This window comes from Pantoea agglomerans NBRC 102470 (assembly GCF_001598475.1).
GTDB classification, from domain to species: Bacteria; Pseudomonadota; Gammaproteobacteria; order Enterobacterales; family Enterobacteriaceae; genus Pantoea; species Pantoea agglomerans.
In genome coordinates this window covers 1-56806 of record NZ_BCZA01000011.1, presented here as the reverse complement: position 1 = coordinate 56806, position 56806 = coordinate 1, and the positions used below count along the sequence as shown (strand labels likewise).

General features: G+C 56.1%; 51 protein-coding genes (1 of these 51 cut by a window edge). 29 read left to right on the top strand and 22 right to left on the bottom strand.

The features are described from left to right. On the bottom strand, positions 1-932 hold the 5' portion of the coding sequence (locus PAG01S_RS18815) for an aldo/keto reductase (RefSeq protein WP_010253389.1). The gene continues 55 nt to the left of window position 1, outside the view; 932 of the gene's 987 nt are visible here — the first part of the coding sequence; the start codon lies at positions 930-932; its stop codon lies beyond the left edge, outside the window. Between the two features lie 292 nt (positions 933-1224). Here PAG01S_RS18815 and PAG01S_RS18810 point away from each other — a divergent pair, with 292 nt between their 5' ends. Both PAG01S_RS18810 and PAG01S_RS18805 read left to right on the top strand, forming a co-directional pair. After that, positions 1225-1422 (top strand): hypothetical protein, encoded by a 198-nt coding sequence (locus PAG01S_RS18810; RefSeq protein WP_013359382.1) that lies wholly within the window; start codon positions 1225-1227, stop codon positions 1420-1422. A 1-nt stretch (position 1423) separates the two neighbouring features. After that, positions 1424-2251: a hypothetical protein gene (locus tag PAG01S_RS18805; protein WP_062759561.1), complete on the top strand. Its 828-nt coding sequence runs from the start codon at positions 1424-1426 to the stop codon at positions 2249-2251. Between the two features lie 25 nt (positions 2252-2276). Here the strand turns inward: PAG01S_RS18805 and PAG01S_RS18800 are convergent, their stop codons facing one another. Beyond that, complete coding sequence (locus tag PAG01S_RS18800) at positions 2277-3359, bottom strand: type I restriction endonuclease (protein WP_010671510.1); 1083 nt, start codon at positions 3357-3359, stop codon at positions 2277-2279. 344 nt (positions 3360-3703) lie between these two features. Then, positions 3704-4723: a LacI family DNA-binding transcriptional regulator gene (locus tag PAG01S_RS18795; RefSeq protein ID WP_010253385.1), complete on the bottom strand. Its 1020-nt coding sequence runs from the start codon at positions 4721-4723 to the stop codon at positions 3704-3706. Positions 4724-4951: 228 nt separating this feature from the next. Here PAG01S_RS18795 and PAG01S_RS18790 point away from each other — a divergent pair, with 228 nt between their 5' ends. Further along, positions 4952-5629, top strand: a complete 678-nt coding sequence (locus PAG01S_RS18790) for an SDR family oxidoreductase (protein WP_033780951.1) — start codon at positions 4952-4954, stop codon at positions 5627-5629. A gap of 15 nt (positions 5630-5644) precedes the next feature. On the opposite strand, the gene PAG01S_RS18785 is transcribed toward PAG01S_RS18790, so the two are convergent. Further along, on the bottom strand, positions 5645-7033 hold the full coding sequence (locus PAG01S_RS18785) for a sugar porter family MFS transporter (protein WP_010253379.1): 1389 nt from the start codon (positions 7031-7033) through the stop codon (positions 5645-5647). 271 nt (positions 7034-7304) lie between these two features. Here PAG01S_RS18785 and PAG01S_RS18780 point away from each other — a divergent pair, with 271 nt between their 5' ends. Continuing rightward, the gene (locus PAG01S_RS18780; protein ID WP_010253376.1) at positions 7305-7964 is read left to right on the top strand and encodes an epoxyqueuosine reductase QueH; all 660 of its coding nucleotides are present in this window, start codon (positions 7305-7307) and stop codon (positions 7962-7964) included. Here the strand turns inward: PAG01S_RS18780 and PAG01S_RS18775 are convergent, their stop codons facing one another. Next, positions 7965-8465 (bottom strand): helix-turn-helix domain-containing protein, encoded by a 501-nt coding sequence (locus PAG01S_RS18775; RefSeq protein WP_010253373.1) that lies wholly within the window; start codon positions 8463-8465, stop codon positions 7965-7967. It lies immediately after the preceding gene. Between the two features lie 344 nt (positions 8466-8809). Between PAG01S_RS18775 and PAG01S_RS18770 the strand changes: the two genes are divergently transcribed. Beyond that, entirely contained in the window at positions 8810-9832 is a 1023-nt protein-coding gene (locus PAG01S_RS18770; protein ID WP_010671513.1) for an alpha/beta fold hydrolase, read from the top strand. A gap of 26 nt (positions 9833-9858) precedes the next feature. Here the strand turns inward: PAG01S_RS18770 and PAG01S_RS18765 are convergent, their stop codons facing one another. From PAG01S_RS18765 to uxuA, 5 genes are all read right to left on the bottom strand, one after another. Continuing rightward, a complete protein-coding gene (locus PAG01S_RS18765; RefSeq protein WP_010671514.1) occupies positions 9859-10827 on the bottom strand; it encodes a GGDEF domain-containing protein in 969 nt (322 codons plus the stop codon). 103 nt (positions 10828-10930) lie between these two features. Next, on the bottom strand, positions 10931-11908 hold the full coding sequence (gene hemB / locus PAG01S_RS18760) for a porphobilinogen synthase (RefSeq protein ID WP_010671515.1): 978 nt from the start codon (positions 11906-11908) through the stop codon (positions 10931-10933). 127 nt (positions 11909-12035) lie between these two features. Further along, positions 12036-13541 carry a glycine betaine/L-proline transporter ProP gene (gene proP / locus PAG01S_RS18755; protein WP_010253365.1) on the bottom strand — a complete coding sequence of 502 codons (1506 nt, stop codon included), beginning with the start codon at positions 13539-13541 and terminating at the stop codon, positions 12036-12038. A gap of 424 nt (positions 13542-13965) precedes the next feature. Next, positions 13966-15573 carry an EAL domain-containing protein gene (locus PAG01S_RS18750; protein WP_010253363.1) on the bottom strand — a complete coding sequence of 536 codons (1608 nt, stop codon included), beginning with the start codon at positions 15571-15573 and terminating at the stop codon, positions 13966-13968. Between the two features lie 287 nt (positions 15574-15860). Further along, positions 15861-17045, bottom strand: a complete 1185-nt coding sequence (gene uxuA, locus PAG01S_RS18745; protein WP_022624002.1) for a mannonate dehydratase — start codon at positions 17043-17045, stop codon at positions 15861-15863. A gap of 149 nt (positions 17046-17194) precedes the next feature. Between uxuA and PAG01S_RS18740 the strand changes: the two genes are divergently transcribed. Further along, positions 17195-17878, top strand: a complete 684-nt coding sequence (locus tag PAG01S_RS18740; protein ID WP_010253357.1) for a FadR/GntR family transcriptional regulator — start codon at positions 17195-17197, stop codon at positions 17876-17878. Here the strand turns inward: PAG01S_RS18740 and PAG01S_RS18735 are convergent. Continuing rightward, positions 17867-18922, bottom strand: a complete 1056-nt coding sequence (locus PAG01S_RS18735) for an AI-2E family transporter (protein ID WP_010253354.1) — start codon at positions 18920-18922, stop codon at positions 17867-17869. The genes PAG01S_RS18740 and PAG01S_RS18735 overlap by 12 nt on opposite strands. Before the next feature lie 300 nt (positions 18923-19222). On the opposite strand from PAG01S_RS18735, the gene PAG01S_RS18730 reads away from it, so the two are divergent. Further along, entirely contained in the window at positions 19223-20446 is a 1224-nt protein-coding gene (locus PAG01S_RS18730; protein ID WP_033773075.1) for an MFS transporter, read from the top strand. An 84-nt stretch (positions 20447-20530) separates the two neighbouring features. On the opposite strand, the gene PAG01S_RS18725 is transcribed toward PAG01S_RS18730, so the two are convergent. Further along, a complete protein-coding gene (locus tag PAG01S_RS18725; protein WP_062759560.1) occupies positions 20531-21346 on the bottom strand; it encodes a TIM barrel protein in 816 nt (271 codons plus the stop codon). Between the two features lie 421 nt (positions 21347-21767). Here PAG01S_RS18725 and PAG01S_RS18720 point away from each other — a divergent pair, with 421 nt between their 5' ends. Together PAG01S_RS18720 and iolB are read left to right on the top strand one after the other, a co-directional pair. Continuing rightward, positions 21768-23273, top strand: a complete 1506-nt coding sequence (locus PAG01S_RS18720) for a CoA-acylating methylmalonate-semialdehyde dehydrogenase (protein WP_010253344.1) — start codon at positions 21768-21770, stop codon at positions 23271-23273. A gap of 119 nt (positions 23274-23392) precedes the next feature. Further along, a complete protein-coding gene (iolB, locus tag PAG01S_RS18715) occupies positions 23393-24211 on the top strand; it encodes a 5-deoxy-glucuronate isomerase (RefSeq protein ID WP_010671521.1) in 819 nt (272 codons plus the stop codon). Between the two features lie 99 nt (positions 24212-24310). Here the strand turns inward: iolB and PAG01S_RS18710 are convergent, their stop codons facing one another. Together PAG01S_RS18710 and PAG01S_RS18705 are read right to left on the bottom strand one after the other, a co-directional pair. Next, positions 24311-25153, bottom strand: coding sequence for a MurR/RpiR family transcriptional regulator (locus tag PAG01S_RS18710; RefSeq protein WP_010253340.1), 843 nt, complete (start codon positions 25151-25153; stop codon positions 24311-24313). Positions 25154-25649: 496 nt separating this feature from the next. Then, on the bottom strand, positions 25650-27563 hold the full coding sequence (locus PAG01S_RS18705) for a bifunctional 5-dehydro-2-deoxygluconokinase/5-dehydro-2-deoxyphosphogluconate aldolase (RefSeq protein WP_062759559.1): 1914 nt from the start codon (positions 27561-27563) through the stop codon (positions 25650-25652). 545 nt (positions 27564-28108) lie between these two features. Between PAG01S_RS18705 and iolD the strand changes: the two genes are divergently transcribed. From iolD to iolE, 3 genes are all read left to right on the top strand, one after another. Further along, entirely contained in the window at positions 28109-30049 is a 1941-nt protein-coding gene (iolD, locus tag PAG01S_RS18700) for a 3D-(3,5/4)-trihydroxycyclohexane-1,2-dione acylhydrolase (decyclizing) (protein WP_010253337.1), read from the top strand. Between the two features lie 62 nt (positions 30050-30111). Then, complete coding sequence (gene iolG, locus PAG01S_RS18695) at positions 30112-31122, top strand: bifunctional inositol 2-dehydrogenase/D-chiro-inositol 1-dehydrogenase (protein WP_062759558.1); 1011 nt, start codon at positions 30112-30114, stop codon at positions 31120-31122. A gap of 47 nt (positions 31123-31169) precedes the next feature. Then, a complete protein-coding gene (gene iolE, locus PAG01S_RS18690) occupies positions 31170-32066 on the top strand; it encodes a myo-inosose-2 dehydratase (protein ID WP_062759557.1) in 897 nt (298 codons plus the stop codon). A gap of 55 nt (positions 32067-32121) precedes the next feature. On the opposite strand, the gene PAG01S_RS18685 is transcribed toward iolE, so the two are convergent. Together PAG01S_RS18685 and PAG01S_RS18680 are read right to left on the bottom strand one after the other, a co-directional pair. Then, positions 32122-32676: a DcrB family lipoprotein gene (locus PAG01S_RS18685; RefSeq protein ID WP_010253333.1), complete on the bottom strand. Its 555-nt coding sequence runs from the start codon at positions 32674-32676 to the stop codon at positions 32122-32124. Positions 32677-32792: 116 nt separating this feature from the next. Then, the gene (locus PAG01S_RS18680) at positions 32793-33458 is read right to left on the bottom strand and encodes a 7-cyano-7-deazaguanine/7-aminomethyl-7-deazaguanine transporter (protein WP_010253331.1); all 666 of its coding nucleotides are present in this window, start codon (positions 33456-33458) and stop codon (positions 32793-32795) included. A 204-nt stretch (positions 33459-33662) separates the two neighbouring features. Here PAG01S_RS18680 and tusA point away from each other — a divergent pair, with 204 nt between their 5' ends. Further along, positions 33663-33914: a sulfurtransferase TusA gene (gene tusA / locus PAG01S_RS18675; protein WP_010253330.1), complete on the top strand. Its 252-nt coding sequence runs from the start codon at positions 33663-33665 to the stop codon at positions 33912-33914. Between the two features lie 54 nt (positions 33915-33968). On the opposite strand, the gene PAG01S_RS18670 is transcribed toward tusA, so the two are convergent. Both PAG01S_RS18670 and PAG01S_RS18665 read right to left on the bottom strand, forming a co-directional pair. Further along, complete coding sequence (locus PAG01S_RS18670; protein ID WP_062759556.1) at positions 33969-36260, bottom strand: zinc/cadmium/mercury/lead-transporting ATPase; 2292 nt, start codon at positions 36258-36260, stop codon at positions 33969-33971. 93 nt (positions 36261-36353) lie between these two features. Next, entirely contained in the window at positions 36354-36983 is a 630-nt protein-coding gene (locus tag PAG01S_RS18665; RefSeq protein WP_010253326.1) for a lysoplasmalogenase, read from the bottom strand. A 144-nt stretch (positions 36984-37127) separates the two neighbouring features. Here PAG01S_RS18665 and PAG01S_RS18660 point away from each other — a divergent pair, with 144 nt between their 5' ends. Continuing rightward, a complete protein-coding gene (locus tag PAG01S_RS18660; protein ID WP_022624010.1) occupies positions 37128-37484 on the top strand; it encodes a DUF2500 domain-containing protein in 357 nt (118 codons plus the stop codon). A 26-nt stretch (positions 37485-37510) separates the two neighbouring features. Here the strand turns inward: PAG01S_RS18660 and PAG01S_RS18655 are convergent, their stop codons facing one another. Both PAG01S_RS18655 and rsmD read right to left on the bottom strand, forming a co-directional pair. Next, on the bottom strand, positions 37511-37783 hold the full coding sequence (locus tag PAG01S_RS18655) for a DUF1145 family protein (RefSeq protein WP_003852192.1): 273 nt from the start codon (positions 37781-37783) through the stop codon (positions 37511-37513). Beyond that, the gene (rsmD, locus tag PAG01S_RS18650; protein ID WP_010671526.1) at positions 37773-38372 is read right to left on the bottom strand and encodes a 16S rRNA (guanine(966)-N(2))-methyltransferase; all 600 of its coding nucleotides are present in this window, start codon (positions 38370-38372) and stop codon (positions 37773-37775) included. Before rsmD ends, PAG01S_RS18655 begins: the two co-directional genes overlap by 11 nt. A 232-nt stretch (positions 38373-38604) precedes the next feature. Between rsmD and ftsY the strand changes: the two genes are divergently transcribed. The 4 genes from ftsY to rpoH all read left to right on the top strand — a co-directional run bounded on the left by ftsY (position 38605) and on the right by rpoH (position 43041). Next, complete coding sequence (ftsY, locus tag PAG01S_RS18645; protein WP_062759555.1) at positions 38605-40296, top strand: signal recognition particle-docking protein FtsY; 1692 nt, start codon at positions 38605-38607, stop codon at positions 40294-40296. Between the two features lie 5 nt (positions 40297-40301). Then, positions 40302-40970 carry a cell division ATP-binding protein FtsE gene (gene ftsE, locus PAG01S_RS18640; RefSeq protein WP_010253318.1) on the top strand — a complete coding sequence of 223 codons (669 nt, stop codon included), beginning with the start codon at positions 40302-40304 and terminating at the stop codon, positions 40968-40970. After that, positions 40960-41943, top strand: coding sequence for a permease-like cell division protein FtsX (ftsX, locus tag PAG01S_RS18635; protein ID WP_010253316.1), 984 nt, complete (start codon positions 40960-40962; stop codon positions 41941-41943). The genes ftsE and ftsX overlap by 11 nt, the downstream gene beginning before the upstream one ends. Positions 41944-42183: 240 nt before the next feature. Further along, positions 42184-43041: an RNA polymerase sigma factor RpoH gene (gene rpoH / locus PAG01S_RS18630; protein ID WP_010253314.1), complete on the top strand. Its 858-nt coding sequence runs from the start codon at positions 42184-42186 to the stop codon at positions 43039-43041. Between the two features lie 59 nt (positions 43042-43100). Here rpoH and panM read toward each other — a convergent pair whose 3' ends face one another. Further along, positions 43101-43496, bottom strand: a complete 396-nt coding sequence (gene panM, locus PAG01S_RS18625) for an aspartate 1-decarboxylase autocleavage activator PanM (protein ID WP_033759053.1) — start codon at positions 43494-43496, stop codon at positions 43101-43103. Positions 43497-43891: 395 nt separating this feature from the next. On the opposite strand from panM, the gene PAG01S_RS18620 reads away from it, so the two are divergent. The 10 genes from PAG01S_RS18620 (at position 43892) to ugpQ (ending at position 54253) form a co-directional block, all read left to right on the top strand. Then, a complete protein-coding gene (locus PAG01S_RS18620) occupies positions 43892-45004 on the top strand; it encodes a branched-chain amino acid ABC transporter substrate-binding protein (RefSeq protein WP_010253311.1) in 1113 nt (370 codons plus the stop codon). Between the two features lie 134 nt (positions 45005-45138). Then, the gene (gene livH, locus PAG01S_RS18615) at positions 45139-46065 is read left to right on the top strand and encodes a high-affinity branched-chain amino acid ABC transporter permease LivH (RefSeq protein WP_009087789.1); all 927 of its coding nucleotides are present in this window, start codon (positions 45139-45141) and stop codon (positions 46063-46065) included. Next, complete coding sequence (locus PAG01S_RS18610) at positions 46062-47333, top strand: high-affinity branched-chain amino acid ABC transporter permease LivM (protein ID WP_010253305.1); 1272 nt, start codon at positions 46062-46064, stop codon at positions 47331-47333. Before livH ends, PAG01S_RS18610 begins: the two co-directional genes overlap by 4 nt. Next, entirely contained in the window at positions 47330-48097 is a 768-nt protein-coding gene (gene livG, locus PAG01S_RS18605; protein ID WP_022624012.1) for a high-affinity branched-chain amino acid ABC transporter ATP-binding protein LivG, read from the top strand. The genes PAG01S_RS18610 and livG overlap by 4 nt, the downstream gene beginning before the upstream one ends. A gap of 1 nt (position 48098) precedes the next feature. Continuing rightward, positions 48099-48812: a high-affinity branched-chain amino acid ABC transporter ATP-binding protein LivF gene (livF, locus tag PAG01S_RS18600; protein ID WP_062759554.1), complete on the top strand. Its 714-nt coding sequence runs from the start codon at positions 48099-48101 to the stop codon at positions 48810-48812. Positions 48813-49337: 525 nt separating this feature from the next. Further along, positions 49338-50654, top strand: a complete 1317-nt coding sequence (ugpB, locus tag PAG01S_RS18595; RefSeq protein WP_062759553.1) for a sn-glycerol-3-phosphate ABC transporter substrate-binding protein UgpB — start codon at positions 49338-49340, stop codon at positions 50652-50654. A 54-nt stretch (positions 50655-50708) separates the two neighbouring features. Next, entirely contained in the window at positions 50709-51596 is an 888-nt protein-coding gene (ugpA, locus tag PAG01S_RS18590) for a sn-glycerol-3-phosphate ABC transporter permease UgpA (protein WP_010253295.1), read from the top strand. After that, a complete protein-coding gene (gene ugpE, locus PAG01S_RS18585) occupies positions 51593-52438 on the top strand; it encodes a sn-glycerol-3-phosphate ABC transporter permease UgpE (protein WP_010671530.1) in 846 nt (281 codons plus the stop codon). The genes ugpA and ugpE overlap by 4 nt, the downstream gene beginning before the upstream one ends. Position 52439: 1 nt before the next feature. Beyond that, positions 52440-53513: a sn-glycerol-3-phosphate import ATP-binding protein UgpC gene (locus tag PAG01S_RS18580; protein WP_010253289.1), complete on the top strand. Its 1074-nt coding sequence runs from the start codon at positions 52440-52442 to the stop codon at positions 53511-53513. Then, complete coding sequence (gene ugpQ / locus PAG01S_RS18575; RefSeq protein WP_010671531.1) at positions 53510-54253, top strand: glycerophosphodiester phosphodiesterase; 744 nt, start codon at positions 53510-53512, stop codon at positions 54251-54253. Before PAG01S_RS18580 ends, ugpQ begins: the two co-directional genes overlap by 4 nt. Here ugpQ and PAG01S_RS18570 read toward each other — a convergent pair. Then, complete coding sequence (locus PAG01S_RS18570) at positions 54250-54543, bottom strand: DUF2756 domain-containing protein (RefSeq protein WP_010253283.1); 294 nt, start codon at positions 54541-54543, stop codon at positions 54250-54252. The genes ugpQ and PAG01S_RS18570 overlap by 4 nt on opposite strands. A 206-nt stretch (positions 54544-54749) precedes the next feature. Here PAG01S_RS18570 and ggt point away from each other — a divergent pair, with 206 nt between their 5' ends. Continuing rightward, complete coding sequence (ggt, locus tag PAG01S_RS18565; RefSeq protein WP_062759552.1) at positions 54750-56501, top strand: gamma-glutamyltransferase; 1752 nt, start codon at positions 54750-54752, stop codon at positions 56499-56501. Positions 56502-56806 lie beyond the last annotated feature (305 nt).

Below are 56806 nucleotides of genomic sequence, written 5' to 3'. Positions count from 1 at the left end.
GCCGCCATGGTATCTGCAGAGAGCGCATCGACATCGCTGGCGCGGGCATTGGCTTCAGCCTGTTCGCGGTTTTTCGCGCCAGGGATCACCACGCTGACATCTTCGTTCATCAGGATCCAGCGCAGGGCAAACATCGCCATGGTGGTGTCGCCAGTGACAAAGCGGCGAATCTCTTCAACCGCCTCCAGCGCCACCTCATAAGGCACGCCGGAAAAGGTCTCGCCTTTATCGAACGCTTCGCCATTACGATTAAAGGTGCGGTGGTCGTCAGCGGCAAACACGCTGTCGGCACGCATTTTGCCGGTCAGCAGGCCCGACGCCAGCGGCACACGGGCGATGATCGCCACATCACGGCGTTTCGCTTCACGCAGCAGCAGTTCAGCCGGACGCTGGCGGAAAATGTTATAGATCAGCTGAATTGACGAGACGTTTGGAAACTCCAGCGCCTTCAGACCTTCTTCAACTTTCTCAACGGAGACACCGTAGTGACGGATTTTTCCGGCAGCGACCATCTCATCCATCACCGCAAAGACGTCCGGGTTGTAGTAGACCTCGGTCGGCGGGCAATGCAGCTGCACTAAATCCAGCGTGTCGGTTTGCAGGTTCTCGCGTGAACGGTCAATAAAGGCGTTGAGGTTTTCAGCATTGTAACCTTCAGCCACATGTGGCGAGAGGCGACGCCCCAGCTTGGTGGCGACAAACGGACGTTCACCGCCGCGCTGATTCAGCACCTCTGCGATGATTTTTTCGGAACGGCCATCGCCATAGACATCGGCGGTATCAATAAAGGTGATGCCCGCATCCAGCGCAGCATTCAGCGCGGCTTTGGCATCCTCCATGCTCACTTCCCCCCAGGTTCCGCCAATGGCCCATGCGCCAAAGCCAATTTCGGAGACGCGCTGACCGGTACGGCCCAGTGTTCGTAGTTTCATGCAAACATTCCTCGATGCGTTTCAGACAGGGTGACAGAAAGCGGCTAACCAATGAGCTTAGCGCTTCCTGGCAGAGAGGCGATGTGACGTCGTTGCAGACCTGCACGGTAAAAATACGATGCTGCTACGCCATGCTGCTGGTTACGTTGAAGATTTCAGCGGAAAACGGCATGGGCAAGGTGACTACCGCTTCGCTAATTAATTGATTTTAAGAAATTTCACCCGAAATTAAACAGGCGAGAGTGTGGATTCGGTCACATACTTCAATTTTCAGGCCAATAAGTGGATCGCCATGTTTAAATTTGTTAAGTCGGTCTTTGCCAGTCCCGAGAAGTTTTTGCAGATCATGACCCGTCAGGATATCAACGATTCTATCGCTGAAGGTGAGCGCATCATCATTGATGAAAACGGCAATATCTCGGTTAACACGCTGAGCGAGGAAGTCCATGAAGATTTTGCCCGCCACGTGAATACGTTAAAGGGAGTGTGAGGTGGGTACCGCAATATTTATGGTGTTGATGGTCAGTGGTTACTGGTACACCAGCCGTGATTTGAACAGCCGCTTTAAAATCCGTCGTTCGTCGGGCTGGGATGTCTATTTCCTGGTCGCGCTTTACGGTTGTATTTTCGTCCTGCAGGGTGTGTTCGCGACCGGCATCGTCTGGTTACTGCTGCTCTGTATCTCCGGCATCGCCAACGCCGTCCAGATGATCCCCGGCGTCCACCTGAAGTGGCAGGTGGAGTTTATGAACTGGAGTTTCCTGGGCATCCAGGCTCCCGTGGTGATCATGCTCACCTTTGCCATTCTTCTCTGCCTTTACCGCTCAAACTGGGCAGGCAGTGCACGACTGAACGTCTCCGGTCGTAAAGACCTCTATCAGCAGCTGTCACGCTCTAATGGTGTGGAGCAACTGTTATTTCAGTGCATGGAAGAGGGCGAACTGGCGTGGATTACAATGAAGTCGCGCCGCATTTACATCGGCATGATTCATGCTTCGACTTTTGAATATGAGAGCACCAAAAATATCGTGCTGATCCCGATGCTGAGCGGATATCGCGACAGCAAGACGCTGAAGCTGGCGGTGGAACATAACTACAGCAAGTGGTACGCCGAGCACGACATCACGCTCGACTCGAAACCCAAAGATGCGATGTCGTTCCGTAAAGTGATCATGGTTGACCAGATTGAGAGTCTGTCGCTGTTCGACCCGGCCAGTGCGGCTGCGCTTTCGATGGGACATCCGCAGGAAGTGGAGAAGAGCCAGGGTAATGACGATGCGGACAGCCCGGACGATAAAAGCCGGGATGCCGCGGGTTAATCGAGCCAGGACTGCATCCTGGCTATCAACAATATTGCTTCGCTGCATCCCTTAACAGATCGGTGAAGTTGTAGATATCGTTGAGTGATGTAATCGGATGGCGAGTCTCTTTTTTCTCGCCATCAAACATCCCGATATATAGCTGACTGCGATTGAAGTGAAGTCGGCAAATTGGCTTACGATTGTTGTCATCGATTAAAATACCAAGATAACTTTGAGTATCCCGGAAAGTGATACGCTGAGGTTCAATAACTTTTCGGATTATTGATTTTATGATGTGAAACCCTTCTATCTCCATTTCTGTAGTGACAATCATGCCGCTTTCAGCCTCGTTCTTGTCACTGCTGCTTTTTGCCGAATCCTCGTTATTAGGTTGTGGCGAAACCATCGCTCCACCGCTGATCGCGGATTTGAGTCTTTCATTCACCTGATCATTTAGCCACTGAGTAGCAGCTTTTTTAGTCAGTACAGAGAATTGCTCTCTGACTTTCTGCGTGAGTATGCCGTCATATACACGTGAGGCAAAAAGTTTAACGAAGTCCTCATCGGGTTCACTGAACTGACTGGAAATCATCTTCTTTATCTGGCTGATAAATTTAAGTTCACCAGCTGCACTGACAATCGAATCAACATCAAAAGCACTTTTGGTGAGCTTAACCAGCTCTGGAACCACGTGTTCATCAATATCCAGCAAATCCAGTTCTAAAAATGGCTTTTCATCCATTTTGTTCGGCGCATCCAGATCGGTAAAAAATTTATAGAGCTGGCCATTTGTTAAAATGGAAATTCGCGCGTTAGTCACATGGAAGTAACGGAAGAGTTGCGAGGCGTGTTTAACATTTAACGGTTCGCCAATCTTTTTGCATTCAATCAGGATCTGAATCTCTCCGCCTTTAGAAATGGCGTAATCAATCTTCTCACCTTTTTTGGTGCCGACATCACAAATGAATTCAGGTATGACTTCAGTCGGGTCAAATACATCATATCCCAGTATCTGACTGATGAAGGGCATAACAAACGCGCTTTTAGTGGCTTCTTCTGTCTGAATAATTGCTGCTTGCTGCTGAATCTTAGCGGAAAGACCATTGAGGTTATTGAAAATATCCATAGCTCACCCTGTTTTTAGTTCTTCTTAGCCATAGTGTTTAACTTCATTAGCTGAGGTAATGAAGCTTCCGGAATGCAAGAGGTCGTTTTTTATATTTTTACGATACCAATCAATTGGTTAATTGATTGGCACCATTTTGAATTGTTCCTTCAATTCAGGATAAAGTAAGAAAAAATTATCAGAAAAAAAGGTAATTGGCTATTTCGCGATCGTTTAGAAAGGTTTTTTTTTCAAAAAAATTCACTTTAAAAGGCTGATTTTGAATTTTAACCAGCCACATCACGTATTCGCCAGACAACGCTGACTCGGTTATCAGGCGATCACTCCCCTGAATATGGCCCACCTCACACCATATTTTCCGCCGTAAACAGCCGAAAGGCCACTTTGCCCGCCTGATAGACATCCGGCTGATAGCCGGTTTCGAGATGACTCAGCATCAGATCAATCGCTAAACGGGCATGCTGCTGAGCATGCTGATCCAGGGTAAAGGCCACTTCATCGTTCAGCAGTAGCTGGCGGGTGACATCATAAAGCTCATGGGTGATGTAGGTGCATTTACCCAGCAGCTGGTGGGCGCGCAGGGTGTCGCTGACATCACTATTCCCCATGCCGGTGTTATAGACCCCTGCAATCGCCTGCGACGGACGCAGATGGCGGGCCAGCTCACTGCGGATGGTTTCCCGCTGATCCTGACCCGACAGCACTTCACGCAGATGACGCTGCGGCGCGCGCTGCTCCATGGCCTCACGGAATCCCGCGATGCGCTGACGATGGGCGCGGTAATCAAAACGGCCACTGACCATCAGAATGTCGCCGGGCTGGTTCACTGTCTTACTCATCAGCAGTCCGGCTGTGCGTCCCGCCTGATACTGGTCGATACCAACATGACACAAGCGGTCGGCATCGGGCAGATCGGTGACGATGGTGATCACCGGCACATTGCGGCTGCGGCACAGCGCCAGTGCCCGATAGATGGGCGGCGAGTCATGCGCAAAAACAATAATGCCGTCGCGGGTGCTGCTGCGGGCGATAATGCTTTGCGCCAGCTGCTCAGGCTGCGCTTCGGCCACCAGGGTTTTGTGCAGTTTCAGGCGGCGATAGCCAAGCTGACTGGCGACCTCGCTGAAATGGGTGGTGAGCTGCTGAAAAAAGGATGAGCCGTTATTGCTGAGGAACACCTCAATCTGCCACGGATGCTGGTACTCCTCTGGCAGCAGACGCTTCAGCCCCACTTCGCGCGCGGCTTTCAGGACTTTGCGGCTGGTCTCCAGGGAGACACCGCCGCGCTCATTCAGCACCCGATCGACCGTCGCAATCCCGACGCCTGCCATTTTTGCCACCACCTCTAAGGTGAGCTTTTTCATTCAGACTCCATGCGAAAATGGCAAATTGACTGCTGCCTGCCAGACTGTTTATCTCTTCTAACCGGTTAAAAGTAAAAGATAAAGCGATTTAATGATGGAAAACCATCAACAGCGCTACGCCGTGGGGTTTTACCTGCAGTGCGGTCGTCTGGCTAAAAAGCACAACTGGCCGCTGCCTGGGCAGATTTACCGTTAAGCTTGTGACGAGACAATCAACGAGGAATGAATATGGCTCAGCAAAAAGAGGTTCTGATTATTGGTGCTTCACGCGGTATCGGTCTGGCGGTGGCGCAGGCCTTTGCCGATGAGGGCTGGCAGGTCACGGCCACGCATCGCAGTGGCATCCCGGAGCAGGGTAACCGGCCAGACATTCACTGGCATTCGCTGGATATGACCCACTCATCAGCGGTTCAACAGTTTGCCAGCCAGCTCAGTGGCAAGTCGTTCGATGCGATTCTGATTAACGCCGGGATTTCCGGGCCTGCGCACCAGAAAGTGTCGCAGAGTGACGATCAGGCGCTGGCGCAGCTGTTCCTGACCAATGCGATAGCCCCTGTTCGCAGCGCAGAGATCCTGTTGCCGCTGCTGAAACAGGAAGGCGTGCTGGCGCTGACCTCATCTCAGCTCGGCAGCCTGAATGAAAATCCGGAGGCGCAGATGCCGATTTACTCGGCCAGCAAAGCCGCACTGAATATGCTGAGCCGCACGCTGACTCCGGCAGTGGAAGCGCAGAGCGGGACGCTGCTGACGCTGCATCCCGGCTGGGTGAAAACGGATATGGGCGGCGAGAGTGCGCCCCTGACGGCAGAAGAGAGTGCCGCCGGTATCGTCCAGCAGCTGATCCAGTGGCGCGGTCGCGGTGGTCATCACTATGTCGATTACGCCGGCCAGCAACTGCAGTGGTAGGCTGAAGCGGGGCGGTTACGCCCCGATGTCACGCAGCGCTTTACCCTTCATCAGATTGCGTTCAATGTGCTCCAGCGTCACATGTTTGGTCTCCGGCACCAGCATCAGCGTCAGCACGATAAACACCAGGTTGAGTGCGCCGTAGAACCAGAAGGTGTTGGCATTACCCAGCTGATCCAGCATGGTCAGGAAGGTGGCGCCAACAATCATATTGCCGACCCAGTTAGTGGTGGTGGAGGCGGTAATGCCGAAATCACGCCCTTTCAGTGGCTGAATCTCTGAACAGAGCAGCCAGATCACCGGTCCGGCCGCCATCGCAAAGCCGACGATAAACATCAGCAGCATCGCGACAGCAAAGTATTTGCGGAAATCTGTTTCAACGCCGATGTGCAATAGCGTTCCCAGCACGCCCATGCCAACCGCCATCACCAGAAAACTGGTGGTGAGCATCGGCTTGCGACCCCAGCGATCGACAAAGAAGATCGCAATCAGCGTGGCCAGCATATTGACCAGCCCGACAATCACCGTGCCCCACATCTGCTCACTGGTGCTGGAGAAGCCGGCGATGTTGAAGATTTTAGGCGCGTAATACATCACCACATTCATGCCGGTAAACTGCTGCATAACCTGTAGCAGCATACCCAGCCACACCGCGCGGCGGAAATTGCCATTAGAACGGAACAGCGACCAGCCGCGCTGCTTCACCTGCAGGCTTTCCCGGATCTCTTCCAGCTCCTCCCGGGCCTGTTCGCTGCTGTTACGCAGCCGATCCAGCACCCGCTGCGCCTCGTTAAAGCGTCCGTGCGCCGCCAGCCAGCGCGGACTGTTGGGCAGAAACAGCACGCCGATAAACAGGATCACCGCCGGAATGGCGATCACGCCGAGCATCCCGCGCCAGTTACCGCTGTAGCTGAACGCGGTGTCTGAGAGATAGGCCACGACAATGCCGGTGGTCAGCATCAGCTGGTACATCGAAATCATTGAGCCACGAATACGTTCAGGCGCAATCTCCGCCAGATAGAGTGGCGCGGTGTAAGAGGCGATCCCAACCGCCAGACCCAGCATCACGCGGGCACAGACCAGCGACTCCACATCCGGTGAGAAGGCTGACCACAGCGAGCCAATGACAAACAGCGTCGCCCCCGCCAGCATACTTTTCTTGCGTCCCAGCTTTGATGACATCCAGCCCGCCGCCAGTGCGCCCAGCGCCGCGCCAAACATCATCGAACTCACTACCCACTCCTGCTGATGGTTAGTGATCTGCAAATCCTTCGCCAGAAACGGCAAGGCACCTGCAATGACGCCGATATCCAGACCAAACAGCAGGCCGGACAGCGCAGCCATAAAACAGACGAACCAGGTAAAGCGGTTCTGTTGATTTCCCGATTTTTTTGCCGCGACCATGCGAGTCTCCTTGCGGGGGTTCTGTGTCAATATTGTTAATGTTATGTAAACATAGTCGATGCCAGTGTGGGGGCGATCACACTTCCGGCTATCACCGGTGCCACACAGCATTGCTGCGATAAGAAAGCATCAGAGATCAGCGGGTTGGTTCAGGAGAGGGAAACTGCGGCCGGGGCACGATTACGCAAAACAGGGCGCGTCAGGTCAGGTTTTGCAACTGCCCGCCTGCGGCATTACACTGCCGCTTTACTGCTATTGATTGAAGGTGCTTATGTCTGAACCTTTCCAGCGTCAGCCGCTGCCTCTGCCGGGCGGCCATAAAAAAGTCCTGCTGCACTCCTGTTGCGCACCCTGCTCGGGTGAGGTGATGGAAGCGATGCTGGCATCCGGCATTGAATACACGATCTATTTCTACAACCCGAATATTCACCCGCTCAAAGAGTATGAGCTGCGTAAAGAGGAGAATATTCGCTTTGCTGAAAAATTTGGTGTGCCGTTTATTGATGCGGACTATGACCGGGATAACTGGTTTGAGCGGGCGCGCGGCCTGGAGTGGTCACCGGAACGGGGTGAACGCTGCACCATGTGCTTTGATATGCGCTTTGAACGTACGGCACTCTATGCCCATGAGAACGGTTTTCCGGTGATGACCAGTTGCCTGGGTATTTCGCGCTGGAAAGATATGAAGCAGATTAACAGCTGCGGAGTCCGCGCAGCGGCGGCGTATCCGGATCTGATGTACTGGGATTTTAACTGGCGTAAAGGCGGCGGGTCGTCGCGCATGATTGAAATCAGCAAGCGCGAGAGTTTCTATCAGCAGGAATATTGTGGCTGTGTCTATTCACTGCGCGACACCAATCGTCATCGCGTCACCCAGGGACGTGAGCGTATTAAGATTGGTGTGCAATATTATCAGCCGGATGAATCCTGATTAACCTGGATCGCGGAAAGCGTCTGCCGGCGCATATCCGCGCGCTGAGCGCGTAACAGGCCGGACTGTTACGCCACAGCTCTGCTTTATGCTTTCCGCCCGACCGTAACTGCACAGCGCACAGGGATCATCAACGTCGTCCAGCTGCTGCTTTGCCTCGTCCTTCATCAGACGTTTACGGCAGACGCTCGGCGTGCAACCCATAATCTGCTTAAAAGATCGGGTAAAAGATTGCTGGCTTTCAAAATGGTATTTCAGCGCCAGGCTGATGATGGGCGTGCGGCTGTTTTTTAAATCATGAACACTGGCGTTAAGCTTTTTCTTACGAATATATCGCGCCAGGGTTTCATTATGATAACGGGCAAAAAGTTTCTGTAAATACCACTTAGAGTAACCCGCCTTTTCTGCAATATCATCAACGCTTAAACGCTGATCCAGATTATTATTAATCCACTCAGTGATAGAGACGATCACGCTTTCGTTATATTTATTTTCGTTCATAGAACCCCCTGTTTGATTTAAGAAGATTCTAAAATATTTATCTTAATGTGCTTATTCTTTGCGTAAAGATTTTTCAGGATTTTAATCGTTATCTCTGAAGATATTCATTTGAGGGGGTGTTATTAATAAAAAAGATGAATTGTGATTAATCTGTTGGTAATTGTAGGTGAATGAATAAGTGGTTCCGCGGGACAATAATCAAAATGAGCCGTGAGTCCGCAGCCAGACTCACGGTTTACCTTGCCGGAATCTCTGTAATCACGGCTATAGCACGGCACATCAATAGATTTTTGGCTGCGACATGCCAGGCTTACGGCTCACCTTTAACCTGGAGAACCCCCCGGATGAGCCCGACATACGCGCTGAAAAAACCGCTTGCCGCCTTGCTCACCTCGCTGGCGTTATTTGCTCATGCGCCTGCCAGTGCCGCTGGTGTGTATGGCGAACAGCTGGAAGGATTTCAATACCCCTATCCGTTGCAGCATTTTGATTTTAAATCCCAGCAGCAGACGCTGAGTATGGGCTATATGGATGTGAAACCGGCGCAGCGGGCCAACGGCGAAACCGTGGTGCTGATGCACGGTAAAAACTTCTGTGGCGCGACCTGGGAAGAGACCATTCGCGCACTCAGTCAGCAGGGATATCGCGTTATCGCGCCCGACCAGATTGGCTTCTGCAGCTCGACCAAGCCAGCCAGTTACCAGTACAGTTTTCAGCAGCTGGCAGATAACACCCATCAGCTGCTCGCCCGGCTGGGTGTGAAGAAGGCGGTGATTATGGGTCACTCCACTGGCGGAATGCTGGCAACACGTTATGCGCTGATGTACCCGGAACAGACGCAGAAGCTGGTGCTGGTTAACCCGATCGGGCTGGAGGACTGGAAAGCCAAAGGCGCACCGTGGCGATCAGTGGATCAGTGGTATCAGCGCGAACTCAAACTCAGCGCAGAGGGCATTAAGAAGTATGAGCAGCAAACCTACTATGTCGGGCGCTGGAAACCTGAATATGACAAGTGGGTTGATATGCTGGCCGGACTCAACAGCGGGCCAGGCCACCAGAAGGTGGCATGGAACTCCGCCTTAATCTACGACATGATCTTCACTCAGCCCGTATTTTATGAATTCGGCGATCTGAAAGTGCCCACCACGCTGATGATCGGCACCTCTGACACGACTGCCATCGGCAGTGATATCGCCCCGGCAGAGGTGAAAGCCCGGCTGGGTGATTACGCGGTACTGGGGAAAGAGGTCGCAAAACGCATTCCGGGGGCGCGCTTAATCGAATTCCCCGGTATGGGACACGCGCCGCAAATGGAAGAACCGGCAAAATTTAACCAGACGCTGCTGGACGATCTGGCGCGTCCCTGAACCGTCAGGCGCTGCGGCGCCTGACCTTAGATCGCCACGCGTTTCTGCTTTTTACTGAGGTACATCTGCTCATCGCTGTCGTGCAGCAACTGCTCCAGCGATTGCGGATGCGCCGCGTCAAACTCCACGACGCCGGACGAGAATTGCAGGCGGTAACGGCGGTTCAGACTGACTGATTGCTGTTGCAGATAACGGTCAAACTGCAGCAGCAGCGCTTCGCTCTGCTGCTGCTGCAGACCATTAAACAGCACCACAAACTCATCGCCACCCAGACGGGCAAACAGATCCGAATGCTTGAACACCACTTTCATCGCATCGGCAAAGTCCATCAGCGCGCGGTCGCCTTCACGGTGGCCCAGCGAGTCATTAATCTGCTTAAATTTGTCGAGATCGAGAAAGGTCAGGCAGGCGGGCCGGTTTTTCAGCCGGCACTCGTTCAGCACCATCTGTCCCAGCGTCATAAAGCCGCGACGATTGGTGATCTGCGTCAGTTCATCACAGGTGGCAGTCTGAAAGGCGACCAGTTCCGCTTCGGCCATGGCGGCCAGGTCGCGCATCGTGGCCTGATCCTCTTCATTAAACTGACGCGGTTCACGACCAATGATACAGAGGGTACCCATTTTAGCGCCGCCCGGTGCCCGCAGCGGACAGCCGGCATAAAAGCGGATATGCGGTTCGCCGGTAACCAGCGGATTATCATAAAAACGTTCATCTTCTGCGGCATCTTCAACGATCATGATCTCATCCTGCAGGATGGCATGACCGCAAAAGGAGATGTCGCGGGGCGATCCTGCGGGTTCATAGCCCTGAGCGGATTTAAACCACTGATGGTCAGCTTCCAGCAGGCTGACTAACGCGATAGGAACGTCATACAGGCGGCGCGCCAGACGGGTTAAACGATCAAATCGTTCTTCCGCTGGGGTGTTCATTATGTTCAGCGCACGCAACTGCGATAAACGTTGTGCCTCGTCGGCAGCGATTTCAGGTGCTTTCATCACAGAGCCCTTTATTTTTTTAGCTCAAGCCAGGTTCTGGTGTTTGCCTTACGGCGAAGAAGAAGAGCGTGACATAGCCATCACGCTCTTTATAAGGAGGGGATCAGAGCACTTTTTGTTCGGCGAGATCAAGGGCGAAATAGCTGAAAATCAGGTCTGCACCGGCGCGTTTAATCGCACCCAGGCTTTCCAGCACCACATTGCGTTCATCAATGGCACCAGCCTGAGCGGCAAACTTGATCATCGCGTATTCACCACTCACCTGATAAGCCGCCAGCGGCAATTCGGTACGTTCACGGATATCGCGCAGGATATCCAGATAAGCACCTGCCGGTTTCACCATCAGTGAATCCGCGCCCTGCGCCGCGTCGAGCAGCGATTCACGGATCGCTTCACGGCGGTTCATCGGGTTCATCTGGTAGGTTTTACGGTCGCCTTTCAGCGCCGTTCCGGCCGCTTCACGGAACGGGCCGTAAAACGAGGAGGCGAATTTGGTGGAGTAGGACATGATGGCGGTCTGAGTGAAGCCCGCCGCGTCCAGTGCCCGGCGAATCGCCTCAACCTGACCATCCATCGCCGCTGACGGGGCGATGAAATCCGCACCGGCTGCGGCGGCAACGACGGCCTGCTTACCCAGGTTTTCCAGGGTTGCATCGTTATCGACGCCGTGATCACACAACACGCCACAGTGGCCGTGGCTGGTGTATTCACAGAAGCAGGTGTCAGACATCACGATCATTTCTGGCACGGTATCTTTGCAGATGCGGGACATACGTGCCACCAGACCGTTCTCGTTCCAGGCATCGCTGCCGGTGGCATCGGTGTGGTGCGAAATACCGAAGGTCATCACCGAGCGGATACCCGCTTTGGCGATGCGCTCAATTTCATAGGCGAGACGTTTTTCCGGAATACGCATCACGCCAGGCATCGCCTGAATCGCTTTGTAATCGTCGACTTCTTCTTCAACAAAGATGGGCAGAGCCAGATCGTTCAGGCTCAGTGAGGACTCCTGGAACATTTCACGCATTGAGGCGCTGGCGCGCAATCTTCTTGGGCGCTGGATAAGGGAATAATCAGACATTTTCATTCTTACGCAGGTGAAAAAAGTGACAACAGTTTACTCCCTTTGCCCGCGAGGGATGAAGGTTTGTGTGCGGTCAGGAGAGGGGAAAAGAACTCTCCCGCCGGGCGGCGGGAGAGCAGAACGATTACTCGTTGATATCCGGATGCTGTTGCACCAGGTTTTTACGTTTCGCTTCCAGACGGGAGATCTCTTCGTCGATATCTTCGATTTTGTGCTCGATGTTATCGTGATGTTCCTGCAGGATTTCGCGCGCTTCTTCCATATCAGAAGCCGCCGGTGTCGCGCCTTTCAGGGGCTTATTGGCAGTTTCTTTCATGTACAGACCGGTAATCAGACCAATCACTGCCACCACCATCAGATAGTAGGCTGGCATGTAGAGGTTATTGGTCGTTTCTACCAGCCAGGCAGCCAGCGTTGGCGTCAGACCGGCAACCAGTACCGAGATGTTAAACGCACTCGCCAGCGCACTGTAGCGGATGTGCGTCGGGAACATCGCAGGCAGTGAAGAGGCCATCACGCCAGTAAAGGCGTTGAGGATCACTGCCAGCAGCAGCAGACCACCAAAAATCAGTCCGAGTACGCCACTGTTGATCATCATAAAGGCAGGAATCGCGAAGATCATCAGGGCGATACTGCCGATGATGACAAACGGACGACGGCCGAAACGGTCACTCATCATGCCGATCATTGGCTGGACAAACAGCATACCGATCATGATGGCGATGATAATCATCACACCGTGGTCTTCGCTGTAGTGCAGGTTATGTGACAGGTAGCTCGGCATGTACGTCAGCAACATGTAGTAGGTGACGTTAGTGGCGATAACCAGACCGACACAGGAGAGCAGGCTGCGCCAGTGTTTGGTCGCAATCTCTTTAAACGATACCTGTGGACCATCCTGCAGGCCTTCGCGGTCGCCCTGTTCCAGTTTGTCCACGTGCTGCTGGAATGCCGGGGTCTCTTCCAGCGCATGACGCAGGTAAAGACCGATAATTCCCAGCGGCAGCGCGACGAAGAACGGCAGACGCCAGCCCCACTCAAGGAAACTCTCTTCTCCGATAATGGAGGAAATCAGCACCACCAAACCCGCACCGAGCACGAAGCCCGCAATCGAACCAAAGTCGAGCCAGCTTCCCATAAAGCCGCGTTTACGGTCAGGCGAATATTCGGCCACAAAGATTGAGGCACCGGTATATTCACCGCCCACCGAGAAGCCCTGAGCCATCTTCGCTAACAGCAGCAGAATAGGTGCCCAGATGCCGATGGAGGCGTAGGACGGTATCAGGCCGATACAGAAAGTACTGACCGACATGATGATGATGGTGATGGAGAGGATTTTCTGACGACCATATTTGTCGCCCAGCATACCGAAGAACAGTCCACCCAGCGGGCGAATCAGGAAAGGAACAGAGAAAGTGGCGAGCGCCGCTATCATCTGAACGCCCGGCGAAACGTCCGGGAAAAAGACCTTACCCAGCGCATAGGCCACAAAGCCATAAACACCGAAGTCGAACCACTCCATCGCGTTGCCCAGAGAGGCCGCGGTGATGGCTTTACGTAAACGGGTATCATCGATGATAGTCACATCATCGATCCCAATTGGTTTTACACGCTTCCTACGCAATTTCATAGAATTACCCTGTATTGGAACACGAAAGTCCTCAACGGCGCGAGCCGGGTGTGAGTCGTTCAGACCGCTGCGTTGAGAAATTTAAGCATAGCCGTAAATAAGCACTGTTTATGCGCCGGCAGACACAATAATTACTGTTGTGATTATTGCGAACAGCGACAGAGTATACCGTTTTTGTGTGATATCTGTCATGTTTGGGCTACATCCGGCCTGTTTTTACAACAAATAGAGCTGTTTGCAACCGCAGAAAAATTATCACTGAGCGTGACGACCGCCGTTTTTTTCAGCAAAACAGGGTCAAAGAGGGGGAAGTTACGAGGCATGCTGGCACCGGAAGCGGTTATCCGCTTTGCATCACAGGGCGGAGAGCAGAAAGATGAGTGAATGTGGCTCGACTGGCGGTTCAGCTGCCATCTGCTCTGGTTCAGACGTCGGGTTCCTGCCGGGTCTGAAGAGCCAGCTCCCGTTCAATCGGCTGTTCGCCCCGATCGGTCAGCCAGGCAACCAGCGCCGTGTTGTCCATCGGGCGGGCATAATAATAGCCCTGGATAAAGACCACGCCGCGCCGTTGCAGATAGCTGAACTGTAACGCGGTCTCAACGCCTTCTCCCAGCACCTCCAGCTCAAGCTCATGGCTGAGCTGGATAATCGCGTCCAGCACCGGCGTTCTGCCTTCCAGGGATTCAATCGCGTTGATAAAGCCGCGATCGATTTTCAGATAATCTATCGTGAAGGTCTGTAAATAGCTCAGCGAACAGTGTCCGGTCCCAAAATCATCAATCGCGACCTTCATGCCGCAACCACGTAACTGCTCCAGCTTGCGTGCCACCTCAGCGCCATCTTTGATCAGGCTGCGTTCGGTCAGCTCCAGAGTAATCAGGAACTGCTTATCTTTGATCCGTTCGGCAAACTGCAGCATATCGTCGACAAAATCAGGATGCTGCAGATGATCCGCCGCCACGTTAATGGCCAGGTGGAAATGGGGCTCAACCTGCCACGCCTGCACATCCTCTGCAATTAAATCGAGCAGATGGCGGGTCAGCGGCACAATCATGCCTTCCGCTTCTGCTGCGCCGATAAAAATATCTGGCCGCACGCCTTTACCGTCGGGCGTTGTCCAGCGCAGCAGAGCTTCAGCGCCGCTGCAGCGTTGCAGCCGGTTGTCATAGACCGGCTGATAGTGCGCCCTGAACTGGCCGCTGGTGATGGCCCGGCGAATCTCATCGCGCCATGAAATACGCCGTTTCAGCCAGTTCGCCATCAGCATCATCAGCAGAATAGAGAAGATAGCGGCCATCGGCATGATGATAAACATCACCTGACGCCAGGCCGAGATCAGTTCAGAGGGTGAGGCAATGAGGGTGACAGAGAGCGGATAGCGATGGGAGATAGCCTGATAAATCATGGGTTCAAACCAGCTGGACGCGGCGATGTGCGGATCGCCAAACGAGATCGGCGCGCCGCCGCTGAACGTCATGCTGAAATGATAGAGATGGCTGCTGCTGATCGCGCGCATAAAATCGATCAGATACTGGCCATCAATCACTGCCCAGAATCCCTCGCCATCGGGCAAATCGCGCATAAAAATCACGGCCGGACGATTCGGTACGCCCGATGTCCCGGCAATGGACAGACTCCACCAGGCTTTTCCGGTAACCGGCGCGTCACGCATGATCATCTCTTTCAGCAGGCCTGGGCGTGAACCATACACCGACGAGCAGGCGATGTGATCCTGCTCCATTTTACCGATCGCACGAAAATAGGGGTTTAGCGAGCCAATGCGCTGCAACTGGTTTTCAATCTGGCTGCAGGGCTGATGATGAAACTGGCGCAGCACGGTAATCATATCCCAGGCGCTGTCGCTCATTCTCTCAGCCTGAGATAACAGCGTATTCGCCGCGGTGACCTGCTGCTGATGCACGGTGTGGCGCGCATCCAGAGCGGTGAAAAAAATGCCAATAATCAGAGGCAGCACGCCGGAAATAATAATCACCAGCCTGGCGTAGTCGCGTTTTCGTTTCAGTAGCGGCACCGCTGAATCCTCTGAGTATTATTGGTGTTATGCGGAGGTGCTGATCAGTGGCGCAGCATAGCATCTCTCCGGGCGGTGCAGATTAGCGTTTTTGCGATCAGGAGAACTGACTAAGGTCAATTATCGACCAGACATTGCATTTTTTGACAGATTGTTTGGTTTTCGTTGCGATGCAGCAAAACAATCAGGTGAAAACGGGAGGCAGGCAGGGCAAAAGGCCGATCCGCCGCAGTGGCCAGGAGAGACCCTGGCCCGTCACAGGGCGGGCGCAGGGCAGGACGTTTTATTTAATCGGCAAAATAGATCTGTTTCAGCGCTACTTCAACGCCGCGCAGTTCGGCAAGGCCTTTCAGGCGGCCAATGGCGGAATAACCGGGATTGGTGCGCTTATGCAGGTCGTCCAGCATCTGATGGCCGTGATCGGGACGCATGGGAATCGCCCGCAGGTTGCCCGCCCGACGGCGGCGCTGCTCTTCCGCCAGAATAACCTTGATCACGCTGACCATATCGACGTCGCCCGCCAGATGCGCCGCTTCATGGAAGCTGGCCGGGTTTGCCTCGCGTTTCGTGGCGCGCAGATGGATAAAGTTAATGCGGTCGGCATAGGTTTCCGCCATCTCAACCAGCGCGTTGTCGGCACGCACGCCATAGGAGCCGGTACAGAAACAGAAACCGTTGTGCAGGCTGTCCACGGTTTCTTTCAGCCACTGCATATCTTCCTGGGTAGAAATAATGCGCGGCAGGCCCAGAATAGGACGTGGTGGGTCATCCGGATGCACCGCCAGTTTAACGCCCGTTTCCTCCGCAACCGGCACGATGGCGCGCAGGAAGGTGGCCATATGCTCGCGCAGTTTCGCTTTGTCGATGCCGTCATACTGCGTCAGCTGCGCCTGAAACTGCTCCAGGGTGTAACCCTCTTCGGCGCCTGGCAGACCGGCGATAATATTGCGCACCAGAGTGCTTTTCTCTTCTGCGCTCATGGCGGCAAAGCGCTGAGCGGCGGCCTGCTGCTCGGCAGCGCTGTAATCCTGCTCGGCCCCCGGACGCTGCAACAGATAAAGCTCGAATGCCGCAAAAGCGTCGGCGTCGAAGCGCAGCGCTTTTGCGCCATCCGGCAGCGTCCAGGCGAGGTCGGTTCGGGTCCAGTCCAGCACCGGCATGAAGTTGTAGCAGACGGTATCAATGCCGCAGGCGGCCAGATTGCGTATCGACTGCTGATAATTGGCGATATAGCGAAGGTAGTCACCACGCTGGGTTTTAATCGCCTCATGGACCGGGATGCTCTCTACCACCGACCAGACCAGACCTTTTTCCGCCAGCAGTGCCTGACGCGCTTTAATCTCCTCAACCGGCCACACCTCGCCGTTAGGGATATGGTGCAGCGCCGTGACAATGCCGGTCGCGCCCGCCTGACGCGCATCATCCAGTGAGACCGGATCGTTGGGGCCGTACCATCGCCATGTATGTTCCATTTTTACTCCTCAACTGTGATGTGGCCCAGTGGTCAGGCCGCTGGACCAAGAGTATGATAGTGGACAAAACAGGGCCGTGATCCGGATCGCAGCATGACAAACTGCATCGGTGAAGAGATCGCTTTTAAGTGCAATCAGAGGAGAGGGTGATGACGCTGCCAGTAATAAAAACCGAGCGCCTGTACCGTCAGATCGCCAACGTCATCATGGCCGGTATCACGCGCGGTGACTTTGTGGCAGGTGGTTTGCTGCCACCGGAGCGTGAGCTGGCAAAACAGCTGGGTGTCAGTCGTTCATCAGTGCGTGAAGCATTGATTGCGCTGGAGATGACCGGCTGGGTCGATATCCGCACTGGCAACGGCGTTTACGTCGCCCAGCCGTTGCCGCAGGCTGCGGTTCCGCAGGAGAGCGAAACCTGCAGTCTGCAGGATCTGTTGCAGGCGCGTGAAGCCTTTGAGGGGATGCTGGCAGGATTTGCCGCACGTAACGGCACCACCGTTCAGCGTGCAGCACTGCTGGCGCTGACCGCTGAACTGCAGCAGTACAATGAAAACGACGCGGCCTTTCTGGAGCAGGACAAGCGCTTCCATCTGCTGATCAGTGAGATGAGCGGCAATGATGTATTACGCGACCTGCTGGAGCAGTTATGGAACCGGCGCCACAGCCCGCATGTGCAGCGACTGGAGCGCCATTATGCCGATAACAGCTTCGCGCAGGAGATGAACGCTGACCATCAGCAGATCGCCAATGCGATTGTGGCGGGCGATGAAGCAGCGGCCCGTCAGGCGATGGAGAGCCATCTCCAGCACGTGCAGCAGCGGCTACTTGGTTAATGCCCGCGCCCGCTTGGGTCGTCCTGTGCCCAGCATAATCGCCAGACGGCTGCCGCCTGGCGTGGTTTCCATCAGAATTTTAGTAATGCTGGTGAGCGGCACCGAGAGCAGCATGCCGACCGGACCGAGCAGCCAGCCCCAGAACACCAGCGACAGAAACACCACCAGTGTCGATAAGCCAAGACCGCGCCCCATCAGGCGCGGTTCCAGCATATTGCCAAACACCATATGAATCGCGGTAAACAGCGCCGCCACCATCGCGGCATCAAACAGGCTGTTCAGTAACAACGCCTGCAGGAAGGGCGGGATACCGGCGATAATCGGGCCGATATTGGGAATAAAGTTGAGGATAAACGCTACGACACCCCATAACAGCGCAAACTTCACATCCAGCAGATAGAGACTCAGCCAGACTGCGATGCCGGTTATCAGACTCACCAGGGTTTTAAGCGCCAGATAGTGCGTGACGCCTTTCAGCGCTTTATGCAGTCCGGCGATGCGAATTTTCGGATTCACCAGCGCGTTGCGCATTTTATAGGGCAGGTGATGGACCTCAAACAGCATAAAGACCACGGTCAGCACCAGCAGCACGGTATTGGTCATCGCGCCGGAAAAGCCGCTAAGCGCCACGGTAGCCAGGTTCATCATGGTATTAGGATCGAAACGCTGTACCAGCGCATCGGTTGAAATATTAAGATGAAAGCCCGCCGCCAGATGTTGCAGTACCGTCATTTTCTGCTCCATGGTGGCGCGCAGTTGCGGATAGAGATCGGAAAACTCGCTCATTGAGCTGGCAATAATGGCACCCAGCAGCACGAGTGCGCAGAAGATCACCGTGATCACCAGCCCAATCGCCAGTCCACGGCGGAAGCCACGCCGCATCAGCATCGTCACCAGTGGATTCAGCACAATGGCAAAGAACGCCGCCAGCAGCAGCGGAACCAGAATATCGGACGCTGCCCGAACCCCGGCGAGGATAATGACCAGCATCGCCAGTTTTATCAGAATATTTTGTCCGATCTTTTCCCGTTGCAGCTCGCTCATTCTCTCTCTCATAACGTAATTTGGCTGTTGAAAGTGTAGCTGAAACAAAATTAACAATCTGATTTATCAGAGAAACGGTAAAGCGTGGTGGCAGGTGGATGATGTAATCAGCGCCACAGCACTCAGCTATCGCGGCAGAGCAGCAACTCCCCATTGTGCCGGTTTTTACCCGGCTTTCTGCTGCACGTGCGGGCAGGGGCAGCCGCCCGATAACCGTGTCATTAAGAGGCACCAGTGGTGAAAGCGGGTATAGTTAAAGGATAAACCTTATCATTCAGCCAAATACGAGCGCGAGGACTCATGCCTGAACAGCCTGCAGCGGAACCGAACACCCCATCCGGAAACCTGAACATCTCTCTGCTGATCCTCTCTATCGTGGCCTACAACTTTGCCAGCTATCTCACTATCGGTCTGCCGCTGGCGGTATTGCCAGGATGGGTGCATGACCAGCTGGGCTTCAGCGCATTCTGGGCGGGCCTGGTGATCAGCCTGCAATATGTGGCGACGCTGCTGAGCCGCCCACACGCCGGACGCTATGCCGATCTCTGGGGGCCAAAGAAAGTGGTGGTGACCGGCCTGGTGGGCTGTCTGATCAGCGGGTTATGTATTTTGCTGGCGGCGCTCATCGAATCACCGCTGTTAAGCCTGACGCTGCTCTGCGTGGGCCGCTTGATTCTGGGCGTGGGCCAGAGTTTTACCGGCACCGGCACCTCGTTGTGGGGTGTGGCGCGGGTGGGTTCGCTGCACATTGGCCGGGTTATCTCCTGGAACGGCATTGTCACTTATGGCGCGATGGCGATTGGTGCGCCGCTCGGCGTGGTGATATTCCGGGCGGGTGGCCTGCTGTGGCTGTCGCTGGTCATTGTTGCTATCTGCGTGGTAGGCATCGTCTGCGCGGTGCCGCGTCCGGCCGTAAAAGCCAGCCGGGCCAGACCCCTGCCGTTTCGTGCGGTGCTGGGGAAAATCGCCGGTTTTGGTGCGATTCTGGCGATGGGTTCGGCGGGTTTCGGTGTCATCGCCACCTTTATTACCCTGTTCTATCAGGATAAAGGCTGGGAAGGGGCCGCCTTTGCGCTCTCCCTGTTCAGCGGCGCTTTCGTCGGCGCGCGCCTGCTGTTCCCGAATGCGATTAACCGCCACGGCGGTCTGCGGGTCGCCAGCATCTGCCTGGCGGTTGAAGCCGCCGGGCTGTTTCTGGTGGCCGCAGCGGGTGATCCCTGGATGGCAAAAGCAGGCGCATTTCTGACCGGTGCCGGGTTCTCGCTGGTATTCCCGGCGCTGGGCGTGGTGGCGGTAAAAGTGGTGCCGCAGCAGAATCAGGGCAGCGCGCTGGCGACCTACACCGCCTTTATGGATCTGTCGCTGGGCATAACCGGGCCACTTGCCGGATTCATCATGACTTATGCGGGTGTCTCACGCGTCTACCTGCTCACTGCGCTGCTGGTCTGCGTCGCTTTTTTCTGCACGCTGCGCATGCAGCGGCGTCAGGCGGTGTTGCCGGCAGCAGACGATTCTTCAGGATAAAAAAAATGGCCCAGCAGCGGGCCAGAACGTCTTTTCAGACACAGATAAACCGATTAATAGTGCGCGCAAAGCGCAGAACAGGATTCAGGCTTGCAGCAGTTCAATACTGTTGCGGATCTGGCGTTCAACCTCCGCAGGGGTCCAGTTGCTGAGCTGACTGGAGAAAGGCTCAAAGGCATAAACGCCCTTATAGCCAAGCATCTCCAGCCGCTTCACCTGCACCACGCTCTTCAGTACATCGTTATCACTTAGCATGATGCGTTCTTCATCGGTCAGTTCGGCGGTCGGACGGCGATCTTCCACGCCCGAAAGGTGCACCAGACCAATCTGGTTAACATCAATGCCTGCTGGGAACTCCTGCTCAGCCTGCTCATAGAGATGATGGTGAAAGGTATCCAGCAATAACTTAAAGGGCACGTCCGCCGCGGCGATCAATTGCTGCGTTTGTACCGCCGAACGCAGCGAGCTGACCGGAAAACCCAGTGGCTCCACCAGACCCTGAATGCCATAGTGGGCAAAGCGCGGGGCCAGCTGCTGCATCGCCGCCTGGGTTTGCTGAGGTGACACGGCAATCCCCTCATTCAGCGGACACATGACCAGCGCCTTTGCACCAATCTGTTGTGCTGTCTGTAACAGTGCTTCGGCCCGGGCCAGTAGCGCGTCATCAATGCGGTTAAACGGATAGAGCGCATTAATGGTGATGATATCAATATGATACCTGTCGGTCAGAGCGCGCAGCTGATCGGTGCTGAGATCGTCAGTGACGCTGCCGCCCGGCATGTCATTACGCAGTTCAACCTTGCTCAGCCCCAGACTCTGGACCAGCTGAAAAAATGCCTCCAGCGAGAGCCGGGGCGCAATTTTGCGGTTGATACAGAAACGGGTTGGATCGATGGCCATGCACTGACTCCGGGACAGGAGGATGATGCGACCAAAGAGAACATTTATTTCATTAATAGTGAATAATGAAACGCAAATTATTAGATCAGCCTCGCATTAATTTCATATTCCGTTTCAGCCCGATGCATAAAGGCTGGATCGACTTCGCAGTAAAACGCCCAAACCACTCCCCGGCTATTACCCTGCTACGCTAAGGCTGGCAGCTATTAGTGGCCTCCCGTCATCGTGATGCCGCGAGAGACTAAGTAGCGGGAAAAATGCGATCTGTGCCGCTAAAATCAAATTTTCCAAAAAGAACCATTTGAAAAATTTGTTCCACTGTAATAGCTTCATAGCACGCTTTCAGGTTTGCCTGGTCAGGCAGTGTGGCAGGTCGCATGGTCCGTCTGCAGGGAACTTAACCATCTAAAGAGGCAACATCATGACAATCATAGGTAACTTTATTGGCGGTAAAACCACTTTCAGCGCCAGCAACGAAACCATTCCTGTTTACGATCCGGCAACCGGCAAAGTGGTACGTGAACTGACGCAAAGTACCGCTGATGAAGTGGCCCAGGCGATTGGTGTCGCGCATGACGCTTTTGCCGCCTGGTCGAAAACCTCGCCGCTGCGTCGCGCCCGCGTTCTGTTCAACTTTAAAGCCCTGATGGAGCAGCACCGTGACGAGCTGGCGGCGCTGATTGTCTCTGAGCACGGCAAAGTCTGGTCTGATGCGCTGGGTGAACTGACGCGTGGCATCGAAGTGATTGAGTTTGCCTGCGGGATCCCCCATCTGCTCAAAGGCGAATATTCCCCGAACGTCGGCAGCGGCGTTGACAGCTACTCGCTGATGCAACCGGTCGGCGTCGTGGCGGGCATTACGCCGTTTAACTTCCCGGCGATGGTACCGCTGTGGATGTTCCCGATAGCCCTGGCCTGCGGTAACACCTTTGTGCTGAAGCCACCGGCGCTGGATCCTTCTGCTGCAGTGCGTATGGCTGAACTGCTGACCGAAGCGGGCCTGCCCGATGGCGTATTTAATGTCGTACACAGTTCCAATGAAGATGCTGAGCAGCTCTATAAAGATCCGCGTATTGCCGCGGTGAGCTTCGTCGGTTCTTCTGGCGTGGCTGAGCATATCTATAAAACCGCCAGCGCCCACGGCAAGCGGGTACAGGCGTTTGGCGCGGCGAAAAACCACGCTATCGTTATGCCGGATGCCGACCTGGATGCCACCGTCAACGCCATTATGGGTGGTGCGTTTGGCTCTGCTGGTGAACGCTGCATGGCGCTGCCGGTTGTGGTCGCCGTGGGCGATGATACCGCCGACAAGCTGATCGCCCGTCTGACTCCGCTGGTGAACGCGCTGCGTATCGGCCCTGGCATTAATCAGGGCGCTGATGAAAATGAGATGGGACCGGTCGTTTCGGCGGCGCACCAGAAGAAAGTGCTGGGCTACATCGACAAAGGCGAGCAGGAAGGCGCGAAGCTGGTGGTCGATGGCCGTAACGTGCAGGTTGCAGGTCACGCCGAAGGTTACTACGTCGGCGGCACGCTGTTTGATCATGTCACCTCTGAGATGGTGATCTGGCGTGAAGAGATTTTCGGGCCGGTGCTGAGCATCATGCGCGCGCCGGACTACGACAGTGCGCTGCAACTGGTTAACAGCCATGAATTCGGCAACGGCAGCGCGATTTTCACCAGCAACGGTCACACCGCACGTGAGTTTGTGCAGAACGTTGAAGCGGGTATGGTCGGTGTCAACGTGCCGGTTCCGGTGCCGATGGCATTCCACAGCTTCGGCGGCTGGAAGCGTTCAGTGTTTGGCGCGCTCAATGTTCATGGACCGGATGGCGTGCGTTTCTATACCCGCATGAAAACGGCCACCGTACGCTGGCCATCCGGTCAGCAGACCGTGTCTGAATTCAGTATGCCAACCTTAGGCTGATTCATTTCAACGCTGATCCCGGTGCGCGACCGGCAGGATAATCTGCCGGTCGCTTTGTTCGCTGGCACCGCGCCCGCGAGCCCACCGCAGCGTCAATCGTGACAGAGAGGAGTATCAGGATGTCTTTACTGTCGAAAGCACAAGCCCCTGACGCGCAGGGTCGTATTCAGCATGTGACGCCTGAGCGCGCCGGCTGGCGTTATGTGGGATTTGATGCCTATTTGCTGAAGAAAGGGGAAACCCTGCGTCTCAGCAGTGGTGATAAAGAGCTGTGTCTGGTGCTGGTGGCCGGGCTGGCCTCCGTAAAAACCCGCCATGCTGATTTTCCCGGTATCGGTCAGCGCATGTCGCCTTTTGAGCGCGTACCGCCTTATTCCGTTTATGTGCCGCATGATGATGAAGTAGAGGTTTACGCTGACAGCGATCTTGAGCTGGCGGTCTGTAATGCGCCCGGTCAGGGGAATCTGCCTGCGCGCCTGATTGCACCAGCCGATGTTGGTGTTGAGCATCGCGGAAAAGGGCGCAACCAGCGCCTGGTTCACAATATCCTGCCTGACAATGAACCGGCTGATAGCCTGCTGGTGGTGGAAGTCTATACCAACGAGGGCGATACCAGCTCTTATCCCAGCCACAAGCACGACCAGGAGGAGAGTGAAAACGAAACCTACCTGGAAGAGACCTACTATCACCGTTTCGATCCGGAACCTGGCTTTGCCATGCAGCGCGTCTACACCGACGACCGTTCCCTGGATGTCTGTATGGCACCCTATAATCGCGACGTGGTGATGGTACCGCGCGGCTATCATCCGGTAGCGACGCTGGCGGGATACAATAACTACTATCTGAACGTGATGGCGGGGCCGGTGCGGCTGTGGAAATTTACCTGGGAGAAAGATCACGCCTGGGTGAACAGCGACAGCTATCCGCGGAAAGCATAAGTCTTCGCTGAAAAATAAACAGCAATTACGGTTTATAACCCGCGTTCATATCAGTAAAAAAGGGCAGCCTGTCGCGCTGCCCTTTTTTGTGTGTGGAACTCAGCTGGTTTTTGCGTTGTTCAGTGCCAGCGAAACCGCCAGCGTCTGTGCCAGGCAGAGTGAAGCGACCTGCGAACGGAAGCCATCGACCTGCGCTTCACGTACCACAAAGCAGACATCGCTGAAGGCGGCCAACGGACTGACCTGACTGTCGGTAATGGCAATCTGATGCGCACCGCGTTTGGCACCCATTTCAACCACCTCGACCGCTTCACGTGCATAAGGCGAGTAGCTGATCGCAATCACTACATCTTTCGGGTTTACCAGGCTGAGCTGCTCGGTAAACATCCCGCCCAGGCCATCAATCAGGAAAGCGCGGCGCTCCAGATGACGCAGCGCGTAGACCAGGTAGGAGGCGACGCTGAAAGAGCGGCGCAGGCCGATAACATAGATATTCTCAGCCTCATTCAGCAGTTTCACCGCTTTGTTCAGCTGCTCAGGATTAACCTGCATCGCCAGCTGCTGCAGCGCCTGGCTGTTAACCATGGTAAAGACGTTGAGGATTTCCGCCGGACTTTCAGGCGCACTGGCGCTGTCGTCCGTGGAGGTCTGGCGAAACAGGCGAGCGCGCTCGGTATAGTTGACCGTCTCCTCCATCAGATGCTGACGAAAAACCTGTTTCATTTCGTTGAAGCCGCTGAAGCCAAAAGCATTCGCAAAGCGGATCAGCGTCGACGGTGGCACATCGGCCTGTTGAGCAATCGAGGCGACGGTATCGAAAGCAATACTGTTACTGTTATCAAGGATGTAGCGCGCAACCTGTTTAAGACGCTTGCTCAGCGTTTCGTAGCGGCGACGAATATCGTCCTGCAAGAGAGAAAGTTGGGTGGGATTATTGTTCATCACTTCTGCCCGTATAATTAGAATAATGGCTGCATAATGAGCGCTATAGTATCAGATGGATGGAAAATTTCATTTCTTTGCGTCAACGACGCGGTTTATTTCATGGCTTTATGAAATGGTTCACAGATTAGCCTCAGCGCCCGAGGCGCGCCTCTGCACAGGTTATAACAGGATGAAAACCGGCGTGGAAAGTCAGTGAGGAGAAGAGGGATGCGAGTAAAAACGCCATCCCGGGTGTGATGGCGTGAGATTGTTGAAAAGTGTGCCCCTTCCAGCTGTAAGACTGTGCAGGCTCAGGTAACACGGTCAGATCGGAAAGTCGCTAAAGCCATCCCTGGCCGCTCGGCCCGCGCCGTCCCTGGCGCGGGACGCTTTCCTCCTCTGACCGTGTTACCTGCGCATTGAGCTTATTCGTTGCGGCAACATTCACCCTGCTTTGAATGAGTCAGCAGTCTGAGGCTATCCTGGTTGAGACAGCCTCTGGCAGAGCAGGAAATCAGGCGCGTGCAGCGCGCCAGTACTCAATCAGTCGCAGATAGTTGCCTTTAACCGTCTCAATCAACGCCTGATCGTCCAGCTCCCCCTGTAACCACTGGCGGGAAGGCTGACCAAAGATAGTGCGGCCTACCGCAAAACCTTTCACCCAGGGCGCTTTGGCCGCCGCGGCGAAGCCCGCTTTAAGCTTCTCTTCGGGCGCATCCAGACCGAGTAACAGAATGCCGCGACAGTGGGGATCCTGCTGCTCAATCAGACCGCTGATCGCCTGCCAGCTTTCCGCCGACAGCGGTGGCAGTTTCCACCAGTCAGGCTGGATGCCCAGACTGTAGAAATGGCTCAACATATCAAAGTAATACGTTTCATTCTTATCCGGATTGTTGTCAGGCAGAATCACTTCCAGCAGCAGCTCATGACCGCTTTTGTTACAGCCGTTCCAGACGTCGAGCACCAGCTCATCCTGCTCTTTACGCAGTTCAGCACTATCATGTGGATGATAGAAGACCAGACATTTCACCACGTGTTCGGCAGGCCAGTCGATCAGCTGCGAGCCGATGTTGCCATGTTCCAGGCGCAGCGGCCGCGAGCTCGGCAGCTCAATCGGGCGGCCAATCCACCAGTTCTTACCGGTGATGGCGTTCAGCGCCTTCTGACCGTAGGTCGTATCCGCCAGAATCCCGCTTTTATTCTCTAATCCTGCCTCTCTGGCAGCCTGCTGAGCGGCTTCCAGCAGCAGCAGTTTCAGTTCCGGAATGCGGCTCTCGTCCACGCCCGCTTCCTGCGCCATATCCGCCAGCTGTTTGCGGTGGTCGAAGGCGAAGACATTCAGCTCCGGCCACTGCTGCTTGCGGGTAGTCACGCGGTGCAGATGGTTCAGACGGTTGTCGAGATCGGGACGCTTCACCTCTTTGTCGCGACTCAGGAAATCATCCAGCTCCGCTTTGGTTGGCATGGCGGGCGCACAACCGTGGCGTGATACCACCAGCGCTCCACAGGCGTTGGCGTAACGGCACGCCTGAGTCCAGCCCTCATCATTCAGCCAGCCGCGCAGCAGGCCAGACATAAAGGCATCGCCCGCGCCCAGCACGTTGAGAACCTCGACGCGAACGCCCGTGTGCAGTTCAGTCTGTTCCCAGCTATCCGGGATCTCGCCTTCAAACACCACGCAACCCAACGGACCGCGTTTGCAGACCAGCGTCGCCTGACTCGCCTGACGCACGTTTTTCAACGCGGTCAGGGTGTCGGTGCTGCCACCGGCAATATGAAACTCCTCTTCGGTGCCGACGATCAAATCGAAATAGTGCACCACTTCCTGTAACTGCTGCGTGACCTGTGACGACTCAATGAAACGTGTTTCACCGTCGCCCAGAGAGGTCAGTCCCCACAACACCGGACGGTAATCGATATCCAGCGCCGTGCGCAGGCCGTTGCGGCGGGCGATATCCAGCGCTTTCAGCACCGCTTCGCGGGTCTGAGGATGAGATAAGTGGGTGCCGGTAACCGCCACGGCGCGCGCAGAGGTAATAAAGGCTTCATCGATATCGTCCGGAACCAGGCCCATATCGGCGCAGTTATCGCGGTAGAAAATCAGCGGAAAAGTCTCTTCATCTTTGATGCCGAGGATCACCAGTCCGGTCAGACGCTGCGGATCGGTGATTAGCGCATCGGTGTTACAGCCTACGCGCTGCAACTCTTCACGCAGAAAGCGACCATTATGCTCATCTCCCACCCGCGCCAGCATCGCCGATTTCAGCCCCTGAATCGCGGTGCCATAGGCGACATTGCCTGACGAGCCGCCCAGATATTTAGCAAACGAGGTGACATCTTCCAGTCGCGCCCCGATTTGCTGGCCATAAAAATCAACGGCGATGCGCCCGATACAAATCACATCAAGCGGTTTCTGTTGTGTACTCATACCTGTGGTTTCCTTCTGTGATTAGCAGCGCTGGCGGGCGTAAAGACCGACACCAGTTACGCTCTGCTTCCGGGTCTGTAGGTGTCTGACTGGCTATGAGGGGAGTATGAGGAATAAAAATTCCATATTCAATACGAAATGAAATATCCATCGCAATTTTGTGAACCAGGTAAAACTCCTGATTGCCGCCCGCCTGCGCGAACTCTGCCAGCGTGATGTGCGGTATGTCAGGGTTGTGAAGGGGATCGCAGGAATCCGCACGCCAGTCAGGCAAGCTGCTGCATTGAAATGAATTTTTTCATCAGGCACCACTCTCTGTTAAACGTTCCAGATTTCCCCACTGCAATCGCCCGCCAGACCTGTTGCCGTCATTAAATTTGATCTCACTCGCAAAATGAAATGTTTCTTCTGTAATCGTGTTTTATGAAAAATATATTTGTTTATAATCGCCTCACGTTTCAGTTATTCAGGTCGCCTTTTCCGCCGATGACAACGCCTGGCGTGCTGTCGCGGAAGTCGGGGTCCACCAGCATGTAAGGAAGAATATGGGCACTATCAGACTGACCACGGCACAGGCGCTGGTTAAATTTCTTGATAATCAATTCATTGATGTCGATGGCGTTGAGACGAAGTTCGTAAAAGGCATCTTCGCCATTTTCGGACATGGCAACGTGCTGGGGCTGGGCCAGGCGCTGGAACAGGATAGCGGCGATCTGGTGGTCTACCAGGGCCGTAATGAGCAGGGTATGGCTCATGCTGCCACCGGCTTTGCGCGCCAGTCGCTGCGCCGCCAGATTATCGCCTGCAGTTCGTCTGTGGGGCCTGGTGCGGCCAATATGATCACCGCCGCGGCGACCGCGACCGCCAACCGCATTCCTCTGCTGCTGCTGCCAGGCGACGTCTTCGCCACCCGTCAGCCCGATCCGGTGCTGCAACAGATTGAGCAGAGCTACGATCTCAGCATCAGCACCAACGATGCCTTCCGCGCCGTCAGCAAATACTGGGATCGCGTCAGCCGCCCGGAACAGCTGATGTCCGCCTGTATCAACGCCATGCGCGTACTGACCGATCCGGCAGAAACCGGCGCGGTCACGCTGTCGCTGCCGCAGGATGTGCAGGGCGAAGCCTGGGATTACCCGGACTACTTCTTCCAGAAACGGGTGCACCGTCTGGATCGCCGCCTGCCGGTGGCGGCGCAGCTGGCAGATGCCCTGACGCTGATTAACCGTAAGCGCAAGCCGATGATTATCTGCGGCGGCGGAGTGAAATACTCCGAAGCGGGCGAGGCGCTGCGCCAGTTTGCCGAGCGCTATCAGATTCCCTTTGCGGAGACGCAGGCGGGCAAAGGCACGCTGGTCTCTGACCATCCGCTGAATGTCGGCGGCGTGGGCGAAACCGGCTGTCTGGCGGCTAACCTGCTGGCGAAAGAGGCCGATTTAGTGATCGGCATCGGCACCCGCTACACCGACTTCACCACCGCGTCGAAATGGATTTTCCAGCATCCCGATGTCAGCTTCCTGAACATCAACGTCAGTAACTTTGACAGCTACAAGCTCGATGGCGTGCAGCTGCTGGCCGATGCCCGCGAAGGGCTGACCGCGCTCACCGCCGGGCTGGCCTCGCAGCACTACAGCAACGACTGGGGCAACCAGATTGAGCAGGCGCAGAGCCAGCTGCTGAAAGAGACGCAGCGCGTCTACCAGGTGGAATATCACGATGGCGACTTTGTGCCGGAGATTGCGGATCATCTCGACCGCGAAGCGGTGTTCGCTGAGTTTAACCGCCTGACCCAGTCGCTACTGACGCAAAGCAGCGTGCTCGGCACCTTAAATGAGCAACTGCCGAAAGACGCAGTGGTAGTGGCAGCGGCGGGCAGTCTGCCGGGCGACCTGCAGCGCGTCTGGCGCACCAAAGATTACAACGCCTACCACGTTGAATATGGCTACTCCTGCATGGGTTATGAAGTGAATGCCGCGCTGGGTGTGAAGCTGGCGCAGCCGCAGCGCGAGGTCTATGCGCTGGTCGGTGATGGCTCCTTTATGATGCTGCACTCAGAGCTGGTCACCTCGATTCAGGAAGGGGCGAAGATCAACGTAGTGCTGCTGGATAACATGACCAACGGCTGCATCAATAACCTGCAGATGGAACACGGTATGGACAGCTTTACCACCGAGTTCCGGTTCCGTAATGCGGAAGGTGGCAAGCTGGACGGCGGCTTTATCCCGGTCGATTTTGCCGCTATCGCCGCCGGTTATGGCTGCAAAACCTATCGTGTGACCACGCTGGAGCAGCTCAAGGCGGCGCTGGAAGATGCCCGCACGCAGACGGTTTCCACCCTTATCGACATCAAAGTGCTGCCAAAAACCATGATCCACAAATATTTCAGCTGGTGGCACGTCGGCGTGGCGCAGGCCTCGAAGACCGAACGTTCTCAGGCGGTGGCGGACAAGCTCAACAGCCATCTGGATCAGGCGCGAAAATATTAATTTCAGGGCCGTGCCACGGCCCGTTTTGCTCTTCTCCGTACGAACCCTACACAGGTGTAATTATGACTTTGAAACTTGGCGTCATCGGTACAGGTGCAATTGGTCAGGAACATATTCGTCGCTGCAGCCATGTGTTGCAGGGTGCACAGGTGGTTGCCGTCTCTGACATTAATGTCGAAGGCGCGCGTGCCGCACTGCAACGCCTGAATATTGAGGCGAAGGTATTCGAAAATGGACACGACGTGATTCAGTCTCCGGATGTTGATGCGGTGCTGGTCACCTCATGGGATCCGACCCATGAAGAGTTCACCTTAGCGGCGATTGCCGCCGGTAAACCGGTGTTCTGTGAGAAGCCGCTGGCGATGAGCGCTGAGGGCTGCCGCCGGGTCGTGGATGCAGAGATTCAGGCGGGTAAACGCCTGGTGCAGGTCGGCTTTATGCGTCCTTACGATGCGGGCTACCGTGCACTGAAAAAAGTGATCACCGATGGCGATATCGGTGAGCCGCTGATGCTGCACTGTGCGCACCGCAACCCGACCGTGCCGGAGAACTACACCACGCCGATGGCGATCACCAACACCCTGATCCACGAGCTGGATGTGCTGCGCTGGCTGACAAACGATGACTATAAAACGGTGCAGGTAGTCTTCCCGCGCGTCACCTCGAAGTCACACAGTCAGCTGAAAGATCCGCAGATCGTGCTGTTTGAAACCCAGAAAGGGGTTCGCATTGACGTCGAGATCTTCGTTAACTGCGCTTACGGCTATGACATCCAGTGTGAAGTGGTGGGTGAAGAGGGGATTGCGCGCCTGCCAGAGCCCTCTTCGGTGCAGCTGCGCAAAGAGGCCCGCCTGTCGAACACCATTCTGGTGGACTGGAAAGATCGCTTTATCGAAGCGTATGACGTTGAGCTGCAGGCGTTTATCAACGACATCAAAGCGGGCCAGTTGACCGGTCCTTCTGCCTGGGATGGCTTTGCCGCCTCAGTCGCCGCCGATGCCTGCATTAAAGCGCAGAACAGTGGTGCGATTGAGCCGGTAGAGATGCCGCCGCGTCCTGCTTTCTATAACTGATTTAGCTGTCTATGCGGCATGGCCGCTCTCCGCCTGGGAATAAGATAATGAACAAAGAGAATGTAAAACTGGCGATCGCCCCGATCGGCTGGACCAACGATGACATGCCGGATCTCGGCAGTGAGAATACCTTCCAGCAAACCGTCAGTGAGATGGCGCTGGCTGGCTTTACCGGCAGCGAAGTAGGCAGCAAATATCCCCGCGATCCGGCGATCCTGAAACCGATGCTCGACATTCGCGGCATCGAGATCTGTAACGCCTGGTTCAGCACCTTTTTCGCCAACGGCGACAAACAGAAAACCATCGAACAGTTCATCGAGCATATGAACTTCCTGCATGCAATGGGCGCGCGGGTGATTGGCTGTTCCGAGCAGAGCAAAAGTATTCAGGGCACCGGGCTTGCGGTGTTTGAAGAGAAAGCCATTTTCAGCGATGAAGAGTGGCAGTTAACCGCGGAAGGCTACAACGAACTGGCCCGCATCGCGGCGGAGAAGGGGATGCGCGTGACGCTGCATCACCATATGGGCACCGGCATTCAGACCACTGAAGAGATTGACCGGTTTATGGAGATGACCGACGAGCAGGTCGGTTTGCTCTATGACACCGGCCACGTCTACTACTCCGAAGGCTCCCAGCAGAAGATGCTGGCGGTACTGGAGAAATATCTGCCGCGCATCTTCCACGTTCATCTTAAGGATGTGCGTGATGAGGTGGTCGCCGAGGTGCGTGAGAAACATCTCTCGTTCCTGGAAGGAGTGAAAAAGGGCACCTTTACCGTACCGGGCGATGGCGTGATCGACTTCAGACCGGTGTTCGAAATCCTGGATGATTACGGCTATAAAGGCTGGATGGTGGTTGAAGCGGAGCAGGATCCGGCACTGGCCAATCCGTTTGAATATGCGGTGAAAGCGCGGAAATATATTCGCGAGAATGCAGGTTTATAAAAAGCCCTTCTGACCGAAGGCTGGCTTCCCCGTGCAGGGAAGCCAGCCTTTTGTTTTACTTCAGCGTAATGCTTTTCACGATGTTGTCAGCATCGCTCTGCGCCTGCTGCTGATTATCACCTGGCAGTGTAATCTGCAGCGTCACCAGTTTGCCATCCACTTTCGCCAGAACCACTGAAGACCATGAGGTCTGGTTGTTGGCAGAGATCACCGTATCCAGCTGCTGTGCGGGCTGATCTTTCAGCGTCACAGATTTGTTCGACACCACCTGCAACTGCGGATCGCGGTTACGCTGCTGCTGTTCCATACGCTGCGACAGCACATCCAGACCATCATTGGTCGGGTCACCGGCAATCACAATAATGGCGCGGGCACCGGTTTCATCCGCATAAACGTGCATGTTAGTGGTCTGCGAACCCAGTTTACCGCTTTTATCGGACATGCCTGGTGGCAGCGAGAAGCTCAGTTTGCCATCCATCAGCGTGACGGTTTGCGCCGACTGACTGGCGCTGACGCCGTTGTCATTCGCCGCTTCATCTTTCTTCTGGTCACAGGCTGCTAAGCCGAGTACCAGTAAACCCATTCCTACATATTTCACCAGGTTGCGCATCAGAATCCCTTTTTAAGTTTCCAGTCAGGCATTAATACAACAGGAATCAGGTTGCAAACGCAACCTGATGATTGTCAGAAGATCTTAGCGGATAGTAGTGGAAACCGTATGGGCGCTTAGCCGAAATTGACCTGGCGGGCGGTCTGGCGTTCAGCCAGACGCTTCAGCGCCGCGTTGAGCAGCACGCCGTAGGCGGGCAGGAAGAAGACCATGCAGATCAGCACTTTGAAGCTGTAATCCACCAGGGCAATCTCAACCCAGTGCTGCGCCATAAACGCATCGGGGCTTTTATAGAAGGCGATAAAGAAGAAGGCCAGCGTATCGCTGATATTCCCCAGGAACATGGCGCAGCCCGGCGCAATCCACCACTGTGGCAGGCGACGCAGACGGTTGAACACGTGAACGTCGAGGATCTGACCCAGCGCGTAAGCCATAAAGCTGGCGCAGGCGATACGGGCAACAAACAGATTCATCACTTCCAGTGCCTGCCAGCCCTGCCATTCACCCTGATAGAACAGCGCCGAGACACTGTAAGAGATAAACAGTGCCGGGATCATCACGGCCAGAATAATGCGTCGGGCCAGTGGTGCGCCAAAAATACGCACGGTGAGATCGGTCGCCAGGAAGATAAACGGGAAGCTGAATGCACCCCAGGTGGTGTGGAAGCCAAACACTGAAATAGGCAGCTGAACCAGATAGTTACTCGAAGTGATCACCAGCAGGTGAAACAGCGATAACCAGAAAAGCGCATGCATGCGCTGACGCGAAGAAAATGCGAGCATATTCAACCTTTTTAATGTTGGGGTGAGGGAACCCATTGCGGGACGCCGTTCGGGCAGCGCCTGGCAGTTTTATGAGCAAAAAGCGGCGGCATCTTACCGCGTTGTGCTTTTTATGCAATGGTTAATTTTAGCGCAATCGTTATCGCCTTGCTTCACCGCCAGCACGCGCTAGAATGAGCGCCCTTTACCTGAACCGAGTTGATTATGAGCGATGCTTTTTCCTCTGCCGATCATCAGCTGGATGCCCGTGGCCTGCGTTGCCCGGAGCCGGTGATGATGGTGCGCAAAACCGTACGCAGCCTGCAGGATGGCGAGACGTTGCTGATCATCGCCGATGATCCGGCCACCACGCGCGATATTCCCGGCTTCTGCCGCTTTATGGAACATGGCTTGCTGGCGCAGCAAACCGACACGCTGCCCTATCAGTTTCTGATCCGCAAAGGCATGGCGGGTTAACGACAGCCGTACAGGCCGCCGTTAACCTCACTCTTCAGATCAGAAGCCGCCTGCTCAGGCGCGGCGACGCAGTAACCGCAGCGCGTTGGCGGTGACCAGCGCGGTCGCACCCGAATCCGCCAGCACCGCCAGCCAGAGTCCGGTCAGACCCAGCAGGGTTGTGACCAGGAAAATCGCCTTCAGCCCCAGCGCAATACCGATATTCTGGCGGATGATACGCCGTGTCCGGCGTGCCAGCGCAATCATCGGAGCCAGATTGCTGAGCTGATTACGCGTCAGGGCAGCATCGGCCGCTTCCAGTGCCACATCGGTGCCGCTGCCCATCGCAATGCCCAGCGTTGCCGCTTTCATTGCTGGCGCGTCGTTAATGCCATCCCCAACCATCGCCAGCGGCTGTTGCTGACTCAGTTCACGGATCGCCGCGACTTTATCGGCGGGCAGCAGACTGGCGCGATAATCAATATCGAGCTGGCGTGCAATGGTCGCCGCAGCGCGCGGATTGTCGCCGGTCAGCATCAGGCTCTCAATACCCAGCTTTTTCAGCGCCTTTAACGCCTCGACGGCGTCGTCGCGCAGCTGATCGCGCAGAGCCAGCGCACCCAGCGCTTCGCCATCGCGCATCAGCACCACCAGAGTTTCACCTTCAGCTTCCTGTTGCGCTATCTGCGCATTTTGCTGCGGCGTCAGACCGGGTGCATGGCCGGGCGTCAGCAGCTGAATCTGCTGGCCAGCGACTTTCGCGCTGATGCCGCGTCCCGCCTGCACCTGCTGATCCTGCGCGTCAGGAATCACCAGATCACGCGCCTGCGCGGCCGCCACGATAGCGCTGGCCAGCGGATGGGTGGCACCCTGTTCCGCAGCGGCGCTCAGCGCCAGCATCTCTGACTCGCTGGCCGTACCAAAGCGCAGGATCTGCGTCAGCTGTGGCTTGCCCAGCGTCAGAGTACCGGTTTTATCAAACGCCATTCTGCGCACCGAACTCAGCCGCTCCAGCGCCGCACCGCCTTTGATCAGTGCGCCCTGTCGCGCCGCCGCAGCCAGCCCGGAGGTAATGGCGGCAGGCGTGGAGATCACCAGCGCACAGGGGCAGCCAATCAACAACAGTGTCAGCCCTTTGTAGATCCAAGGCTGCCAGTCGCCTGCGCCGAGCAGGGGCGGCACCACCATCACCAGCAGCGACAGCAGCATGACCAGCGGCGTGTAAATACGGCTGAACTGGTCGATAAAGCGTTCGACCGGCGCACGATGCGTTTCCGCTTCTTCAATCAGTTGCAGGATACGGTCGATCGCGCTTTCACCCGGCTTCGACACCACTTCCAGCATCACCAGGCGATCAACGCTGGTAGCACCGGCGAGGATTTTTTCGCCGCTGGCCCGCGTTACCGGCAGTGATTCACCGGTTAGCGCGCTCTCATCGAAACTGGCAAGCGGGCTGATTAAGCTGCCATCGACCGGCAAGCGGCTGCCCGCCGCGACTTCAATCACATCGCCGGGTTGCAGCGCTGCGAGCGGTACCTCAGTACGTTTGCCCTGTTCAAGGCGGATCGCCGATTCAGGCCGCAACGCCATCAGGCTGGTAACGCCGCTGCGCGCCCTGGAAGCGGCATAGCTTTCCAGCTGTTCGCCCAGCTGAAACAGCACCAGCACCATCGCGGCTTCAGCGTGTGCGCCAATAATCAGCGCGCCAGCTGACGCCAGCGTCATTAATGTCTCAATGGTAAAAGGCGATCCGCTGCGCAGACGCTGCCAGGCGCCGCGCGCCACCGGGACCAGGCCGACCAGCGTGGTCAGCACAAACAGCCGATCGCCCCAGACGGGCGCGAACTGGCTGAGAATGCTGCTGGCAAGCACCAACAGCGCCAGCAAAATCAGCATCCGGTTATGCTGCCAGCCCGGCGTAGCGGGGGATGTGGCCGACGTGGCTGATGGGGTTGCGAGCTGGAAGCCGGCTTTTTTCACCGCCTGTTCAACGGCGTTTTGTACGTCCTGGTCAGCGTTGACCACCAGTTTCTCGCTGCTGAACAAGACACGGGCGTCGGTCACGCCACTCACCTGACGGACAGCGGTTTCAATGGTGCGGGCACACGACGGGCAATCCATCCCGCTGACCTGCCAGCTAAAGGGATAACTGTCGGCACCTCGCCGGTCGCTTTCCTCAGCGGTGTCGGCGTCGTTGCCAGGGCTGCAGTGACTGTCACAGCAACAGCCTGCCGTCTCGGCAGGTACAGGCGTCGCGGCGTGAATAGAAAGGGAGAGGGGTCGGGCCTGGCGAACCTGGCACAGCGGTTTTGCTGCGGCGTGACTGGCACGGGGTTTGCCGCAGCCACAGGCGTGATGTTGATGCATATGACCTCCAGAGTGTAAGGATAGTGGGATGAGCAACGCAGCCCATCCCCTATCCTACACTCTGGAGTGAACTCCAGAGTCAAGGCTATTTTTTCAGACGACCCACAACGAGCGCACGATCATAAAGTGACCGGCGAAGTAGCAGGCGGCGACAATCGCGCTGTCGGCGGTAAAGCGGCGGCGATAGTGTGAGATAAACCAGACGGCGTTTGCCAGCAGCAGCAGACCGGCACCCACCATGATCGAGAAGCTGTAATCGGTCGGGCGGAAGAAGTACTGCTCGGTCGCTATCCAGGTCATCACCAGCGTCATGCCGATAAAGGTGCAGACAGGCCAGCGCAGATCTTCCAGTCGGCTCCAGATGATGCCAATCAGGGCGGCACCGATGATGAGCAGCGTCAGCGGAATTGGCCAGAAGAAGGTCATGGTCATGCTGGCGGCGAAGCAGAGGGTATAAAGCAGGTGCGACAGGAAGAAAGCCCCGATGGCATAGAGCATCTGCTGACGCGGCAGCAGCGTTAACGCATCACCGACCAGCGTCGCGACCAGACCGGCCAGAATCAGGTAGTCCGTAGTCTGCAGCACCGGTGCCTGCCAGGCCAGCCCGACAAGCAGCAGCAGCGTGACCGGCTTAAATAACCAGCGTTGCCATTGCGGGCCGCGATAGGTGGCGTCGACATAGAGCCAGCCGGAGAAAAGTACAGCGAGGAAAGACCAGAGCATTGTTTCTCCCTTTTTTGTTCAAAATGGTGAAAGATCCCAAAATATCCCTTCCAGTTTAGGTTAAGCCTCTGAGATGTGACAATCAGGCAACTCTGGTTGTATGCTTTGCCGCCTGATTAATCATCCTGCAGGCACAAGAACGCTATGAGCAAACCGCCGCTAATCTTTATCATCGTTCTGGCGATTATCGCCGTGCTGGCGACCCGTCAGTTCATTAAGCAACGCCGGGAAGTGGCGGTGAATGACGCTTCACCCGAGCGTTCTCTGCAGGCTGAGGTCAAAACCAAACGTGAATTTCCTGCACCCAATCGCCGTTCACGGCAGCGGGAAGTGATCGCCGGGGAAGAGATGCGCTACGAGGTGCTGTTTCACCCGCTGAACGGTGCCAGCGACATCAAAGTGCAGCTTAAAGAGGCGGAATATCATCAGCTGGACAAGGGCGCCAGAGGCGAGCTGAAGATGCAGGGCACGCGCTTTATCAGCTTCACACCCCGGCAGTAACCGGCGGGCATCGCGCCCGCCCGGGATTATTTCTTGCGTGGGAAGTTTTTCTTCTGCCAGGCGACCAGTTCGAACACCCCGAACAGAAACACTTTGGCCTGGGTGACGCGGTCAATCGGCGGCGCATCTTTGGTCTGCGTGGTGCGCAGTAACACCAGCTGCAGGCCATGCATCAGGATCATGAAAATCAGCGCAACGTTGATAAAATAAGTCAGCGGTTTCGGGTAGGGATGAACCAGGTTAGCCAGCAGAAATCCCCACACGCATAGCATCAACAGACGCCCCAAATTAAGTAACATCCTGCGTCTCCTGTTGACGTTGATACAAACGATAAGCCACTTGTCCGGCTATTTTCTCGCGATAAAGATCCCACTCTGGCGGCACCGGCGGTGCGCCATTTTCCACTTCACTTTCGACGTAAATCAGCGCCTGATCGGCCAGCCAGTGATTCTGCTCCAGCAGCTGTAACGTCTGTTCCAGCAATCCCTGACGAAACGGCGGATCGATAAACACCACATCAAAGGGTTCACCTGGCTGTGCCAGCCAGTTTAACGCATTGGTCTGAATCACGGTGCCATTACTGGCGCGCAACGTCTGCAGATTTTTTGTCAGCTGCTGCGCCACCGGCCGTTCCAGCTCGAGCAGCGTCGCCGATCCCGCGTAACGCGACAGGGCTTCCAGTCCTAATGCGCCGCTACCGGCAAAGCAGTCGAGGCAGCGCGCCTCTGGCAGCACCGGGGCCAGCCAGTTAAACAGCGTCTCACGTACCCGATCGGTGGTCGGGCGCAGTCCGGCGCTGTCCGGCACCGGCAGTTTGCGTCCGCGCCACTGGCCGCCAATGATGCGAATCTGCCCGGCACCGCCTGTACTGCGGGGGTTTTTATTCATCTTGCTCACAACTCGTCATAATTTGTTGCGTAGTTTAACGGGCGAATCGGTGAGAAGAAACGTTAAAAAAGGGTGCTGTGGTGAGCTGGCTGGAAAGTGTTAGACTACTGAGTTGCTGAAGTCATGCATTATTCTGCGGTTTACGCCGGTCTGGCGCTGACCAACTTTCATTGATTTACCCCTGGAAACCACGCGCGACCGGGACAAAGCCATCGAGGAGTGTCGTCACACAATGGCAAAAGAGAAAAAACGTGGCTTTTTTTCCTGGCTGGGATTTGGCAAAGAGGAAGAGAAACAACCTGTAGCGGAGGAGCAGACACAAGAGGTCGCAGAACCCGCACAGCAGCAGGCAGAACAGGACGCCCCTGCATTAAGCCAGGCTGAAGCGCAAGCGGAAGAGACTGTCGTTATCACCGAAACGGTGGCCGGGCAGCAGCGTGAGGCGGAAGTCACCGCGGCAGCGCCGCACGAGTCAGCACCCATGGTGCTGGATGAAGCTGCGCCGATTGAGGCCGATCCTGAAGCGCTACTGGAAATCACCGCACCTGAACATGACGCGACGCCGGTTATTGACGCCGACGACGTGGTAAAACCAGCCGTTGATGCGGAACCCGCCGATGCGCCGTTAAGCGAAGAAGAGCTGACCGCCCTGGCACTGGGCGACGCCCCGATCGTTGAAACCCCGGACAGCGAAGCGAACGCGCCATTAAGCGAAGAAGAGCTGACCGCGCTGGCGCTGGATGACGCCGGGATCGTTGAAACCCCGCACAGCGAAGCCGAAGCGCCGTTAAGCGATGAAGCGCTGACGCCGGACGAAGCTGCGATCGTTGAAATATCGGACAGCGAAACGGAAGCACCGCTCACCGAAGAAGAGCTGACCGCACTGGCACTGGGCGAAGCCGAAGTCACCGACGCGGAACCGGCAGAGACATTATCCGATACCGTCAGCGATCTCCCGCTGGCCGCCGCGCCACTCATCGTGCAGGAGCAGGAGCGTCCAAGCAAAGAGGGCTTCTTTGCCCGCCTGAAGCGCAGCCTGGTGAAAACCCGTCAGAACCTCGGTTCCGGTTTTATCAGCCTGTTCCGTGGCAAAAAGATTGATGATGAGCTGTTTGACGAGCTGGAAGAGCAGCTGCTGATTGCGGATGTGGGTGTGGATACCACTCGCCGCATCATCACGCATCTGACCCAGCAGGCAAACCGCAAGCAGCTGCGTGACGCGGAAGCGCTCTTCGGCCTGCTGAAAGCGGAGATGGCCTCGATTCTGGCGAAAGTGGATGCGCCACTGGACGTCTCAGGCAAAACGCCGTTTGTGATCCTGATGGTTGGCGTCAATGGTGTAGGTAAAACCACCACCATCGGTAAACTGGCGCGCCAGTATCAGGCTGAAGGCAAATCCGTGATGTTAGCGGCTGGTGATACCTTCCGCGCCGCGGCTGTTGAGCAGCTGCAGGTGTGGGGTCAGCGCAATAACATTCCGGTGATTGCTCAGCACACCGGTGCAGATTCCGCTTCGGTGATCTTCGATGCTATTCAGGCGGCTAAATCGCGTGGCGTTGACGTGCTGATTGCCGATACCGCGGGTCGTCTGCAGAACAAATCGCACCTGATGGAAGAGCTGAAAAAAATCACCCGCGTGATGAAGAAACTGGATGATTCAGCGCCACACGAAGTGATGCTGACGCTGGATGCCAGCACCGGACAGAATGCGGTCAGCCAGGCCCGACTGTTTAATGAAGCCGTTGGCGTGACCGGGATTGCGCTCACCAAGCTGGATGGCACCGCCAAAGGCGGCGTGATCTTCTCGGTGGCCGATCAGTTCGGTATTCCGATTCGCTACATTGGTGTCGGTGAAGGCATTGAAGATTTACGGCCGTTTAAGGCGGAAGATTTTATTGAGGCACTGTTTGCCCGAGAGGACTAATTAGGATGATTCGCTTTGAAGAGGTCAGTAAGGCATATCTCGGCGGACGTCAGGCGCTGCAGGGGGTAGATTTCCGTCTGCGTCCCGGCGAAATGGCGTTTCTGACCGGCCACTCCGGTGCCGGTAAAAGTACCTTGCTGAAGCTGATTTGTGGCATTGAGCGCCCGAGTGCCGGAAAAATCTGGTTCAGCGGCCATGACATTTCCCGTCTGCGTAACAGCGAGGTGCCTTTCCTGCGTCGTCAGATCGGCATGATTTTCCAGGATCACCACCTGCTGATGGATCGTTCGGTTTATGAAAATGTGGCGATCCCGCTGATTATCTCCGGTGCCAGCGGCGAAGACATTCGTCGTCGCGTTTCGGCGGCACTGGATAAAGTGGGTCTGCTCGACAAAGCGAAAAGTTATCCGATTCAGCTTTCTGGCGGTGAACAGCAGCGTGTGGGCATCGCCCGTGCGGTGGTGAATAAGCCCGCCGTGCTGCTGGCCGATGAACCGACCGGTAACCTTGACGACGCGCTGTCAGAAGATATTCTGCGCCTGTTCGAAGAGTTTAACCGCGTCGGCGTCACCGTCCTGATGGCGACGCATGACAGCGGTCTGATTGCCCGACGCAACTACCGGATGATGACGCTGAATCAGGGACGTCTGCACGGAGGCCACGATGGTCAATAAACGCATTAAACGTCCGGCTGCGCCGAAAGCGAAGCAGCAGTCGAAGAGCAAAGCGCTGAAAGGCGGCTGGCAGGAGCAGTGGCGCTATGCGCTGCGCGGCACGCTTTCTGATATGTGGCGTCAGCCGCTGGCCACCCTGCTGACGGTGATGGTCATCGCCATTTCACTGACGCTGCCCAGCGTCTGCTACATGGTGTGGAAAAACGTCAGCCAGGCGGCAACGCAGTGGTATCCGGCGCCGCAGTTAACCGTTTATCTCTCCAAAACGCTGGATGACACGGCGGCAGAAAACGTGGTGGCGCAGCTCAAGCAGGTCGAAGGCGTGGATAACGTCAACTACCTGACGCGGGAAGAGGCGCTGAACGAGTTCCGCAACTGGTCAGGCTTTGGCGGCGCAATGGATATGCTGGAGCAGAATCCGCTGCCTGCGGTGGCCATCATCACGCCTAAGCTCAATTTCCAGAACTCAGACACCATGCAAAGCCTGCGCGATCGGGTAACTAAAGTGCAGGGCGTGGATGAAGTGCGGATGGATGATAGCTGGTTTGCGCGGCTGGCGGCGCTGACCGGGCTGGTGGGGCAGATCGCCTCAATGATTGGCGTGCTGATGATCGTGGCAGTGTTCCTGGTGATCGGTAACAGCGTCCGGCTCAGCATCTTTGCCCGACGCGACACCATTAACGTGCAGAAGCTGATTGGTGCCACTGACGGCTTTATCCTGCGTCCATTCCTCTATGGCGGGGCGCTGCTGGGCTTCAGCGGGGCGGTGCTGTCGCTGCTGCTGTCGGAAGTGCTGGTGCTGCGTCTGCAGTCCGTTGTTGCCAGCGTGGCGACGGTATTTGGTACCACCTTCTCGCTGGAAGGCTTCTCGTGGGATGAGGCGCTGCTGCTGTTACTGATTGCGGCAATCATCGGCTGGGTGGCTGCGTGGCTGGCAACGGTACAACATTTACGTCGATTTACGCCGCAGTAAACGCCTGCAACATTTTTTTGTTATAATGGTCCTCTGCTACCGATGGTGGGTGCAGAGGATATTTCCCCTCTTCCCTTCCTGTCATCTGTGTGTAAAATATTCACCGCTATAATTGAACTTGTGGATAACTTTACCACTCTAAGTAGCACAGATTGCTTTCGGATTTCGCGCGACGTTAACGTAATGTATCGTCTGCGCAGGGAAATGTGCGGCAATTCCACTAAATTTGTGAGGGTTTGAATGACCAAAGAAATGCAAACTTTAGCTATTGCTCCTCTTGGCAACCTGGAGTCTTACGTCCGGGCTGCGAATACCTGGCCGATGCTCTCGGCAGAAGAGGAAAAAGCGTTGGCTGAACGGCTGCATTACCAGGGCGATCTGGATGCGGCAAAGACGCTGATCCTGTCTCACCTACGCTTTGTAGTTCATATCGCTCGTAATTACTCCGGCTACGGTCTGCCACAGGCTGACCTGGTCCAGGAAGGCAATATCGGCCTGATGAAAGCGGTACGTCGCTTCAACCCAGAAGTGGGCGTGCGTCTGGTTTCGTTTGCCGTGCACTGGATTAAAGCGGAGATTCACGAATACGTGCTGCGTAACTGGCGTATCGTGAAAGTCGCGACCACCAAAGCACAGCGTAAGCTGTTCTTTAACCTGCGTAAAACCAAGCAGCGTCTGGGCTGGTTCAATCAGGACGAAGTCGAGATGGTTGCGCGTGAGCTGGGCGTAAGCAGCAAAGATGTGCGTGAAATGGAATCGCGTATGGCCGCGCAGGATATGACCTTTGATATGTCTGCCGACGACGAGAGCAGCGAAGGCCGCTCTATGGCACCCGTGCTTTATCTTCAGGATAAAACCTCTGACTTTGCTGACGGCATTGAAGAGGATAACTGGGATGCGCACGCGGCTGACAAGCTGAGCTATGCGATGGAAGGTCTGGATGAGCGTAGTCAGCACATCATTCGCGCCCGCTGGCTGGACGAAGACAATAAAACCACGCTGCAGGAGCTGGCCGATCAGTACGGCGTGTCAGCCGAACGTGTCCGGCAGCTGGAAAAGAACGCCATGAAGAAACTGCGTATGGCGATCGAAGCGTAACGCACTTCGACATCTTAAGGGGCGACTTTATGTCGCCCTTTTTGTTTTTCTGCGCCTGACTATTCTACCGCCATTATCCAGCCGTCACTCTGCGCCCTGAAGCCACACGCCTGCATAAAGGCTGCCCGCACCTGCTGATCGTCACTGCCATCATCGGCAATCCACCAGTCCGCTATCGACCCATTCTGCCTGATCGTCTCCTCCAGTAAATATTGTCCCACCCCGCGTCGGCGCGTGACATCGCGCACCGACAGCCGGTGAATTTTGCCGTGGATCCCGGCGATTTCCAGCTGCAAACCCGCCAGTAGCCGGTCGTTAAAACGGGCAGCATAGAGACGATGGCGCTCATCCAGCTGCTGCTCCAGTTGTTCAATCTCCAGATCCGGCCAGACTTTGCCAAGATCGATGCGGTCCTGCGCGGTCAGCGTGGTTAAACGCTGGATAGTGAGCTTCATAACAAAAACCTCTGTAACAGGGGAAAGTGCAGCGAAAATGTACAACCAGAGTGCTACCACATTTTCATCAATAAAACAGGTCAAAAGATGGTCGGGATGCCAGGATGATAGTTGTAAACAGGGAGAGCGTGCGATCAATCCAGCATAACTCGCTGGCAAAGCGGTGAAAAACCGGCCGTTGCCTCCAGTGTATTATGCTGTTTCACTCAGTCAATTCTGAATATGTCAGTTGATTTACAGAAGAAACTTCCTGTTTAATAACCTGAAAAATAAAGCCTTATTAATAAAAAATGTCAGAAAAGTACGCTAACTCATTCATGCTTAATCAGTTTTCGACTTTATCTGACAGCACAAACACTCACAACATACACGACAAAACAAATGGGGTAGTCAGGATGAAAATGAAAGGTCGCGCATTACTGGCGGGATGTGTAGCACTGGCGATGAGCCATGCGGCGCTGGCTGAAGATATCAAAGTGGCGATTGTTGGCGCAATGTCTGGCCCGGTGGCGCAGTACGGCGACATGCAGTTCGCCGGTGCGACTCAGGCAATTGAAGATATCAACGCCAAAGGCGGTGTTAACGGCAACAAACTGGTTGCGGTGAAGTATGACGACGCCTGTGACCCGAAACAGGCGGTTGCGGTAGCGAACAAGGTGATTAACGACGGCATCCGCTACGTGATCGGCCATCTCTGCTCTTCATCCACCCAGCCCGCTTCTGACATCTATGAAGATGAAGGCGTGCTGATGATTACCCCGGCGGCGACCGCCCCTGACCTGACTTCCCGCGGCTATAAACTGATTATGCGCACCACCGGTCTCGACTCCGATCAGGGGCCGACCGCCGCGAAATATGTGATGAGCGAGCTTAAACCGCAGCGCATCGCCGTAGTGCATGACAAACAGCAGTATGGCGAAGGCCTGGCGCGCTCCGTACAGGAGAGCCTGAAAAAGCAGGGCGCTAATATCGTGATGTTTGAAGGTATCACCGCTGGCGATAAAGATTTCTCTACGCTGGTCGCGCGCTTCAAGAAAGAGAACGTCGATTTCGTCTATTTCGGCGGTTACTACCCGGAAATGGGCCAGATCGTGCGTCAGGCACGTGCTGCGGGCCTGAAAACCCAGTTTATGGGACCGGAGGGCGTGGGTAACGCCTCGCTGTCGAACATCGCCGGTGCCGCTTCTGAAGGCATGCTGGTGACCCTGCCAAAACGCTACGACCAGGTTGAAACCAACAAACCGATCGTTGAAGCGCTGAAAGCGAAGAAACTGGATCCGACCGGACCGTTCGTCTGGACCACCTATGCCGCACTGCAGTCACTGGCAACCGGCATGGAGCGCAGCAAGAGCGCTGAGCCGGACGCTATCGTCAAAAACCTCAAGGAAGGTGCCGCGGTGCCAACCGTGATGGGCAACCTGAACTGGGATGAGAAAGGTGACCTTAAGGGCTTTGAATTCGGCGTCTTTAAATGGCATGCCGATGGCACCTCGACCGCAGTGAAGTAAACCAGGCTGTTTTGTGGTGAGCGGGAGGCCCGTTAACCGGTTTCCCCTGACCAGCGACACGAACGCCTGGTGCTGGTCTGCCAGGCGTTTTTTGTACCCCGATCGCCCATGATCGGTTAAGTAAGGGTCAAGGTATGTCCGAGCAGTTTCTCTATTTTATTCAGCAGATGTTTAACGGTGTGACCCTGGGCAGCACCTACGCGCTGATCGCCATCGGTTACACCATGGTTTACGGCATTATCGGCATGATCAACTTCGCCCACGGCGAGGTCTACATGATCGGTAGCTATGTCTCCTTTATCGTGATTGCCGCCCTGATGATGATGGGCATCGACACCACCTGGCTGATGATTGCGGCCGGCTTTGTGATGGCGGTAATTATCTCCAGCGCCTACGGCTGGAGCATCGAGCGCGTCGCCTACCGGCCTGTGCGCTCGTCCAAGCGCCTGATTGCGCTGATCTCCGCCATCGGGATGTCGATATTCCTGCAAAACTACGTCAGCCTGACGCAGGGTTCACGTGACCTGGCGCTGCCGAGTCTGATTACCGGACAGTGGACGGTAGGCGAGAGCAACGGCTTTGCCGCCACGATTTCTACCATGCAGATAGTGATCTGGGTGGTGACGTTCCTGGCGATGCTGGCGCTGACCACCTTTATCCGCTATTCACGCATGGGCCGCGCCTGCCGCGCCTGCGCAGAAGACCTGAAAATGGCCAGCCTGCTGGGGATAAACACTGACCGCGTGATCTCGCTGACATTTGTCATCGGTGCCGCGATGGCCGCAGTGGCGGGCGTATTGCTGGGACAGTTCTACGGTTCAATCAACCCCTTCATCGGCTTTATGGCAGGTATGAAGGCATTCACCGCCGCCGTGCTGGGCGGGATTGGCAGTATTCCGGGCGCGATGATTGGCGGCCTGGTGCTGGGCATCGCCGAGGCGCTGACCTCGGCCTATCTCAGCACAGAATATAAAGATGTGGTCTCGTTTGCCCTGCTGATTGTGGTGCTGCTGGTGATGCCGACCGGGATTCTGGGCCGCCCGGAGGTCGAAAAAGTATGAAGACTTCCTTTATCAATGCCCTGATCTCCTCGGTGATGCTGCTGGTGCTCGCCACCTTCTTTATGGGGCTGCGCCTGAATCTGGACGGCACTAATCTGGTGGTGCAGAACGCCGGTAGCGTGCGCTGGAACTGGATCGCCACAGGCTGTGCGGTGGTGTTTCTGTTTCAACTGCTGCGTCCGGTATGGCAAAGCGGCCTGAAGAAAATCTCCGGTCCGGCGCTGGTGTTACCGGGTCTGGATGGCTCGACGCCGAAGCAGAAACTGGTGATGGCGGTGCTGATTATCGCCGCCGTTGCCTGGCCATTCCTGGTGTCACGCGGCACCGTCGATATCGCCACCATGACGCTGATCTACGTGATGCTCGGTCTGGGCTTAAACGTGGTGGTCGGCCTCTCTGGCCTGCTGGTGCTGGGTTATGGCGGTTTTTACGCCATCGGTGCCTATACCTTTGCGCTGCTGAACCACTATTACGGTCTCGGCTTCTGGCAGTGCCTGCCGCTCTCCGGCATAGTTGCCGCGCTGTTTGGTCTGCTGCTGGGCTTCCCGGTGCTGCGACTGCGCGGCGACTATCTGGCGATAGTGACGCTGGGCTTCGGTGAGATCGTGCGTATTCTGCTGCTGAACAATACCGCCCTGACCGGCGGGCCGAACGGCATCAGCCAGATCCCGAAACCGACGCTGTTTGGTCTGGAGTTTGGTCGTACGCCGCGTGAAGGCGGCTGGGATACCTTCCATAACTTCTTTGGGCTGAAGTACGATCCCAGCGACCGCATTATCTTCCTCTACCTGGTGGCGCTGCTGCTGGTGGTGCTGACGCTGTTTGTGATCAACCGGCTGCTGCGGATGCCGCTGGGCCGAGCCTGGGAAGCCCTGCGTGAGGATGAGATTGCCTGTCGTTCACTGGGCCTCAGCCCGACCCGCATCAAGCTGACCGCCTTTACCATCAGTGCCGCGTTTGCCGGTTTTGCCGGCAGCCTGTTCGCGGCGCGTCAGGGCTTTGTCAGCCCGGAATCCTTTACCTTTGTCGAATCCGCCTTTGTGCTGGCGATTGTCGTGCTGGGCGGGATGGGGTCGCAGTTTGCGGTGATTCTGGCCGCCATCCTGCTGGTGGTGTCACGCGAGCTGATGCGCGATCTCAATGAGTACAGCATGCTGGTGCTGGGTGGCCTGATGGTGCTGATGATGATCTGGCGTCCGCAGGGCCTGTTGCCGATGAAGCGTCCGCATCTGAAGCTCAGAACCGGTAAACAAGGAGAGCAGGCATGATTCAGCCTTTATTAGCCGTTGAAGGCCTGATGATGCGCTTCGGCGGTCTGTTAGCCGTGAACAATGTGGCGCTGGAGCTGCGTCCGCAGGAGATCGTTTCGCTGATTGGCCCCAACGGTGCCGGTAAAACCACCGTGTTCAACTGCCTGACCGGCTTTTACAAGCCAACCGGCGGGACGATCACATTGCGTGAGCAGCATCTTGAAGGGCTGCCGGGCCAGAAGATTGCGCGGATGGGCATCGTGCGGACGTTCCAGCACGTGCGTCTGTTCCGTGAGATGACGGTCATTGAGAACCTGCTGGTGGCGCAGCATCAGCATCTGAAAAGCGGCGTATTTTCCGGTCTGCTGAAAACCCCGGCGTTTCGCCGCAGTGAGAACGAGGCGCTGGATCGTGCGGCGACCTGGCTGGAGCGGGTGGGGCTGCTGGATCTGGCTAACCGTCAGGCAGGCAATCTGGCCTATGGTCAGCAGCGTCGACTGGAGATTGCGCGCTGTATGGTGACGCGCCCGGAAATTCTGATGCTGGATGAACCGGCGGCGGGCCTTAATCCCAAAGAGACGCACGAGCTGGACGCGCTGATTGCGGAGCTGCGTGGCGAACACAAGGTGTCGGTGCTGCTGATTGAACATGATATGAAGCTGGTGATGGGGATTTCTGACCGTATTTATGTGGTCAATCAGGGAACGCCGCTGGCTAACGGAACGCCGGAAGAGATTCGTAATAACCCGGATGTCATTCGTGCCTATTTAGGAGAGGCCTGAGATGGCAAATGCGATGTTAACCATTGAGAACGTCAGCGCCCACTACGGCAAAATTCAGGCGCTGCACAACGTCAGCCTCTATATCAATCAGGGCGAAATCGTCACCCTGATTGGCGCTAACGGTGCCGGAAAAACCACGCTGCTGGGTACGCTATGCGGCGAACCGCGCGCGACGCAGGGCACCATTACCTTTGATGGCAAAACCATCACCGACTGGCAAACGGCGCGCATTATGCGTGAAGCGATCGCCATCGTGCCGGAAGGCCGACGGGTCTTTTCGCGCATGACGGTGGAAGAGAATCTGGCGATGGGAGGATTTTTTGCCAGCCGTCCGGACTATCTGACGCGGATTAAGCGCGTTTATGAACTCTTCCCGCGTCTGGAGGAGCGTAAAATCCAGCGCGCCGGGACGATGTCGGGCGGCGAACAGCAGATGCTGGCGATTGGTCGTGCGCTGATGAGCCAGCCGCGACTGCTGCTGCTGGATGAGCCGTCGCTGGGACTGGCACCGATCATTATTCAGCAAATCTTCGACACCATTGAGCAGCTGCGCAGCGAGGGGATGACGATTTTCCTGGTGGAGCAGAATGCGAATCAGGCGCTGAAGCTGGCGGATCGGGGCTATGTGCTGGAGAACGGTCATGTGGTGCTGGAAGACACAGGTTCAGCACTCCTTTCCAACGAAGCCGTCCGCAGCGCTTACTTAGGTGCCTGATGGGGCACGGCCTGGCTTGCTTGCCTTTTCGACACCGGGCAGTGCTCGTAATCCTCACGTATATATATACGCTCCGGTTACTGCGCGCTTTGGTACACAGGCCTGGCTTACTGGTCAGGTTGCGGTTGGGCAGTGCTCGCCATCCTCACGTACTACGTGTACGCTCCGGTGGCTGCGCGCTGTCCGCCCGCAACCTGCCTGCGCCGTCGACGGCCTTCGAAATGGGTGTTGCGGCGCAGACGGCCTTGAGTGTCGGTGTTAGAGGGGCCGCCATCGCCTTTTGCATTTGGTGAAGTAGAATCCGCTGCGGGCTTTTTTACTGCCCAGCCGCTCTGCAAATTATGTAACCAAAACCTGGCAGCAGTGACGCGTTACCGCTGCGCTGCCAGCCTCCTCTTTTGCGCATACCGGTCTGTCACCCGGCTGTCATCTTTCTGTTATTAATCCTTCATTTCCCCGTGTCATGTTACTTCGCGAAACAGAAATCCGTGATTTCACGCGTATTTACCTGCACAGGAAAATTCTATGTCCGTCGTTACCTTTCGTCGTAGCCTGATGAGCGTGCTGCTCGGTCTGACGCTCAGCAGCCATGCCATGGCCGCCACTGAGATCCCTTTCTGGCACTCTATGGAAGGCGAGCTAGGCAAAGAAGTGGATTCGCTGGCACAGCGTTTTAACCAGACGCATCCCGATTACAAAATTGTTCCGACCTACAAAGGTAACTACGAGCAGAGCCTGGCAGCAGGGATTGCGGCAGTGCGCAGCGGCAAAGCCCCTGCGGTGCTGCAGGTTTATGAAGTCGGTACGGCGACCATGATGGCCTCGCAGGCGATTGTGCCGGTGCATCAGGTCTTCAAAGACGCCGGTATCCCCTTTGATGAAAAGCAGTTCGTGCCAACGGTGGCGGGCTTCTACAGCGACAGCAAAGGTCAGCTGATCTCTCAGCCGTTCAATAGCTCGACGCCAGTGCTCTACTACAACAAAGATGCCTTTAAAAAAGCGGGTCTGAACCCGGATCAACCACCGAAAACCTGGCAGGAGCTGGCGACGGATGCCGCTGCCCTGCGCAAATCGGGCATGAGCTGTGGCTACGCCAGCGGCTGGCAGGGCTGGATCCAGATTGAAAACTTTAGCGCCTGGCACGCTCTGCCGGTAGCGACCAAAAACAACGGGTTTGACGGACTCGACGCCGTGCTGGAGTTCAACAAGCCGGTACTGGTTCGTCATATCGAGCTGCTGGAAGCGATGAACAAGAAAGGGGACTTCACCTACTTTGGCCGCAAAGATGAGTCCACCGCCAAGTTCTACAACGGCGACTGTGGCATCACCACCGCCTCATCCGGTTCGCTGGCTGATATCCGTCATTACGCCAAATTCAACTTCGGCGTTGGCATGATGCCGTATGACGAGACCGTGCCGAATGCGCCGCAGAACGCCCTGATCGGCGGTGCCAGCCTGTGGGTGATGAAAGGCAAAGATGCGACAACCTACAAAGGCGTGGCCGAGTTTATGCAGTTCCTGGCTAAACCGGAAATCGCCGCGGAATGGCACCAGAAAACCGGCTATCTGCCGATTACCACCGCCGCCTACGAGCTGACTAAACAGCAGGGCTTCTACGATAAGAATCCGGGTGCGGATATCGCCACCCGTCAGATGATGAACAAGCCGCCACTGCCGTTCACCAAAGGCATGCGTCTGGGCAACATGCCGCAGATTCGTACCGTGATCGACGAAGAGCTGGAAAGCGTCTGGACCGGCAAGCAGTCGCCGCAGAACGCGATGGATAACGCAGTGAAACGCGGTAACGAGTTGCTGCGCCGCTTCCAGCAGCAGGTGAAGTAATCTCTCCTTGCGGGCCAGCTCAGGCTGGCCCCTCTCTCTGACGCCAGGTACACCATGTCTTCATCTCGTCCGGTCTTTCGCACCAGTCTGTTGCCCTATCTTCTGGTGCTGCCGCAACTGCTGATTACCGCCATCTTCTTTCTCTGGCCTGCCGGTGAAGCGCTGTGGTACTCGCTGCAAAGCCTCGATCCCTTTGGCATCTCCAGCAGCTTTGTCGGGCTGGAAAATTTCAGACGCCTGTTTGCCGATCCTTACTATCTGGATTCGTTCTGGACCACCATAAAATTCAGCGGCATGGTCACGGTGTTCGGCATGGTCTTTTCGCTGCTGCTGGCGGCGCTGGTGGATTATGTGGTGCGGCTGCGCCGTCTCTATCAGACGCTGTTGCTGCTGCCCTACGCCGTTGCGCCTGTCGTGGCCGCGGTACTGTGGATGTTCCTGTTTAATCCGGGCCTGGGCCTGTTCAGCTATCTGCTGAACCACATCGGCTACAACTGGAACTATGCGCAAAACAGTGGTCAGGCGATGTTCCTGATTGTGCTGGCATCAATCTGGCAGCAGATGAGCTACAACTTCCTGTTCTTCTTCGCTGCGCTGCAATCGATCCCCAAATCGCTGGTGGAAGCCGCCGCCATTGACGGTGCCGGACCGGTGCGTCGCTTCTTCAACCTCTCGCTGCCACTAATTACGCCGGTCAGCTTCTTCCTGCTGGTGGTGAATCTGATCTACGCCTTCTTCGATACCTTCCCGGTAATCGATGCCGCCACCGGCGGCGGGCCGGTGCAGGCGACCACCACGCTGATCTACAAAATCTATCGCGAAGGCTTTACCGGTCTGGATCTCTCCTCGTCCGCTGCGCAGTCGGTGGTGCTGATGCTGCTGGTCATCGGGCTGACGGTGCTCCAGTTCCGCTTTGTTGAACGTAAGGTGCAATACCAATGATTGAGAATCGACGCGGGCTGGATCTCTTCAGCCACATCGTGCTGGTGCTGGGCGTGCTCACCATCCTGTTTCCGCTCTATGTCGCCTTTGTGGCGGCGACGCTGGATAACGAAGCGGTCTATCAGGTGCCGATGACGCTGGTGCCCGGCACGCACCTGTGGGAGAACATCTCGCGCATCTGGACGCATGGCGTCAACGGCAACGGGCCGGCGTTTGGTCTGATGCTGCTCAACAGCATGATCATGGCGCTGGGCATCACCTTCGGCAAAATCACGGTGTCGATGCTGTCGGCGTTTGCGCTGGTCTGGTTTCGCTTTCCGCTGCGCACGCTCTTTTTCTGGCTGATCTTCATCACCCTGATGCTGCCGGTTGAGGTACGTATCTTCCCGACGGTGCAGGTGATTGCCGATCTCAACCTGCTCGACAGCTACAGCGGATTAACCCTGCCGCTGATGGCTTCGGCGACCGCCACTTTCCTGTTCCGCCAGTTCTTTATGTCGCTGCCGGATGAGCTGGTGGAGGCGGCACGCATCGATGGTGCCAGCGCGATGCGCTTCTTTATCGACATTGTTCTGCCGCTGTCGAAAACCAATCTGGCGGCGCTGTTTGTGATCACCTTTATCTACGGCTGGAACCAGTACCTCTGGCCGCTGCTGATCATCAATGACGCCAGCCTCGGCACGGCGGTGGCGGGGATTAAAAGCATGATCTCCTCCAGCGGATCGCCGACCCAGTGGAATGAAGTGATGGCGGCAATGTTATTAACCCTGATCCCACCATTGGTGGTGGTGTTAGTCATGCAGCGTGCCTTTGTGCGCGGTCTGGTTGAGAGTGAGAAATAAGATGGCAGGCGTAACCCTTCAGGCAGTAACCAAATCCTACGATGGCAAAAATCAGATCATTCAGCCGCTGAATGTCACCATCAATGACGGCGAATTTATGGTGATGGTCGGACCATCCGGCTGCGGTAAATCGACCCTGCTGCGCATGGTGGCCGGACTGGAGCGCGTCAGCTCCGGCGATATCTATATCGACGACCGGCGCGTTACTCAGGAAGAGCCAAAAGATCGCGGGATTGCAATGGTGTTCCAGAACTACGCGCTCTATCCCCATATGTCGGTGGAGGAGAACATGGCCTATGGCCTGAAAATCCGTGGCATGGGCAAAGAGCAGGTCCGCCAGCGGGTGCTCGACGCGGCGCGCAGTCTGGAACTGGATCATCTGCTGATGCGTCGGCCTCGCGAACTCTCCGGCGGACAGCGCCAGCGCGTGGCGATGGGCCGCGCGATCGTGCGTGAACCGGCAGTTTTTCTGTTTGATGAGCCGCTCTCCAACCTTGATGCCCGTCTGCGGGTGCAGATGCGGCTGGAACTGCAGCAGCTGCATCGCCGCTTACAGACCACCAGCCTCTATGTTACCCACGATCAGGTGGAGGCGATGACGCTGGCGCAGCGGGTGATGGTGATGAACAAAGGGGTGGTCGAGCAGCTCGGCACGCCAGTCGAGGTGTATGAGCGTCCCGCCAGCCAGTTCGTTGCCTCGTTTATTGGCGCGCCCGCCATGAATCTGCTGAAAGGACAGTTCAGCAGCGATGGATCACGCTTTGACCTCGACGCCTCGCACGCTCTGCCGCTCAGCGACAGTAAAGCGAAATGGGCTAACCGGCCGGTGGTGCTGGGTATCCGGCCAGAGCACATCCGGCTCAGTAGCCGCGAGCAGGGCGGCGTGCCGCTGCGGGTCGATACGCTGGAGATGCTGGGGGCTGATAATCTGGCACATGGCCGCATCGGTGACACGCCACTGGTGGTACGCTTAGCCCACAGTGAACGCCCGCAGCCAGGCAGTACGCTGTGGCTGCATCTGCCGTCAGATGCGTTACACTTCTTCGATTCAACCCATGGAAAGCGTCTGGAATGAGCACACAACACTGGCCCTATCCCCACATCGTCGCCCATCGCGGCGGCGGTAAACTGGCACCGGAAAATACGCTGGCGGCGATCGACACCGGCGCGAAATATGGTCATCAGATGATTGAATTTGATGCCAAATTATCGGCCGATGCGCAGATCTTCCTGCTGCATGACGACACGCTCGATCGCACCAGCAACGGCTGGGGCGTGGCGGGTCAGCTGCCGTGGGAGAAGCTGTCGCAGCTTGATGCGGGCAGCTGGTTTGGCAACGCGTTTACCGGTGAAAAGCTGGCGCGGCTGGATCAGGTGGCGGCACGCTGCCGTCAGCATCAGATGATGGCGAACATCGAAATCAAACCGACCACCGGCAGCGATGCTGAAACCGGACGCGCCGTGGCACAGGCTGCCGCGATACTGTGGCAGGATCAGGTCGCACCGTTGCTCTCTTCGTTCTCTTTTGAGGCGCTGGAAGCCGCGATGAAGGCAGAGCCGCAGTTGCCGCGTGGCCTGCTGTCGCACAGCTGGGACCCGCAGTGGCAGGAGAAAACAGCTGCGCTGGCGTGCGTCTCAATTCACCTTAATCATAAGGTGCTGACCGCTGAGCGGGTCACCGAACTGAAAGCCGCAGGCCTGAAGATTCTGGTTTATACCGTGAACAGCCCGGATCGGGCGCGGGAATTGCTGAAATGGGGCGTCGATGCCATCTGTACTGATGCCATCGACATCATCGGCCCCGATTTTCATTAGTTCTGGTTTAGATTCTGATTCTGATTCTGCTGGCCCGGCTGCGTGGTAATCACCCGCTGCTGGGCGCTGTTCCGCTGCTCCTGCATTTTACGCTGCGTGTCCTGCGTCTGACGCTGCTGATCCTGGCGCAGCTTCAGCTGTTGCTGTTGCTGCTGGGTCTGCATCTGCGACTGCATCCGCTGCTGGCTGGGGTTATAGCCAGGTTTATTCGGATCGTTAGTGCTGTTCAGCGTGTTCGCCTGACTGGCGAAAGGCAGCAGAGCGGCCAGAATAATCATCCACTTTTTCATCACTCCTCCTTCCTTAAAGCGACAGGGTTTTGGGTGCACAACGGCGTACACCGATATCAGGGTCGTAGCCATAAGTTTACCCGATATCACAGACCTTACTTTCCGATCTATTCCTGATTTGACTTAACCCCGGTTATTTTGCTGTATTTGTAGGCACTTGCAGAAATGATAAAAAAATGTAAATAACAATATGGGATGGTGGCAGGATGAAAATGCAGCAAACAGTGCGTCAGCTTAGCTGGTCGCTGGTGATGAGTTTCACCGTAGTGGCAGGCGCTAACGCCGCGCCAACGCAGGCACCGCCGGTCTCCTACGGTGTGGACAGTGACACTTTTCACCCGGTAAAAGCGCAGCACGGCATGGTAGCGTCAGTGGATGCGATGGCGACGCAGGTTGGCGTCGAGATCCTGCGTCAGGGCGGCAATGCGGTGGATGCCGCGGTGGCGGTAGGCTTTGCGCTGGCCGTGACCCATCCGCAGGCGGGCAACCTCGGCGGCGGCGGTTTTATGCTGCTGCGCACTGCCTCTGGCCGCGCCACGGCTATCGATTTCCGTGAGATGGCACCGGGACACGCGTCGCGTGACATGTTCCTGGATAAGCAGGGCAACGCCGACAGCAAGCTGTCGCTGACATCACATCTCGCCTCAGGCACGCCGGGCACCGTAGCCGGACTGGCGCTGGCTGCGCAGAAATATGGCACTCTGCCGCTGAGCACGCTGCTGGCACCGGCGATCAAACTGGCGCGTGACGGTATTCCGGTCAACGACGCGCTGGCAGATGACCTGAAGACCTACGGCAAAGAAGTGCTGATCAACCATCCCAACAGCAAAGCGATCTTCTACAAACCGGACGGTACGCCGTGGCAGAAGGGCGATCGGCTGGTGCAGAAAAACCTGGCTCACAGCCTGCAACTGATTGCCCGTCAGGGGCCGGATGCCTTTTACAAAGGTGAAATTGCGGATGAGATCGCCGGAGAGATGGCGCAGCATGGCGGGCTGATCAACAAAGCTGACCTGGCGGCCTATCGTGCGGTCGAGCGTAAGCCCATTAGCGGGACATACCGTGGCTATGAAGTCTTCTCAATGCCGCCGCCGTCATCCGGTGGCATCCACATCGTGCAGATTCTGAATATCCTGGAGAATTTCGATCTGGCGAAGATGGGCTTTGGCAGTGCTGATGCCATGCAGGTGATGGCAGAAGCGGAGAAATATGCCTACGCGGACCGTTCGGAATATCTCGGCGATCCCGATTTCGTGAAGGTGCCGTGGCAGGCGCTGACCAGTAAAGCCTATGCCAAAACCCTGGCGCAGCAGATCGATGTGGCGAAGGCGCGGCCCTCCAGCGAGATCAAACCGGGCAAGCTCGAACCTTATGAAAGCAATCAGACTACCCATTTCTCGGTGGTGGATAAGCAGGGGAATGCGGTCGCGGTGACTTATACGCTTAACACCTATTTCGGCAGCGGAATTGTGGCGGGCAACAGCGGCATCCTGATGAATAACGAGATGGATGACTTCTCAGCCAAGCCAGGCACGCCCAATGTCTACGGACTGGTCGGCGGGGAAGCGAATGCGGTGCAACCTGCGAAACGTCCGTTGTCATCGATGTCGCCGACCATCGTCGCCAAAGGAGGAAAAACCTGGCTGGTGACGGGTAGTCCTGGCGGCAGCCGCATTATCACCACGGTGTTGCAGATGGTGGTTAACAGCATCGATTTCGGGATGAACGTGGCGGAAGCCACTAATGCGCCGCGCTTCCATCATCAGTGGCTGCCGGATCAGCTGCGGGTGGAGAAGGGCTTCAGCCCCGATACGCTGCGTCTGCTGGAAACCAAAGGTCAGCATGTGAAGGTACTGCCGTCGATGGGCAGTACGCAGAGCATCATGATCGGGCCGGATGGCATGCTCTATGGCGCTTCCGATCCGCGCAGCATCGATGATTTGAGTGCGGGTTATTGAGATTTAAAACTGCTGACAAACTCAAACCCGGGTGAATCTGACAGCAATAAATAAGCTTAACGCGCAGGGAACTGGGTCAGAATAGGAAAGCGTCCCGCGCCAGGACGGCGCGGGCCGAGCATGTCAGCTACCGTCTTGATAGTCAAACTTATGCGCTGTAATTCGGGTCAAACTCCTGCTGCTTCATCAGCACTGCATAACAGATATGAACCAGCTTCCTCATCACTGCGCACAGGGCTGACATTTTAGCCTTACCGGCTTTTAACAGGCGCTCGTAGAAAATCCTGAGCATGGGATTATGTTTT

Excerpts from the sequence above, each read along its gene's own strand:
- PAG01S_RS18810 (WP_013359382.1), top strand. The coding sequence starts at position 1,225 with ATGTTTAAATTTGTTAAGTCGGTCTTTGCCAGTCCCGAGAAGTTTTTG.
- PAG01S_RS18800 (WP_010671510.1), bottom strand. The coding sequence starts at position 3,359 with ATGGATATTTTCAATAACCTCAATGGTCTTTCCGCTAAGATTCAGCAG.
- PAG01S_RS18795 (WP_010253385.1), bottom strand. The coding sequence starts at position 4,723 with ATGAAAAAGCTCACCTTAGAGGTGGTGGCAAAAATGGCAGGCGTCGGG.
- PAG01S_RS18790 (WP_033780951.1), top strand. The coding sequence starts at position 4,952 with ATGGCTCAGCAAAAAGAGGTTCTGATTATTGGTGCTTCACGCGGTATC.
- PAG01S_RS18785 (WP_010253379.1), bottom strand. The coding sequence starts at position 7,033 with ATGGTCGCGGCAAAAAAATCGGGAAATCAACAGAACCGCTTTACCTGG.
- PAG01S_RS18780 (WP_010253376.1), top strand. The coding sequence starts at position 7,305 with ATGTCTGAACCTTTCCAGCGTCAGCCGCTGCCTCTGCCGGGCGGCCAT.
- PAG01S_RS18775 (WP_010253373.1), bottom strand. The coding sequence starts at position 8,465 with ATGAACGAAAATAAATATAACGAAAGCGTGATCGTCTCTATCACTGAG.
- PAG01S_RS18770 (WP_010671513.1), top strand. The coding sequence starts at position 8,810 with ATGAGCCCGACATACGCGCTGAAAAAACCGCTTGCCGCCTTGCTCACC.
- PAG01S_RS18765 (WP_010671514.1), bottom strand. The coding sequence starts at position 10,827 with ATGAAAGCACCTGAAATCGCTGCCGACGAGGCACAACGTTTATCGCAG.
- hemB (WP_010671515.1), bottom strand. The coding sequence starts at position 11,908 with ATGTCTGATTATTCCCTTATCCAGCGCCCAAGAAGATTGCGCGCCAGC.
- proP (WP_010253365.1), bottom strand. The coding sequence starts at position 13,541 with ATGAAATTGCGTAGGAAGCGTGTAAAACCAATTGGGATCGATGATGTG.
- uxuA (WP_022624002.1), bottom strand. The coding sequence starts at position 17,045 with ATGGAACATACATGGCGATGGTACGGCCCCAACGATCCGGTCTCACTG.
- PAG01S_RS18740 (WP_010253357.1), top strand. The coding sequence starts at position 17,195 with ATGACGCTGCCAGTAATAAAAACCGAGCGCCTGTACCGTCAGATCGCC.
- PAG01S_RS18735 (WP_010253354.1), bottom strand. The coding sequence starts at position 18,922 with ATGAGCGAGCTGCAACGGGAAAAGATCGGACAAAATATTCTGATAAAA.
- PAG01S_RS18730 (WP_033773075.1), top strand. The coding sequence starts at position 19,223 with ATGCCTGAACAGCCTGCAGCGGAACCGAACACCCCATCCGGAAACCTG.
- PAG01S_RS18725 (WP_062759560.1), bottom strand. The coding sequence starts at position 21,346 with ATGGCCATCGATCCAACCCGTTTCTGTATCAACCGCAAAATTGCGCCC.
- PAG01S_RS18720 (WP_010253344.1), top strand. The coding sequence starts at position 21,768 with ATGACAATCATAGGTAACTTTATTGGCGGTAAAACCACTTTCAGCGCC.
- iolB (WP_010671521.1), top strand. The coding sequence starts at position 23,393 with ATGTCTTTACTGTCGAAAGCACAAGCCCCTGACGCGCAGGGTCGTATT.
- PAG01S_RS18710 (WP_010253340.1), bottom strand. The coding sequence starts at position 25,153 with ATGAACAATAATCCCACCCAACTTTCTCTCTTGCAGGACGATATTCGT.
- PAG01S_RS18705 (WP_062759559.1), bottom strand. The coding sequence starts at position 27,563 with ATGAGTACACAACAGAAACCGCTTGATGTGATTTGTATCGGGCGCATC.
- iolD (WP_010253337.1), top strand. The coding sequence starts at position 28,109 with ATGGGCACTATCAGACTGACCACGGCACAGGCGCTGGTTAAATTTCTT.
- iolG (WP_062759558.1), top strand. The coding sequence starts at position 30,112 with ATGACTTTGAAACTTGGCGTCATCGGTACAGGTGCAATTGGTCAGGAA.
- iolE (WP_062759557.1), top strand. The coding sequence starts at position 31,170 with ATGAACAAAGAGAATGTAAAACTGGCGATCGCCCCGATCGGCTGGACC.
- PAG01S_RS18685 (WP_010253333.1), bottom strand. The coding sequence starts at position 32,676 with ATGCGCAACCTGGTGAAATATGTAGGAATGGGTTTACTGGTACTCGGC.
- PAG01S_RS18680 (WP_010253331.1), bottom strand. The coding sequence starts at position 33,458 with ATGCTCGCATTTTCTTCGCGTCAGCGCATGCATGCGCTTTTCTGGTTA.
- tusA (WP_010253330.1), top strand. The coding sequence starts at position 33,663 with ATGAGCGATGCTTTTTCCTCTGCCGATCATCAGCTGGATGCCCGTGGC.
- PAG01S_RS18670 (WP_062759556.1), bottom strand. The coding sequence starts at position 36,260 with ATGCATCAACATCACGCCTGTGGCTGCGGCAAACCCCGTGCCAGTCAC.
- PAG01S_RS18665 (WP_010253326.1), bottom strand. The coding sequence starts at position 36,983 with ATGCTCTGGTCTTTCCTCGCTGTACTTTTCTCCGGCTGGCTCTATGTC.
- PAG01S_RS18660 (WP_022624010.1), top strand. The coding sequence starts at position 37,128 with ATGAGCAAACCGCCGCTAATCTTTATCATCGTTCTGGCGATTATCGCC.
- PAG01S_RS18655 (WP_003852192.1), bottom strand. The coding sequence starts at position 37,783 with ATGTTACTTAATTTGGGGCGTCTGTTGATGCTATGCGTGTGGGGATTT.
- rsmD (WP_010671526.1), bottom strand. The coding sequence starts at position 38,372 with ATGAATAAAAACCCCCGCAGTACAGGCGGTGCCGGGCAGATTCGCATC.
- ftsY (WP_062759555.1), top strand. The coding sequence starts at position 38,605 with ATGGCAAAAGAGAAAAAACGTGGCTTTTTTTCCTGGCTGGGATTTGGC.
- ftsE (WP_010253318.1), top strand. The coding sequence starts at position 40,302 with ATGATTCGCTTTGAAGAGGTCAGTAAGGCATATCTCGGCGGACGTCAG.
- ftsX (WP_010253316.1), top strand. The coding sequence starts at position 40,960 with ATGGTCAATAAACGCATTAAACGTCCGGCTGCGCCGAAAGCGAAGCAG.
- rpoH (WP_010253314.1), top strand. The coding sequence starts at position 42,184 with ATGACCAAAGAAATGCAAACTTTAGCTATTGCTCCTCTTGGCAACCTG.
- panM (WP_033759053.1), bottom strand. The coding sequence starts at position 43,496 with ATGAAGCTCACTATCCAGCGTTTAACCACGCTGACCGCGCAGGACCGC.
- PAG01S_RS18620 (WP_010253311.1), top strand. The coding sequence starts at position 43,892 with ATGAAAATGAAAGGTCGCGCATTACTGGCGGGATGTGTAGCACTGGCG.
- livH (WP_009087789.1), top strand. The coding sequence starts at position 45,139 with ATGTCCGAGCAGTTTCTCTATTTTATTCAGCAGATGTTTAACGGTGTG.
- PAG01S_RS18610 (WP_010253305.1), top strand. The coding sequence starts at position 46,062 with ATGAAGACTTCCTTTATCAATGCCCTGATCTCCTCGGTGATGCTGCTG.
- livG (WP_022624012.1), top strand. The coding sequence starts at position 47,330 with ATGATTCAGCCTTTATTAGCCGTTGAAGGCCTGATGATGCGCTTCGGC.
- livF (WP_062759554.1), top strand. The coding sequence starts at position 48,099 with ATGGCAAATGCGATGTTAACCATTGAGAACGTCAGCGCCCACTACGGC.
- ugpB (WP_062759553.1), top strand. The coding sequence starts at position 49,338 with ATGTCCGTCGTTACCTTTCGTCGTAGCCTGATGAGCGTGCTGCTCGGT.
- ugpA (WP_010253295.1), top strand. The coding sequence starts at position 50,709 with ATGTCTTCATCTCGTCCGGTCTTTCGCACCAGTCTGTTGCCCTATCTT.
- ugpE (WP_010671530.1), top strand. The coding sequence starts at position 51,593 with ATGATTGAGAATCGACGCGGGCTGGATCTCTTCAGCCACATCGTGCTG.
- PAG01S_RS18580 (WP_010253289.1), top strand. The coding sequence starts at position 52,440 with ATGGCAGGCGTAACCCTTCAGGCAGTAACCAAATCCTACGATGGCAAA.
- ugpQ (WP_010671531.1), top strand. The coding sequence starts at position 53,510 with ATGAGCACACAACACTGGCCCTATCCCCACATCGTCGCCCATCGCGGC.
- PAG01S_RS18570 (WP_010253283.1), bottom strand. The coding sequence starts at position 54,543 with ATGAAAAAGTGGATGATTATTCTGGCCGCTCTGCTGCCTTTCGCCAGT.
- ggt (WP_062759552.1), top strand. The coding sequence starts at position 54,750 with ATGAAAATGCAGCAAACAGTGCGTCAGCTTAGCTGGTCGCTGGTGATG.